The 55,908-nt window shown below is 59.1% G+C and carries 53 protein-coding genes and 2 pseudogenes (2 of these 55 only partly in view); 35 read left to right on the forward strand and 20 right to left on the reverse strand.

What is annotated here, in order from left to right:
* From LOKVESSMR4R_RS15540 to LOKVESSMR4R_RS15565, 6 genes are all read left to right on the forward strand, one after another.
* Positions 1-1,203: the 3' portion of a S49 family peptidase gene (locus LOKVESSMR4R_RS15540; protein WP_087210356.1), read on the forward strand. The gene continues 294 nt to the left of window position 1, outside the view; only the last 1,203 of its 1,497 coding nucleotides appear in the window; its start codon lies off the left edge, out of view; it ends in the stop codon at positions 1,201-1,203.
* Positions 1,204-1,301: 98 nt separating this feature from the next.
* Complete coding sequence (locus LOKVESSMR4R_RS15545) at positions 1,302-1,682, forward strand: head decoration protein (protein ID WP_087210360.1); 381 nt, start codon at positions 1,302-1,304, stop codon at positions 1,680-1,682.
* Positions 1,683-1,748: 66 nt separating this feature from the next.
* Positions 1,749-2,771 carry a major capsid protein gene (locus tag LOKVESSMR4R_RS15550; RefSeq protein WP_087210363.1) on the forward strand — a complete coding sequence of 341 codons (1,023 nt, stop codon included), beginning with the start codon at positions 1,749-1,751 and terminating at the stop codon, positions 2,769-2,771.
* Between the two features lie 12 nt (positions 2,772-2,783).
* Positions 2,784-3,128, forward strand: coding sequence for a head-tail joining protein (locus LOKVESSMR4R_RS15555; RefSeq protein WP_087210366.1), 345 nt, complete (start codon positions 2,784-2,786; stop codon positions 3,126-3,128).
* Positions 3,129-3,401: 273 nt separating this feature from the next.
* The gene (locus tag LOKVESSMR4R_RS15560) at positions 3,402-3,548 is read left to right on the forward strand and encodes a hypothetical protein (RefSeq protein ID WP_157898247.1); all 147 of its coding nucleotides are present in this window, start codon (positions 3,402-3,404) and stop codon (positions 3,546-3,548) included.
* Between the two features lie 39 nt (positions 3,549-3,587).
* Complete coding sequence (locus LOKVESSMR4R_RS15565) at positions 3,588-4,220, forward strand: DUF6441 family protein (RefSeq protein ID WP_087210372.1); 633 nt, start codon at positions 3,588-3,590, stop codon at positions 4,218-4,220.
* Here the strand turns inward: LOKVESSMR4R_RS15565 and acpP are convergent.
* Entirely contained in the window at positions 4,210-4,455 is a 246-nt protein-coding gene (gene acpP, locus LOKVESSMR4R_RS15570) for an acyl carrier protein (RefSeq protein WP_087210374.1), read from the reverse strand. The two genes, LOKVESSMR4R_RS15565 and acpP, sit on opposite strands and share 11 nt — an antisense overlap.
* Before the next feature lie 310 nt (positions 4,456-4,765).
* On the opposite strand from acpP, the gene LOKVESSMR4R_RS15575 reads away from it, so the two are divergent.
* Together LOKVESSMR4R_RS15575 and LOKVESSMR4R_RS15580 are read left to right on the forward strand one after the other, a co-directional pair.
* Positions 4,766-5,278 carry a hypothetical protein gene (locus LOKVESSMR4R_RS15575; RefSeq protein ID WP_157898248.1) on the forward strand — a complete coding sequence of 171 codons (513 nt, stop codon included), beginning with the start codon at positions 4,766-4,768 and terminating at the stop codon, positions 5,276-5,278.
* Between the two features lie 80 nt (positions 5,279-5,358).
* Positions 5,359-5,784: an acyl-CoA transferase gene (locus LOKVESSMR4R_RS15580; RefSeq protein ID WP_087210380.1), complete on the forward strand. Its 426-nt coding sequence runs from the start codon at positions 5,359-5,361 to the stop codon at positions 5,782-5,784.
* On the opposite strand, the gene LOKVESSMR4R_RS15585 is transcribed toward LOKVESSMR4R_RS15580, so the two are convergent.
* Positions 5,757-6,179: a bactofilin family protein gene (locus tag LOKVESSMR4R_RS15585; RefSeq protein ID WP_087210383.1), complete on the reverse strand. Its 423-nt coding sequence runs from the start codon at positions 6,177-6,179 to the stop codon at positions 5,757-5,759. The genes LOKVESSMR4R_RS15580 and LOKVESSMR4R_RS15585 overlap by 28 nt on opposite strands.
* A 189-nt stretch (positions 6,180-6,368) precedes the next feature.
* On the opposite strand from LOKVESSMR4R_RS15585, the gene LOKVESSMR4R_RS15590 reads away from it, so the two are divergent.
* From LOKVESSMR4R_RS15590 to LOKVESSMR4R_RS15625, 9 genes are all read left to right on the forward strand, one after another.
* Complete coding sequence (locus tag LOKVESSMR4R_RS15590) at positions 6,369-7,310, forward strand: phage tail tube protein (RefSeq protein WP_087210386.1); 942 nt, start codon at positions 6,369-6,371, stop codon at positions 7,308-7,310.
* Between the two features lie 2 nt (positions 7,311-7,312).
* Positions 7,313-7,675 (forward strand): hypothetical protein, encoded by a 363-nt coding sequence (locus LOKVESSMR4R_RS15595; RefSeq protein WP_087210389.1) that lies wholly within the window; start codon positions 7,313-7,315, stop codon positions 7,673-7,675.
* A gap of 197 nt (positions 7,676-7,872) precedes the next feature.
* On the forward strand, positions 7,873-8,001 hold the full coding sequence (locus LOKVESSMR4R_RS20725; protein WP_257790131.1) for a DUF7697 family protein: 129 nt from the start codon (positions 7,873-7,875) through the stop codon (positions 7,999-8,001).
* Positions 7,994-10,435, forward strand: a complete 2,442-nt coding sequence (locus LOKVESSMR4R_RS15600; protein WP_087210392.1) for a phage tail tape measure C-terminal domain-containing protein — start codon at positions 7,994-7,996, stop codon at positions 10,433-10,435. Before LOKVESSMR4R_RS20725 ends, LOKVESSMR4R_RS15600 begins: the two co-directional genes overlap by 8 nt.
* On the forward strand, positions 10,432-11,031 hold the full coding sequence (locus LOKVESSMR4R_RS15605; protein WP_087210395.1) for a hypothetical protein: 600 nt from the start codon (positions 10,432-10,434) through the stop codon (positions 11,029-11,031). Before LOKVESSMR4R_RS15600 ends, LOKVESSMR4R_RS15605 begins: the two co-directional genes overlap by 4 nt.
* On the forward strand, positions 11,031-11,591 hold the full coding sequence (locus tag LOKVESSMR4R_RS15610; RefSeq protein WP_087210398.1) for a hypothetical protein: 561 nt from the start codon (positions 11,031-11,033) through the stop codon (positions 11,589-11,591). Before LOKVESSMR4R_RS15605 ends, LOKVESSMR4R_RS15610 begins: the two co-directional genes overlap by 1 nt.
* Positions 11,592-11,593: 2 nt before the next feature.
* The gene (locus LOKVESSMR4R_RS15615; RefSeq protein WP_157898249.1) at positions 11,594-12,004 is read left to right on the forward strand and encodes a DUF6950 family protein; all 411 of its coding nucleotides are present in this window, start codon (positions 11,594-11,596) and stop codon (positions 12,002-12,004) included.
* Positions 12,005-12,007: 3 nt separating this feature from the next.
* The gene (locus LOKVESSMR4R_RS15620) at positions 12,008-14,602 is read left to right on the forward strand and encodes a host specificity protein J (protein ID WP_087210402.1); all 2,595 of its coding nucleotides are present in this window, start codon (positions 12,008-12,010) and stop codon (positions 14,600-14,602) included.
* Between the two features lie 102 nt (positions 14,603-14,704).
* Positions 14,705-14,935, forward strand: coding sequence for a hypothetical protein (locus LOKVESSMR4R_RS15625; RefSeq protein WP_087210405.1), 231 nt, complete (start codon positions 14,705-14,707; stop codon positions 14,933-14,935).
* Here the strand turns inward: LOKVESSMR4R_RS15625 and LOKVESSMR4R_RS15630 are convergent.
* Positions 14,932-15,222 carry a type II toxin-antitoxin system RelE family toxin gene (locus LOKVESSMR4R_RS15630; RefSeq protein WP_087210409.1) on the reverse strand — a complete coding sequence of 97 codons (291 nt, stop codon included), beginning with the start codon at positions 15,220-15,222 and terminating at the stop codon, positions 14,932-14,934. The two genes, LOKVESSMR4R_RS15625 and LOKVESSMR4R_RS15630, sit on opposite strands and share 4 nt — an antisense overlap.
* Entirely contained in the window at positions 15,212-15,457 is a 246-nt protein-coding gene (locus LOKVESSMR4R_RS15635; protein ID WP_087210412.1) for a type II toxin-antitoxin system Phd/YefM family antitoxin, read from the reverse strand. The genes LOKVESSMR4R_RS15630 and LOKVESSMR4R_RS15635 overlap by 11 nt, the downstream gene beginning before the upstream one ends.
* Positions 15,458-15,554: 97 nt before the next feature.
* On the opposite strand from LOKVESSMR4R_RS15635, the gene LOKVESSMR4R_RS15640 reads away from it, so the two are divergent.
* Together LOKVESSMR4R_RS15640 and LOKVESSMR4R_RS15645 are read left to right on the forward strand one after the other, a co-directional pair.
* Positions 15,555-15,866, forward strand: a complete 312-nt coding sequence (locus LOKVESSMR4R_RS15640) for a phage holin family protein (RefSeq protein WP_087210415.1) — start codon at positions 15,555-15,557, stop codon at positions 15,864-15,866.
* 94 nt (positions 15,867-15,960) lie between these two features.
* The gene (locus tag LOKVESSMR4R_RS15645; protein ID WP_237331817.1) at positions 15,961-16,887 is read left to right on the forward strand and encodes a TIGR02594 family protein; all 927 of its coding nucleotides are present in this window, start codon (positions 15,961-15,963) and stop codon (positions 16,885-16,887) included.
* A 25-nt stretch (positions 16,888-16,912) separates the two neighbouring features.
* On the opposite strand, the gene LOKVESSMR4R_RS15650 is transcribed toward LOKVESSMR4R_RS15645, so the two are convergent.
* The 7 genes from LOKVESSMR4R_RS15650 to LOKVESSMR4R_RS15680 form a co-directional block, all read right to left on the reverse strand.
* The gene (locus tag LOKVESSMR4R_RS15650) at positions 16,913-21,577 is read right to left on the reverse strand and encodes a DUF3320 domain-containing protein (protein ID WP_087210420.1); all 4,665 of its coding nucleotides are present in this window, start codon (positions 21,575-21,577) and stop codon (positions 16,913-16,915) included.
* A gap of 24 nt (positions 21,578-21,601) precedes the next feature.
* The gene (locus LOKVESSMR4R_RS15655; protein WP_087210423.1) at positions 21,602-24,832 is read right to left on the reverse strand and encodes a type I restriction endonuclease subunit R; all 3,231 of its coding nucleotides are present in this window, start codon (positions 24,830-24,832) and stop codon (positions 21,602-21,604) included.
* Positions 24,829-25,755 (reverse strand): GIY-YIG nuclease family protein, encoded by a 927-nt coding sequence (locus tag LOKVESSMR4R_RS15660; protein ID WP_087210425.1) that lies wholly within the window; start codon positions 25,753-25,755, stop codon positions 24,829-24,831. Before LOKVESSMR4R_RS15660 ends, LOKVESSMR4R_RS15655 begins: the two co-directional genes overlap by 4 nt.
* 55 nt (positions 25,756-25,810) lie before the next feature.
* Positions 25,811-26,713, reverse strand: a complete 903-nt coding sequence (locus tag LOKVESSMR4R_RS15665) for an Abi family protein (RefSeq protein WP_087210428.1) — start codon at positions 26,711-26,713, stop codon at positions 25,811-25,813.
* A 166-nt stretch (positions 26,714-26,879) separates the two neighbouring features.
* Complete coding sequence (locus LOKVESSMR4R_RS15670; protein ID WP_087210431.1) at positions 26,880-28,169, reverse strand: restriction endonuclease subunit S; 1,290 nt, start codon at positions 28,167-28,169, stop codon at positions 26,880-26,882.
* Positions 28,166-30,175, reverse strand: coding sequence for a type I restriction-modification system subunit M (locus LOKVESSMR4R_RS15675; protein ID WP_087210434.1), 2,010 nt, complete (start codon positions 30,173-30,175; stop codon positions 28,166-28,168). Before LOKVESSMR4R_RS15675 ends, LOKVESSMR4R_RS15670 begins: the two co-directional genes overlap by 4 nt.
* A gap of 124 nt (positions 30,176-30,299) precedes the next feature.
* On the reverse strand, positions 30,300-31,163 hold the full coding sequence (locus LOKVESSMR4R_RS15680; protein ID WP_087210437.1) for a WYL domain-containing protein: 864 nt from the start codon (positions 31,161-31,163) through the stop codon (positions 30,300-30,302).
* 201 nt (positions 31,164-31,364) lie between these two features.
* Between LOKVESSMR4R_RS15680 and LOKVESSMR4R_RS15685 the strand changes: the two genes are divergently transcribed.
* The 6 genes from LOKVESSMR4R_RS15685 (at position 31,365) to LOKVESSMR4R_RS15705 (ending at position 36,142) form a co-directional block, all read left to right on the forward strand.
* Positions 31,365-31,808: a glycine zipper family protein gene (locus tag LOKVESSMR4R_RS15685; RefSeq protein WP_087210441.1), complete on the forward strand. Its 444-nt coding sequence runs from the start codon at positions 31,365-31,367 to the stop codon at positions 31,806-31,808.
* A 27-nt stretch (positions 31,809-31,835) separates the two neighbouring features.
* The gene (locus LOKVESSMR4R_RS15690; protein ID WP_087210444.1) at positions 31,836-33,134 is read left to right on the forward strand and encodes a peptidoglycan-binding domain-containing protein; all 1,299 of its coding nucleotides are present in this window, start codon (positions 31,836-31,838) and stop codon (positions 33,132-33,134) included.
* Between the two features lie 77 nt (positions 33,135-33,211).
* Positions 33,212-33,346, forward strand: a complete 135-nt coding sequence (locus tag LOKVESSMR4R_RS20730; protein WP_256415914.1) for a hypothetical protein — start codon at positions 33,212-33,214, stop codon at positions 33,344-33,346.
* Between the two features lie 335 nt (positions 33,347-33,681).
* The gene (locus tag LOKVESSMR4R_RS15695; RefSeq protein WP_157898250.1) at positions 33,682-34,557 is read left to right on the forward strand and encodes a hypothetical protein; all 876 of its coding nucleotides are present in this window, start codon (positions 33,682-33,684) and stop codon (positions 34,555-34,557) included.
* 68 nt (positions 34,558-34,625) lie between these two features.
* Positions 34,626-35,294, forward strand: a complete 669-nt coding sequence (locus tag LOKVESSMR4R_RS15700) for an AAA family ATPase (protein WP_087210450.1) — start codon at positions 34,626-34,628, stop codon at positions 35,292-35,294.
* Positions 35,294-36,142, forward strand: a complete 849-nt coding sequence (locus LOKVESSMR4R_RS15705) for an HNH endonuclease (RefSeq protein WP_087210453.1) — start codon at positions 35,294-35,296, stop codon at positions 36,140-36,142. The genes LOKVESSMR4R_RS15700 and LOKVESSMR4R_RS15705 overlap by 1 nt, the downstream gene beginning before the upstream one ends.
* A 334-nt stretch (positions 36,143-36,476) precedes the next feature.
* On the opposite strand, the gene LOKVESSMR4R_RS15710 is transcribed toward LOKVESSMR4R_RS15705, so the two are convergent.
* On the reverse strand, positions 36,477-37,856 hold the full coding sequence (locus LOKVESSMR4R_RS15710; RefSeq protein ID WP_087210457.1) for an exodeoxyribonuclease I: 1,380 nt from the start codon (positions 37,854-37,856) through the stop codon (positions 36,477-36,479).
* A 140-nt stretch (positions 37,857-37,996) separates the two neighbouring features.
* Between LOKVESSMR4R_RS15710 and LOKVESSMR4R_RS15715 the strand changes: the two genes are divergently transcribed.
* A complete protein-coding gene (locus LOKVESSMR4R_RS15715) occupies positions 37,997-39,250 on the forward strand; it encodes a Fic family protein (protein WP_237331818.1) in 1,254 nt (417 codons plus the stop codon).
* A gap of 109 nt (positions 39,251-39,359) precedes the next feature.
* On the opposite strand, the pseudogene LOKVESSMR4R_RS20275 reads toward LOKVESSMR4R_RS15715, so the two are convergent.
* From LOKVESSMR4R_RS20275 to LOKVESSMR4R_RS15745, 7 genes and pseudogenes are all read right to left on the reverse strand, one after another.
* A pseudogene (locus LOKVESSMR4R_RS20275) lies at positions 39,360-39,602 on the reverse strand (hypothetical protein); the annotation flags it as partial.
* 29 nt (positions 39,603-39,631) lie between these two features.
* Entirely contained in the window at positions 39,632-41,122 is a 1,491-nt protein-coding gene (tnpC, locus tag LOKVESSMR4R_RS15720) for an IS66 family transposase (protein WP_420645907.1), read from the reverse strand.
* 123 nt (positions 41,123-41,245) lie between these two features.
* Positions 41,246-41,599, reverse strand: coding sequence for an IS66 family insertion sequence element accessory protein TnpB (gene tnpB, locus LOKVESSMR4R_RS15725; RefSeq protein WP_087206430.1), 354 nt, complete (start codon positions 41,597-41,599; stop codon positions 41,246-41,248).
* Positions 41,596-42,027: an IS66-like element accessory protein TnpA gene (tnpA, locus tag LOKVESSMR4R_RS15730; RefSeq protein ID WP_087206431.1), complete on the reverse strand. Its 432-nt coding sequence runs from the start codon at positions 42,025-42,027 to the stop codon at positions 41,596-41,598. Before tnpA ends, tnpB begins: the two co-directional genes overlap by 4 nt.
* An 84-nt stretch (positions 42,028-42,111) precedes the next feature.
* Positions 42,112-42,600, reverse strand: a pseudogene (locus LOKVESSMR4R_RS15740) (hypothetical protein); the annotation flags it as partial.
* A gap of 851 nt (positions 42,601-43,451) precedes the next feature.
* The gene (locus LOKVESSMR4R_RS20280) at positions 43,452-43,760 is read right to left on the reverse strand and encodes a hypothetical protein (RefSeq protein WP_157898251.1); all 309 of its coding nucleotides are present in this window, start codon (positions 43,758-43,760) and stop codon (positions 43,452-43,454) included.
* Complete coding sequence (locus LOKVESSMR4R_RS15745; RefSeq protein ID WP_087210460.1) at positions 43,751-44,890, reverse strand: ROK family transcriptional regulator; 1,140 nt, start codon at positions 44,888-44,890, stop codon at positions 43,751-43,753. The genes LOKVESSMR4R_RS20280 and LOKVESSMR4R_RS15745 overlap by 10 nt, the downstream gene beginning before the upstream one ends.
* A gap of 170 nt (positions 44,891-45,060) precedes the next feature.
* On the opposite strand from LOKVESSMR4R_RS15745, the gene LOKVESSMR4R_RS15750 reads away from it, so the two are divergent.
* From LOKVESSMR4R_RS15750 to nagA, 9 genes are read left to right on the forward strand one after another with little or no spacing between them, the layout of a single operon-like run.
* The gene (locus LOKVESSMR4R_RS15750; RefSeq protein WP_087210463.1) at positions 45,061-46,041 is read left to right on the forward strand and encodes an extracellular solute-binding protein; all 981 of its coding nucleotides are present in this window, start codon (positions 45,061-45,063) and stop codon (positions 46,039-46,041) included.
* Positions 46,042-46,101: 60 nt separating this feature from the next.
* The gene (locus LOKVESSMR4R_RS15755) at positions 46,102-47,184 is read left to right on the forward strand and encodes an ABC transporter ATP-binding protein (RefSeq protein ID WP_087210466.1); all 1,083 of its coding nucleotides are present in this window, start codon (positions 46,102-46,104) and stop codon (positions 47,182-47,184) included.
* 23 nt (positions 47,185-47,207) lie between these two features.
* On the forward strand, positions 47,208-48,842 hold the full coding sequence (locus LOKVESSMR4R_RS15760) for an ABC transporter permease (RefSeq protein WP_237331819.1): 1,635 nt from the start codon (positions 47,208-47,210) through the stop codon (positions 48,840-48,842).
* Positions 48,843-48,851: 9 nt separating this feature from the next.
* Positions 48,852-49,820: a protein phosphatase 2C domain-containing protein gene (locus tag LOKVESSMR4R_RS15765; RefSeq protein WP_087210472.1), complete on the forward strand. Its 969-nt coding sequence runs from the start codon at positions 48,852-48,854 to the stop codon at positions 49,818-49,820.
* A gap of 56 nt (positions 49,821-49,876) precedes the next feature.
* Positions 49,877-50,878, forward strand: coding sequence for an SIS domain-containing protein (locus LOKVESSMR4R_RS15770; RefSeq protein ID WP_087210475.1), 1,002 nt, complete (start codon positions 49,877-49,879; stop codon positions 50,876-50,878).
* The gene (locus LOKVESSMR4R_RS15775; RefSeq protein ID WP_087210478.1) at positions 50,875-51,930 is read left to right on the forward strand and encodes an SIS domain-containing protein; all 1,056 of its coding nucleotides are present in this window, start codon (positions 50,875-50,877) and stop codon (positions 51,928-51,930) included. Before LOKVESSMR4R_RS15770 ends, LOKVESSMR4R_RS15775 begins: the two co-directional genes overlap by 4 nt.
* A complete protein-coding gene (locus LOKVESSMR4R_RS15780) occupies positions 51,927-52,832 on the forward strand; it encodes an ROK family protein (RefSeq protein WP_087210482.1) in 906 nt (301 codons plus the stop codon). Before LOKVESSMR4R_RS15775 ends, LOKVESSMR4R_RS15780 begins: the two co-directional genes overlap by 4 nt.
* Positions 52,825-54,054 carry a class II D-tagatose-bisphosphate aldolase non-catalytic subunit gene (locus LOKVESSMR4R_RS15785; protein ID WP_087210485.1) on the forward strand — a complete coding sequence of 410 codons (1,230 nt, stop codon included), beginning with the start codon at positions 52,825-52,827 and terminating at the stop codon, positions 54,052-54,054. Before LOKVESSMR4R_RS15780 ends, LOKVESSMR4R_RS15785 begins: the two co-directional genes overlap by 8 nt.
* Positions 54,051-55,199 carry an N-acetylglucosamine-6-phosphate deacetylase gene (nagA, locus tag LOKVESSMR4R_RS15790; RefSeq protein WP_087210488.1) on the forward strand — a complete coding sequence of 383 codons (1,149 nt, stop codon included), beginning with the start codon at positions 54,051-54,053 and terminating at the stop codon, positions 55,197-55,199. Before LOKVESSMR4R_RS15785 ends, nagA begins: the two co-directional genes overlap by 4 nt.
* A gap of 357 nt (positions 55,200-55,556) precedes the next feature.
* Here nagA and LOKVESSMR4R_RS15795 read toward each other — a convergent pair whose 3' ends face one another.
* Positions 55,557-55,908 carry the final stretch of a helix-turn-helix transcriptional regulator gene (locus LOKVESSMR4R_RS15795; protein WP_087210491.1) on the reverse strand. It continues 641 nt past the right edge of the window, so 352 of the gene's 993 nt are visible here — the last part of the coding sequence; its start codon lies beyond the right edge, outside the window — the gene reads right to left on this strand; its stop codon occupies positions 55,557-55,559.

A 55,908-nucleotide genomic window follows, 5' to 3' on the forward strand; every position in this document is an offset into this window, starting at 1 on the left:
ATCGGGCAGTCGTCAGGCCAGACCAGCTACGAAGGGATCGCGGCACAGATCGACGCTGCAGCCAGCGATCCGGCCGTGCGCGGTATTGCGCTGGACATCGATAGTTTCGGCGGTGAGGTCGCTGGCGTCTTTGATCTCGCAGATCGCATTCGGGCCATTCGGGGCAGCAAGCCGGTCTGGGCCTTTGTCGCAGAACACGCTTTCTCGGCGGGATATGCGCTCGCCTCACAGGCCAATCGCATCCTGCTGCCGCGGACCGGTGCGGTCGGCAGCATCGGCGTGGTCGTTATGCATGCCGATCTGAGCGGACAGCTAGATCAGGACGGCGTGCGCGTCACCCTGATCCACTCGGGCCGCCACAAAGTCGATGGCAATCCGTATGCGCCGCTGCCAGAGGCGGTGCAGGGCGATATTCAGCGCGAGATCGATGTGCTGCGGTTTCTCTTCGCCGAAACCGTCGCCGCCGGCCGTGCAGGGCGGCTGAGCCAGGAGGCAGCGCTGGCGACCGAGGCCGCAACCTGTCGCGGGGCGGATGCTGTGGCTGTAGGTCTCGCCGATGAAGTCATCGATCTCACCCGTGGCTTCAGCGCCTTTCGGCAAGCTGTGAGAAGCCGGCCCGTTTCCATGATGACGCGTTCAACCACCGCATCAGCCCGCCAATCAGTTACCCAACCCATCACCCGAAAGGACACCACCATGGCCCACACGCCTGACCCTGAAAACACGCCGCCAGAGGATGTCGATTATGCAAAGCTGGATGATCAAGGAGATACTGATCTTGCTACGCCAGCCGCTGATGTCGACGTGGTGGTACCCACCACACCTGCAGCGCGTAAGACACCGACCTCTTCAGCAGCATCGTCAGTTGAACCCACCCCCGCGCCATCTGCATCATCCGCACCTGTTGCCGCAGCGACTGGCGATCTGGCAGCACTTACAGCGCAGTTGCGCGAGGCCGCGGCAGAGATTGCCGAGATCGCGGCGCAAGCAGGGCGCCTTGGCATTGCAATCGATGCAGCAAAAGCTCTTCGTGACGGTACAGCACCTGAGGCTTTGCGCGCACAGGTACTCCAACGCGCAGCCACTGCAGCTGATGCCCGTGATATCGTGGCAGCCCCGCCATCACCCATTCTCCCCAAATCCGCTGAAAGCCCGATTGTGGCGGCCGCGAAGAAGGCCGCATCGGCTGGCAGCAGGCACTGAAACACCGAGCTCAGAGCCTGACGCCCGGCCACCTGATCCCCCACCGATCCTCCCCGGTGGGGGATTTCTTTTATCTCCTGACCACAAGGATCCCCAACATGAATGTTCTCAGAAAGCCTCCCAGCACAGGCGATATGCTGAAATACGAGCTCAACCCAAACTTCACCCGCGAAACGATCACCCTGCTGGCAGGCGCCGCCTATCCCGTTGGCGCCGTGCTCGGCCGGATTACCGCCAGCGGCAAATACAAGCTTGCGTCCTCAGGTGGCACAGATGGTGCGCAAACCGCAGCGGCTGTTCTGCTCTACGCAGCTGATGCCACGTCCGCTGATGCGACAGGATCGGTTGTCATGCGCGGCCCCGCCATCGTCTCAAAAGCGGCACTGGTCTTTGACGCCACCGTCGATGACGCAGCGAAGATTGCCACCAAGCACGGCCAGCTCGCTGCGCTGGGCATCATCCCGCGCGATACCGCCTGATTAGGCAGATCTCCCTTCTCATCATTGCGCTTGCGCACATCACCCCCTCATTCTCCGGAGTTTCCCATGACCATCACCCGCAACCCGTTTGACGCGGGCGGCTATTCGCTCGCCGAGATGACGCAGGCCATCAACATCCTGCCCAATCTCTATACCCGTCTGGGCCAGCTTGGCCTGTTCCGCTTTCAAGGTGTCACACAGCGCTCTGTTGTCATCGAGCAGCGTGAGGGCGTACTCAGCCTTCTACCATCGGTTCCGCTGGGTGCGCCGGCAACGTTGGGCACGCGCGAGTTGCGGTCCATGCGCAGCTTTAGCCTGCCATGGATCCCGCATGACGACATCATCCTTCCTGGAGATATCCAGGGTGTACCTGCGCTTGGCATGTCAGACATGGCTGACCCATTAACCGAGGTAATGACCGAAAAGCTCACAGTGATGCGGCGTAAACACGCACAGACACGCGAGTACATGGAGATGAATGCGCTGCGCGGTATCGTCAAGGACGGCGCGGGTAGCACACTTTATGATTATTTTGCTGAGTTTGGCCTTGAGCAAATCTCCGTCGATTTTGCCTTTGGCACAGCCGGCAGCAACATCCAGGCAAAGATCCGCACCGTGCTGCGCGCAATCGAAGATAACCTCATGGGCGAGACCATGAGCACCGCCCATGCACTGGTCAGTTCGGAGTTCTTTGACAAGCTGATCAGCCACCCCAAAACCGAAGACGCCTACAAGTTCTTTTCAGCCTCTGGCGGGCAACCGTTGAGAGACGACATGCGGCGAGCCTTTCCTTTTGGCGGCCTTCTGTTCGAGGAATATAACGGCCGTGCTCCGCTGTCGAACGGCACGACAGAGCGCTTCATTGGTGTGGGCGAAGGGATCGCTTTTCCGCTGGGCACTTTCGATACGTTTACGACCTACGGCGGCCCCGCCAATCTGCTGGAGGCCGCGAATACAGTCGGCTTGCCGCTCTATGCCCGCCAGCAAGTTGATGCCAAGGGGCGTTGGATTGATTTGATGACAGAGGCATCCATCCTACCGGTCAACAAGCGGCCGCGGTTGGCGATCCGTTTGCACTCTAGCAACTGAAGCTGAACGGGCATGACGGCATTCGTTGCAGCGCTTGATTTGCTTTTTGCCGATCCGAACCTTTCCACCCCGGCGCTCTACCAGCAGGCGGGGATCGGGGTGGAACAGCCGCTCCGCGTGATGCGGCGCAGCCCTGACCGCATGGTCGAGTTTGGCGCCGCGCGCCTGGTCAGTGACAGCGTGGTTCTGGATGTCCGTGTGAGCGATTGTCCGGAACTGGCCGCAGGGGATCGGTTCGAGATCGCAGGCGAGATCTTTGTGGTGCAAGGCACGCCGAAGCGCGACCGCGAGCGGCTGGTCTGGACGGTGGAGTTGCTGCCATGGTGGCCTGACCCGCATGCTGATGTCACGGGCTAAAGAAGGGGCGCGCGCATGATCAGCACCTGATCCGTCAAACATCTTTGGCCTCTATCGTCGCGTTTGTGTCGCTTCATTTGAGGCTTCATTGGGGCAGTAGATCATTTGCGGGGCTCTTTTGCGTGCTCGCAATACTTTTGAACTGCGCGAGGCGAACGGGATAGATTGACCCAAGCCGCTTGCACCTCGTTTCATTGCACCTTGTCTTGGAAGGGAAACCTGATGCGCCAAAAGCTACGAGAAATCCGCTGTGTTTGCGCAAAGGGCCAAGAGGTGCTTGTCATCGAATGGGGCTTTGGCGCCTCTGCGGCGGATCAGAAATCCAGCCGGGAGTTTCGGTTGGAAGACGGATCACCTGTGAATTACATCGGCAGTGCCTTTGAACACTTTTACACAGGGCAAGTCTTTACGCCGGTCTGAACATCATCACCAAGCCCACCGATGTAATTGGACACGACCATGAAACTGAATGTCGCAGCTGTGCCCAATTTGGTGGGCATGATGGCTGCTGAAATCACCGCTGGTGAAAAGGCCGTCACAAAGGCCGTGGGTGACGCGGGCACCAGCCTCAAAACTGCTTGGCGCGCGCAGATCACGGGAGCCGGTCTTGGCCAACGACTTGCACGCACCATCCGCTCGGAGCTCTATCCCAAGGGTCAACCCAGCCTGAATGCCGCAGCACTGGTTTGGTCGCAAGCGCCAGTGGTTGTCGGCGCGCATGATACAGGGCCGCTCATTCGCTCTCAGAATGGCTTTTGGCTCGCAATCCCAACAGCGGCCGCGGGTAAATCCGCGCGCGGTGGGCGCATCACGCCCAGCGAATGGGAACGCCGGCGCGGGTTGCGGCTGCGGTTTGTTTATCGCCGCAACGGGCCAAGCTTGCTGGTGGCCGAAGGGCGGCTGAATACCCGCGGGGTCGGCGTGGCCTCGCGGACCAAGACCGGGCGCGGGCTGACCACTGTGCCGATCTTCCTGCTGGTGCGGCAGGTCAAGCTGCGCAAACGGCTCGATCTTGCCCGCGATGCCAAGGTGGCGCAGGAGCGCATCCCAAGTGCGATTGTGGCAAATTGGGTGGCGCGATTCACATCGTAACTTGTGATTTTGCGTCGATTAATATCTCTAGATCGCCAAGCGTTTTGGTGCTCTCGATGTCGTCATCAAAAATCTCGATATCGAACTCTTTTTCGATGGCCATGGAGATTTCGACGATATCCAGACTGTCAGCGCCGAGGTCGGCGACAAAAGATGCCTCAGACACAAGGTCGGCTTCATCCATGTTAAACTTTGCGGCAATGACTTTTCTGACGCGCTTTGCTGTGTCGCTCATTACTTTGTATCCTTTTTGATCACACAAAGGCGCGGCTACACCGTCCTGTTACCTGTTACACGCAAAGCTTTGCCGGAGGATGACGAAATACGCCTGACTTCTTCGCCACGAATACCATGCTGTTTCCAAAAAATAACGATAAAATATCACATGGCCTGATCGCCAACGTCCGTTGTGTTCAGCGCCCTGCGCCTGAAGTTGACCACTTCGATTGATTCACAGGTAAAATAAGGTAATCGTTTGACAAGCGGTAATTTGCCACGACGATTGATGCAGAACAGCAAGCAAGCCAGCCAGCGCGGTATTTGTTTTGCCGAAATTCACTCTGGAGTTATCAACAGAGGCGATCAGGCTGCTGTTCGACTTACATGGGCAACCTTGTGTGATTGGTGATGTGACACCGTCAAGCCGACACTTGGACCCTCAAATGGCAGCGTTGCACAGTCTGGCAGCCAGACTATCAAAGCCACCGATTGTGACGACAATTGTGGTTCCGCGTGAGCATGTTCTTTACAAGACAGTGAACGTCGATCGCGTACAGGACGTCACTACACAAGAGATCGTCGATTACATCTGTGGCGTGACGCAACTGACCAAAGATGCGATTTGCGTCGATTGGGTTTTTGCTGGATCTGCGGTACATATTGCTGCGGTCGAGAAGCTAACACTCTTGGAAGCCGGTGAGTTTGCCAAGCGGCATGGTTTTGTGACGGATGTTTTTACAAGCTACGCTCTGACAGGCCAGTTTCCACGACAGCCGGTGTTCCACGATTCAAATACGCTTAAGCTTCCGAGTTTCATGCAGCGTCAAAAGCCACGCTAACATCAAGACGGCCAGCTGCCTCTAACTTCGACTGTTTTGCCACGACAGCGATGATCGAGCAAAAAGCATTGGAAAAATGAATGCCCTCCCGCCGCGAAACCATCCTGACCGCCCTGGCGGACTTGTTGCGCACGGTCCCACATGTGCCGGTGCTGCGCGGCGAGGTGCTGCCCGAGCGCATCCCGCCTAGCGGTTTGATGATCCTGCGCGACGGCAACCCCGGCGAGCCAGGCGTGACACTGTCGCCGCTGATGTATCATTACCAGCACCGCGCGGAACTGGAGGTGATCGTGCAAACGGGTGAGGAGCGTGATGCGCGGTTCGACCGTCTAATCGGGCGCATTGGCGCAGCCGTCTCTGCTGACCGCAGTTTGCGCGGGTTGTGCGACTGGGTCGAGGCAGAGGCGCCCGAGCCTGTCGATCTGGCTGTCGAGGGAAGTGCCGCCATCAAAGCGGCGATCATCCCGATCATTCTGCATTACGCGGCGGGTGATCCGCTCTCTTGATCTGGTTTTTGGGCGGATCGAGAGGTGACATGGCCCTCAATCATTGCTCCAGGTTCAATGACCAGCTTTTGTGTGACAATATCGGCCGTCACTTGTGCGGAGGTCTTGAGTGTCACTGAGATGGCCGAGATTGTGCCTTCGAGATGACCCTCAATTGTCACATTGCGGGCGCGGACATTGCCCTTGATTTTGCCAGTCCTGGCAAGAACCAATGTTTCAACGGTGAGATCGCCTTCAAAAGAGCCAGCTACGTCAAGAATGCCTTCACTGGTTAATGTACCATTTACGGTGATGTCCTCATGCAGCACGGATCGTCGGCCATTACCGGCTGCTGCCTCGGCGCCGGCTAGCGAAGCAGGTGTTTTATCAGCAGAGTTTTGTAGATTGGCAAACATAGATCTGACAGCCTTCTAAAAGTCTTGGCCTAAGTGTTTGCATTTCTACGCAGCGGTCAAGCGGGCAAAACGATTATGGCTTATTCGCAAAATCTTTGAGGCCCAGTTGCGCGACCACGCCGCGTTCTGATTGCCGGTGCAATCGCGTGCCAGACGACACGGACAATGCAGTGAGAAAAGGAGTTCACAATGGCAAGAGCCCAAGGGGCGCGGGCGCAGATGGCGCTTGCGTTCGAGACGACTTATGGCACGCCGCCAGCGAGCGGCTATACCAAAATGCCCTTTGCAAGCACAACGCTGGGGGCTGAACAGCCGCTGCAGACCTCGGAACTCTTGGGCTACGGCCGCGACCCGCAGGCACCGATCAAGGATGCTGTGACGGCGGATGGCAATGTGGTGGTGCCGATCGACACGGAAGCGTTCGGGTTCTGGCTGAAGGCAGCTTTTGGAGCGCCGACAACCACGGGCGCCGAGGCCCCCTACAGCCACGAGTTCCGTTCCGGAAGTTGGGCTCTGCCGTCGTTCTCGGTCGAGACGGCCATGCCTGAGGTGCCCCGCTTTGCGATGTATTCCGGCTGCATGGTGGACAGCCTCAACTGGCAGATGGCGCGATCAGGCTTGCTGACAGCCACGGCCAGCATCGTGGCCCAGGGCGAGGCGATCGCCACGACCAGTGCGGCAGGGACGCCTTCCAATATCGCGCTGAAGCGCTTCGGGCATTTCAACGGGGCGATCACGCGAAACGGTTTGAACATCGGGAACGTGGTCTCGGCCGACCTGACCTATGCCAACAATCTCGACCGCATCGAGACCATCCGAGCGGATGGCAAGATCGATGGGGCGGACCCTTCCATCGCCGCCCTGACGGGTAATGTTGTCGTGCGTTTCGCCGATCAGACGCTGGTGACCCAGGCAATCAATGGCGCGGCTTGCGAACTTGCATTCTCCTACACGCTGCCCACCGGTGAGAGCCTGACCCTCACCGCGCATGCCGTTTATCTGCCACGGCCGCGAATAGAAATCTCCGGCCCGCAGGGCGTGCAAGCGACCTTCGACTGGCAGGCTGCCAGCGACCCAGGTCTTGGCCGGATGTGCACCGTCACCCTTACAAATGACCGCGAGGTTTACTGACCATGCTACGCTTGAATCTATCCACTGAGCCGCGCTGGCTCGAGTTGGGTCACGGCGTCCGCCTGTTGGTCGAGCCGCTGACCACCGCCATCATGCTGGCAGCACGGAGCGATCCGGCGATCATCGCCGCAGCAGCGGATGCTGAAGGTAGTGCCTCCAACGATGATCTCGCGCGTATCGTGGCCAAAGCAGTGGCGCGCATCGTCGTGAAGGATTGGGAGGGTGTGGGCGATGAGGACGGCGTGCCAATGGCTATCTCGCATGACGGCATCGATGCCCTTCTGGAGCTCTGGCCGATCTTCGAGGCCTTCCAGACCACATATATCGCAGGCGCGCTGATACTGGATGCGGAAAAAAACGCCTGACCGCTCTCGCCGACTGGGAGTTCGGCGGGGGCAGTGAGTATTGCACAGCGTGTCCCTCCGTTTGCGCGGAATGCCCGCGCAGCCTGCATGCGCCGCGAACACTTGAGGGCTGGCAGACCTGGGATCTGGTTCAGCGGCTGGGCGGACAGGTGCGGGTTGCTGGTGGGGCGAGCGGCGGCGCTGTGCTCGGCTGGGATATGGCTGCTGCCCTGCAACTCGGGGCGGCCCTTGGGCTCTCGCCCCTGATCATCGCAGAACTCCTGCCGCCGATTGAGGCGGTGATGGTGCGCAAAACCAACCAAGAGATTGAACACAACCATGGCTGAAAAACGTGTCTCTGTCCGGCTCTCCGCGACCGGCGGGCGCCAGGTGCGCGCCGAGTTGGAAGGTGTTGGCGAGGCAGGCACTCGTGGCATGGGGCGATTGTCGCGCGAGCTGGACCAGGCCAATGCCCGCATGGCGGCCTTTGCACGCCGGGCCAAGATTGCGGCGACTGCTGCGGCCACAGCGCTGGCGGGTGCTGTCGTTGCGATGACCCGCTCGACGGTGGCTGCGGCCAATGAGATTGGCCAGCTCTCCCAGGTGGCCAATGCCAACCCGGAGGTGTTCCAACGTTGGGCGGCGGCCTCGGCCACTGTGGGGATCGAGCAAGAAAAGCTCGCCGATATCCTGAAGGATATGAATGACCGCGTGGGGGATTTCCTGCAAACGGGCGGCGGGCCGATGGCGGATTTTTTCGAGAACATCGCGCCGCGCGTGGGCGTGACGGCAGACCAGTTTGCGCGGCTCTCCGGGCCCGAGGCGCTCCAGCTTTATGTCTCAAGCCTTGAGAAGGCAGGCGTGAGCCAACAGGAGATGACCTTCTATCTCGAGGCCATGGCGTCCGATACCACGCGGCTCATTCCGCTTTTGCAAAACGGCGGCGCGGAGATGACAAGGCTTGGAATGCAAGCCCAAGCTCTAGGCGCGGTGCTTGATGCGGATGCCATCGCGGCCATGCGCCGCGCAGAACTGGCCCTCGTGAGCATCGGCCAGGTGTTTACGGGCGTGCGCAACAGGATTGCTGTTGCACTTGCCCCGTCTTTGGAAGCAATCGCGAACAGCTTTGTCGCGCTGGCCTCTGCCACGAGCCCGATCAGCCAGGCCTTTGATGCGGTCCTTTCCAACCTTGACCGGCTCGCGGTCTATGCGGGGACCTTCGCGACATTCCTCGCCGGACGCTGGGTGGCGGCAATGGCCGTTGCTGCACTCTCAGTCCGCGGGCTGGCCACGACGCTGGTGGTTCTGCGCGGCGCGTTGATCCGCACTGGCATTGGGGCACTGATCGTTGGTGCGGGAGAGCTTGTGTATTGGTTCACGCGCCTCGCTTCCGGCGCAGGCGGTTTTGGTGAGGCGATGCGCCTCCTGAAGGATGTCGCTGTTGAGGTCTGGGACCGGATCAAGATGGGGGCGGCGGCTGCCGGGGCACGCGCCACGGCGATGTTCTATGATCTGCAATCCGATGCTGCCACCGGCATGGCGGGGGCGATTGAGAGTGTTGTCGCCTTTGGCAACGCCACAGCCAACACCTTCGAGGGGGCACTTCTCGCCGTCCGAGAAATCTGGTCACGCCTGCCGGATGTGATCGGCGATCTGGTCTTCTCTGCCGCCAACCGCATGCTCGACGGGATCGAGGCGATGCTCAACGGTGCGATTGCGCGGATTGATGCCTTCACGGGCCGCATTCGCGACGCGCTTGCGGCGGTCGGCATTGAAACCGCCTTTGGCGCGATTGGCGAGATCAGCCTCGGGGATATCGCCAATCCCTTTTCGGGCGCCTCAGCCGATGCCGGAACGGCTGCCGCTGACGCCTTCCGCCGCGCCTTCGCTGACAATCCGCTTTCGGCACCTGATCTGGGCCTTGATGGGATTGCAGCAGAAGCGCTAGCCACTGCCAATACCTACCGGCAGGCCGCCACTGATCTTGCGACTGGTGCGACAGTCCCACTAACCTCCTGGGCCGCGCTGCGCGATGCTGTTGCGGGTGTAGGCGAGGACGGTGCCGCCGCCCTTGACGAGGCCACTGCATCCGCTGACAGGCTGAACCAAGCTGTCACAGCCGCAGGCGGTGCATCTGCTGGCGCAGGTGCACAGATTGTCACCGGCTGGCGCGCGGTCTCTGAGGCTTTGAAGTCCTATGCCAGCGATGCGCTCAACTGGGGCAAGGGCCTTGGGGAAACCTTATCGCGCGCCTTCTCTGGCGCCGAAAGTGCGTTCCGCAGCTTTGTCGAGACGGGCAAGCTCGACTTCAAAAGCCTGGTGCGTTCGATCTTGTCGGATCTGGCGGTGCTAGCCTTCCGCCGCGCCGTCCTAGGACCGATCGCCAATGCGCTCGCAGGGGCTTTCGGCGGCGGTGGGTCTGTTGCAGCCGCGGTCTCTCATAACGGTGGCATGGTTGGGCTCTCGGGCCATACACGCGCCGTCCCCGCAGCCATCTTTGCCGCGGCCCCCCGCATGCATGCCGGTGGTTGGGCAGGGCTCCGCCCTGACGAGGTCCCCACCATTTTGCAGCGAGGCGAGCGTGTTTTGTCGCGCGCAGAGGTCGCCCGCGGCGCAGGGACGAGCATTCCTGTGGCCGTAAATCTCAATGTCGATGCGCGCGGCGCGCAGATGGGGGTGGCTGAACAGATTGCGGCGGCGATGCGCAGCGCCCAGCCCGAGTTCGAGCGGATTGCGCTGGCCGCTGTGGGCAACGCCATGCGCCGGGGGCGGCTGGCATGAGCGTCATTGTAGAGCTGCCCCGTACCTGGGTCGCAAGCCTCGAGCGGCGCTTGGTGACTGCCACCAGCCAGACACCGTCCCCGTTTACAGGCAGCATGGAGGTGCAGGACTGGGGCGGGGAGTGGTGGGAATATGATATCGAATTTGCCACACAATCCGGACCTCTCGCACGCTCGGTTGGCGCGGCCCTGACAGCGCTTGGATCGGGCAAAGGCCTGCTGCTTTTTACCGATCCCGCAATTGAGCCCAAGGCTCTGGCACATCCCATCACGCTTGCGACACCGGTCTCAGGCGGGAACGTTGTCCAAACACTGGGCTGGCCTTCTGGCCTGCCGGCCGTTGCCTCAGGTGACTTTCTCTCCATCGGCACAGCGCGCGACACGCGCCTGCACCAGATCGCCTTTGATGTGACAGCGGACATCAATGGATTGGCGACCCTGACGATCTTTCCAGCCATTCGCAGCGCGCTGCCCGCCAACACAGCTTTGGAGGTGAACAGACCGCAGGTGCTGCTCCGTCCTACGACGTCGGTGCCAACCCGCATCGCGCGTGCAGCGCGTCACCAGTTTACCCTCTCAGCACGCGAGGCCATTTAATGAGCCGCGAGCTCACAGCAGCATTGGCCGCTGCGCTTGACGCGGCAGATCTCCGGCCTGCCATTTTGTTTGAAGGCACCTTCCCCTCCGGCATGGTGCGGATTTGGACAGGGGCTGGCCCTGTGGAATGGGACGGCAAGACCTGGACCGGCGTCGGTGTGCTTCTGGGGCTTGGTGCGCTGGAAGAGACCTCCGATGTTGTGGCGACCGGGACAACGGTCTCGCTCTCGGGCGTGCCGCTTGATCTGGTGGGGCTTGCGATTGATGAGGCGCGCCAGGGTCAGCCGGGGCGCATCTGGCTGGCACTTCTGACCGAGGAGCGTCAGATCATCGCTGATCCCGTGCAGGCCTTCTCGGGCCGCCTTGATGTGCCGGAGATCCAGGAGGATGCGCAAAGCTGCCGGATCACGATCAGCTATGAAAGTCGCCTCATTGATCTGAATGTACCCCGCAACTGGCGTTACACCCATGAAAGCCAGCAGGTGCTCTTTGCGGGCGATCTCGGCTTTGCGCATGTCACCGCGATTCAGGACCGTGAGATCACCTGGGGGCGGGGATGAGAATGAGGACGCGCATCCCGCATTGGGAACAGCTTTTTGCCGCAGCCATAACCGAGGCCCACACGCGGACCTTTGCATGGGGCCAGCATGATTGCGCGACTTGGGCTTTTGATCTGCGCCGCAATCTGACGAGCGGCCCGGACCATGCCGCACGCTGGCGGGGGCGGTACCGCACGCCCGGCGGCTGCCAGCGGGTGCTACGTCGTCTGGGCTGGCGCAGGCTCGAAGACGGTGGGCGCGCCCTGCTTGGCGAACCGCTGCCCGATCCGCGGCTTGCACAGCGCGGTGATATTGTTTTGGGCGGGGATCCCGAGGCCTTTGGTGTGTGTATTGGCGCGCGGGCTGCCTTTGTCTCGCCTGACGGACTGGTGACCCTGCCGCTGAGCTCTTGCCGTCTTGCTTGGAGAACCTGATCCATGCCGCCCATTATTCTTGGCGCCGTCGCACTTGGCGGTGCGGCGATCGCGGCAGGCGGCGTAGCGGCCGCTTTTGCAGCGACGGGTCTGATCGGCTTTGCCGCCAACTTCGGCGCGTCGATGCTGCTCTCAGCGGCGGCGCAATCAATGATGCCGAAACCCTCGGTGGGCCAGATCGAGCTGCAAGCCCGGACGGTCACGGTGCGCGAGCCGGTGATGCCGCGCCAGATGGTTTATGGTCGGACGCGCAAAGGAGGTGTGATCACCTTCCTGCATGCCACAGGGGACAAGGACAAAGACCTGCACCTCGTCGTGGTGCTGGCCGCCCATCGCGTGCAATCCATCGGCGCGATCTATTTTGAGGGCGAGATGGCGCTCGATGCCGCCGGAACGGCCCAAGGCAGGTGGGCAGGTAAGCTCGCAGTCGAGAAACGCCTCGGGCATGACGATCAAAGCGCATTTGCGGGGCTGATCACGGCAGCACCTGATCTCTGGACGGCCGCACATAGATTGGCGGGCTGTGCTGCGATCTATCTGCGCCTGACCTATGATCCGGATGCCTTCCCAAGCGGGATCCCGAACATCACCGTCGATCTGGAGGGCAAGGACGATATCTTCGATCCACGCACGGGCGCGCGGGGCTACAGCGAAAATGCAGCCCTCTGCGTGGCAGATTATATGGCGCATCCCATCTTTGGTATCGGGGCGGGTATTGGCGCGCCGGATGGCATCGAAACCGACAGCCTGATTGAGGCCGCCAATATCTGTGATGAACAGATTGCCTTGGCAGGCGGTGGTACCGAGCCGCGTTACAGCTGCAATGGCGTCGTCTCGCTCTCGGAAACCCCCAAGACCATCATCGAGGCGATGTTGACCGCGATGGCCGGGCGCTGCATCTGGCAGGCAGGCCAGTGGCGGATACGCGCAGGCGCCTACCGCATACCATCAAGCCTGCTCACAGCCGATGATGTGCGCGAGGGGGGCATGACGCTGACCACGCGGCAAACCCGCGCTGCAAACTTCAACGCGGTGCGCGGCCAGTTTGTGAGCCCAGAGAACAACTGGCAGCCTGATGACTTTCCAGCCTATGCCTCTGATGCTTACCTCACCGAGGATGGCGGCGAGCAGGTCTGGCGCGATATCGCGCTGCCCTTCACCATCTCGGCGGCGATGGCGCAACGTCTGGCCAAGATCGCGCTGGAGCGCGCACGGCGGCAGATGAGTGTGCGGTTTGCCGGCAAGCTCAAGGCCTGGCGTGTGACAGCCGGCGAGACGACGCTCTTGCGCTATTCCCGCTGGGGCTTTGGCGGGCCGGATCCAAATGACGGCAAACCTTTTGAAGTGGAGGCCGTGCGGCTGGACCTGACCCAGGTCGGGTCCGGCCCGCGGATCGCACCAGAGCTTCTGCTGCGCGAGACCTCGCCCTTGGTCTATGACTGGGACGCCTCTGAGGAACAGATCTATGCGGCCGCCCCGCGCACCACGCTGCCCTCGGCCTTTGACATTGCACCGCCTGGCGCACCGCAAGGCGAGGAAGAGCTCTACGTCACGCGGGACGGATCGGCCGTAAAGGTGCTGTTGCGGGTGCGCTGGACTGCAGCCCAAAGCGGCTTTGTTGAAAGCTACCAGTTCGAGGCCCGCCGCGATGGCGGCGATTGGCAAGATTATGGGCGCACCACCGGCACGCTGATCGAGCTGCGCGACATTGCGCCAGGGCAATGGGACTTCCGCGTCAAAGCACTCTCTGTGCTGGGTGTCTCCTCGCCCTGGCGCGAGGGAACGCGGGAGGTGGTCGGGCTGACGGCCCCGCCAGCGGCACTCGAGGGTCTGACCATCCAGTCGGCCGGTGGTCTAGCCGTTTTGAAATGGCAGCGGGCAGTCGATGTAGATGTCCGCGTGGGTGGCAGCGTCATCATTCGCCATAGCAAGGATGCAAATGCCTCTTGGGCGAACTCGACGCTGATGGACCGTGTCTCGGGCGGGGAGGCCATTGCGGTCGTGCCGCTCAAACCCGGGACTTACTTGCTGCGCGCCGAGGACAGCGAGGGACGGATTGGTCCCGTCAGCACAGTGACGACCAAGGGCGTGCAGATTCTGAGCTTTGCCCAGCTCAATACGCTGTCGGCGGATCCGGGCTTTCCTGGTCAAAAAACCGGTCTTGTGACCACTGCAGGCACGCTGAAACTGGAGACTGGGACCGACGCGGCAGGCAGCCCTGTCGTTCTGGCAACCGAAGGGCTCTACCAGTTCGATGGGATCCTCGATTTTGGGGCGCTGAGACGCGTGCGCTTGCGCTCGGACATCTTGGTCGGTGCCTCCGCCCTGTCGGATTACATCGATGACCGCATGACACCAATAGATAGCTGGGCTGACTTCGACGGCTCGGAAGGCGCCGATATCGACGTCGTGCTCGAGGTCCGGGAAACCGATGACGATCCAGCAGCGGCACCCCCCCTTTGGGGCCCATGGGGCAGGATCGACAATAGCGAGATCGAGGCGCGCGCGGTCGAGGCGCGGGCCTGGCTCAGAACGAACGACCCCGCATTCACACCGATCGTGTCGGAATTGCGGCTGATAGCAGATGAGGTGGCCTAAGGGAGATCCCGTTTATGCGGGGCGCCCCATCGCTGCCTGTCGACTTCGTCTCCAACGCGAAGGCACGCGTAACTTTTGCCCAGAGAAACGGGATACCCATCAATGCCCCAAGTTCCCAGCTTTGTGATCATCAATGACAATGGCGCGGCGGTGCGCGCGCAGATCAACCAGATCATCGCAGCGCTAAGATCGACCAGCAGCGGTACTGTTGAGCCTGCGGCGACTGCGCCGGGGATGCTTTGGGTCGATACAAGCACTACACCGCCGACGCTCAAGATCCGCAATGTGGCTGATGCCGCGTTTGAGGCGTTGCTCGACGGCGGGGAATATTAAGGGTCAGCACGTTTCTGTGCTGCCTTATAAACGGCGTTCCGCTCGCGTTTGCCCACAGCCACCACCGTTACCGTGACAGCGGTGTCTTCAACGCGGTAAACGAGGCGATAGCCCGCGCTGCGCAGCTTGATTTTGTAGTGGCTCGGCATGCCGTGCAGGCCGTCAGCAACAACATGGGGCTGAGCCAGTCGCTCTTTTAGCTTCTTTTTGAACTGCGACTGCAGCGTTGCGCCAAGTTTGTCCCACTCTTTGAGGGCTGACGGCAGGAATTGCAGCTCATAGCTCATCCAAGCTGACCCGAACCGGTGTCTCGTCGGCACGGTGCTTGATCGTCTCGGCCAGCTCCAAATCGTCAAGATGCTCCATCATTGCCTCATAGCGCGCGGCCGGCACCATATAGGCCATGACACGGTTGTGGTTCAGCACGGCAACGGACTCGCCATGCGCCATAGCCATGACCTGCGACGGGTTTTTTTTGAGGTCCGAGACGCTCACAGCGACATTGGCTTCGACCCGTTGCATGGTGTTCTCCTAAATAGGTCTAAAAACAGGTCTGAATATAGACCAAAATACGATCAACGCAAGTTGTCCTCCCACCGCAACCATAAGGAAGGTGTTCATGTCCGAGCCGGGCTTTTTAGAAACGTTGAACAGCCTGTTTGGCGGAGCAGTCACGACGCTGATCGGGGCCTTTACCGGGCGGCTGATGTATCACTCGGGCGAGGTCAAGCTTGGTCGGCGGCGGTTTTTTGGCAAAGAGCTTTTGTGGGAAATCCCTGTCGCTATCGGCATGGCGATTATTGGCGAGGCCATCGCAAGCCACTTTGATCTTGGCCAGCCGGTACGCACGGGGCTTGTGGCGACGCTGGCGTATCTTGGGCCGCGGGGGGCGGAGGCCCTGATGACGGCGTGGCTTTGCCGCAAAAAATAAGCCGCGCCGCGCCGATCTGACCACAAGTCCAACACAGTCAAAAACACCAGAGTGCCGCCCTTGGAGGCGGCGCTTTGCTTTTGCATGGGAGAGCATGATGACACCTTTTGAGATTGCCCGCGGCTATATCGGCACGACCGAGGTCCCAGGCCCTGAGAACAACCCTGTGATCGTGGCAATGTATGCCAGTGTCGGCCACGACTGGGTGGAGCACGACAGCGTGGCCTGGTGCGCGGCCTTTGTGGGGCACTGCCTTGAGCAGGCCGGCATGCGCTCGACCCGCAAGCTGACAGCACGGTCCTATCTCAACTGGGGCATCTCGGTAGAGATCGTGGATGCGCAGCCCGGCGATATCGGGGTGATCCCGCGGGGAAGCGCGAGCTGGCAGGGGCATGTGTTCTTTATCGAACGCATCGAAGGGCCATGGGTCTGGGGCTTGGGCGGCAATCAGTCTGATGCGGTCAATGTGAAGCGCTACCCGGTCTCGAAACTCTTGGGTATCCGGCGCGCTGGCAATGTGGCGCCTGCCGTCACCCTGAGCGTCCGCGATGTGCAGACCCGTTTGCGTGCACTTGGCTATCACGAGGTGGGAACGGTTGACGGTATGATAGGGCCCCGTACGCGCGCGGCCATCCTTGCCTTCCGCGATGACCATGCGCTGCCGCTCGTGCCAATCATCGATGTGGCGCTGACAGAGGCGCTGGAGCACGCCGCACCGCGCGAGGTCGCACCTGCGCGCGCCGCGGGCAGCCCTGAGCAAAGCCGGATTGTTGCCGCGGCCAATGCCCAGATCGGGCTGGGCATTGTGGGTGCTGCCGGCACGCTTGGCGCGCAGATCGCGCCCGCCTTGGCTGAGGCAGAAGAAGTGGACGAATTGGCGGTCAGATTGACCGGGCCGACCTTCTTCTCACCGCGAACCGCAACACCGCCAGTGCGCGAGGCACGCGTATACTTTCCACGGTGCTCAATTCGGACCTGTTTGCCATCTTCGTCTTTTTTGCCCAGGCCAAACATGCTTTAGTGCCCAACCCTTCGATACAAGGTGCTCACGTTGGCCTCTTAGGCAATGCCCGATCAATCTGAGCATGGAGCTCTCTGCCAGTCTTGGCAAAGCCAAGGATGCGCGCAGTTGCTACAATCAGATCATCGCGGGGCATTTCACCACTTTCTGCAATTACGCGCGCAGCGGCGGCTCGAGTCTCCAGCGGGGGGATTAGATCGGCCTTAGTCGGAGCACCTTCGCCTGACCGATCCCGCACTGGGCACTCATCGCGCTGGGCATCTGTCACCGCGAAATCACCATCCATTAAAATGCCACCAGACCGAACAGCACGACCGAGTGCCTTGTCTGAAGCCGTCTGAATGCGTCCGCCGGTCCTCGCCTTACCAAAAGCAGCAGCGACCCGGCGAGCAACAAGATCACGGTGAATTGGACCTTCCGAAGTGACAATCTTCGTCACCAGATCAACAAGCACATTCATAGCCGCCTCATGGGGCTCCACCCTCATTTTCATCATGAAGTTCGACGGCACATAAGCTGGCGCGCTGAGCTCGGGCGGTGGCGGCAAGACGGCCTCAGCGGATGGCTCTGAAACCGCTTCTGCAACAGGCGCGTTCAGGCCACCCGTATTTGCACCCGAAAACGCTGGCCCATCTGCAAGAGCAGCAGCCTGGAGAGCAACCCTTAAACGCTCGATTTCAGCAGTACGGCGATGGAACCAATCGGTGCTCCAGATCCGGTGGAAACGCCAGCCGAGGCCTTCCAAGACATCCTGACGCAGGCGATCACGTTCACGGGCCCAAAGAGCGGAGTGATATGTGGCACCATCACATTCAACTGCGAGGATGTAGCGGCCCGGCTGTTCAGGATGCCGCACACCAAGATCGATCCGGAAGCCAGCGGCCCCAACCTGATGATCGCAAGGGTAGCCAAGACGCTCGATCACATCAGCCACATCAGACTCGAGCGGGCTGTCAGGCAATTCGCCTGTTGCCTGCGGCTGGGCCATCTGTCCGCTCCGCGCAAATTCGAGAAAGCGCTTAAGCACCCTCGGCCCATCGCGACTAGTTCGACTGGTGTCGATGTCATTGGGATCGAACGAGCAGAAGACAACGCAGCGTGTCCTGGCACGCGAGAAGAGAACGTTAAGGCGACGCTCGCCGCCCTCGCCATTCATAGGCCCGAAGGACATGGACGTGAGGCGACCATTTGGCTCGGCCGGACCGTACCCGACCGAAATCAGGATCACATCGCGCTCGTCGCCCTGCACGTTTTCGATGTTCTTGACGAAGACATCCTCCGACCGCCCCTCGCGCAAGAAGTCATTGAGGATTTCGTCTTGGCGCCGGGCGACTTCGAGTACCTCTGTCAGCATGTCAGATTGTGCCTTTGAGAAGGCGACCACCCCAAGGGAAAGGTCGGGGCGGGTGCGCGCGTGCTCTGCAACCGCCTTTGCGACGGCCTCGGCCTCAATCCGGTTGGTGCCAGGCCGACCCGTCCCGCGAGATCGGCTCGTATAGACACCGGGCACGCGCTGAAATGCGAGCCCGTACTCAGGATCATTTTGCACTGGCGACGGCGGTAGGATCAAACGGTGGTCATAGAACTCTGCATTGTTGACCATAATGAGCGATGGATCGCGCGAACGATAATGCCATTCGAGCATTGCCGGGTTGAGGCCGCGGGCTTCACAGAGCGTCAAGACGCTCTCCATCTCCGTCGCAGTCGCAGTGCGGACTTCCTCCTCGGCTTCCTCATCCAACTCCACATCATCAGATCCGGCGATCCGATCAAAAAAGCTGGTGGGCGGAAGCTGCTTTTGATCGCCGACTACTACGATTTGGCGGCAACGCGCAATCGCGCCCAGCGCCTCTTCGGGCCGGACTTGGCTGGCCTCGTCGATAACCAGCAAGTCGAATTGCGCGGCCCCCGGCGGCAGATATTGCGCGATGGAGATGGGGCTCATCAGCAGGACCGGTTTGATCCTCTGCACCATTTGCCCGGCAGCTTTCATCATTTGGCGGATCGGCCGATGCCGGCGCTTCTTTGCCATCTCCCCGCGCAGGAAGCCCATCTGCCCAGCAGCACCTGTTGGCAGTTGTGCCAGGTGCTTCGAGCGAACAAGTAGCCTGGTCTCATCAAGCCGTGCAGCCTCAAGACCACGAAATGCCTCCACGAGCGCATGACGATCCAGATAGGCGAGTTCGTTCATGCCTGGGAGCGCCGCACGGGCTGCTTCCCAGCGTGCCTCTGCGGTTGCAAATAGAAACTCGTCCACCGCCTTGTCAGGTGAAATCTCACCTACGTCCAACATCGTGATCAGAGACCCGAGGCCGTTGCTCTCCAGTTCACCTGATAGATGCGTGAGGCGGGCCCATTCGCCGAAACGATCAAGGGCGACGCGCATGGCGTCGATGCGCTGCCCCAGCGTTTCAAGGGATATGCCATCACCTTCTGGCCAGTTGATTGCAAGCCTTGCCACCAGCGGATCCAACACCGAGGCCAAGCCATCCAAAGCGGCGGTCAATTCGGGTTCACCAGCGGCTGCAGCGCTAATCCGATCAACACTCTCAGCGTCAGCGGACGGAACGATTGCTGCGATCCGTCCCAGCCATTCGGCCTGAGCGAGGAGCGATGTGAAAGGCGTGCGTTCGCCGCGCCACGCTGAGCCCAGGACCTCCTTGAGCCAGCCTTCCTCATCCGCCAGCTCTTTTCGTCGACGTTGAACAGCAACGAGTTCGTCGACATGCTTAAGGCGATCTGCAGGCGCGCTGGGCAGGGGGCCGCTCAAGACAGTCGCGAGCTCTTTGCTGGCCGAGCGATAGGTTCCGAAGAGCCGTGCCCAAAATGAACCCACGCCGGGTGCCAATCGGGCGCGCAACGTATCGGCTGAAATCCCGAACGCCGGCTCGGTAAAACGCGTGTCGGCCGCTTCGCGCGCCTCTACCCACGCGCGGCCAGCGCTGAGGGCTTCCTGAAGGCGAGGATCGCTCGCTTGCGATAGCAGAACCGCGGTCGCGTCTTGGGCATCTGCCGGCCTATTAGCCGCTGCACGCAGAAGGTCTCGCAAGGTGAGGCAATCCGGCAGTGACGACGGCTCAGCCCTACTCGTCGACACCGCCAAGTCCGAAGCCGTCAGTTGCAGCTGCTTGATGGCTTCCGATACTTGGCGCAACTCGGGCTCTAGTCGCTGCAGATCGGTCGGCTGCAAGCTCGTTGATCCAACACCCGCGAATGGATGGCTTCGCCGCGGGCCGGATGATTCAAGCAGATCTGCATAGGCTGCCACACGATCCGCAAGATTTCGCCGGGTTGCGTCGTCAAGAGCGGCCAATCCGTCACGGGCCAGCCTAGGGGGCGGCAGTTCCTTGCCCACGAAACGGGTAATTTCCGCCATCGCCCGATATGGCGTGAAGGCATACCCGGGAACGGGTTCATGCAGCAGCGCGCTGACACTGTTCAGCCTGTCTCGTGCCTCGCGCAGCGCATCTGGCGGTTCCGGCATCTCTGGCGCTGCTCGCCCAGCGTTCAATGTGCGCGCGAGTTCCTCAAGGAATACCTTCTTGTTCGCGGCGCGTGAATGAATCTCAAGGCATAGGTCACCCAGGCCCACTTTCTGCAACCGGTCATGCACGACCGACAGCGCAGCCATTTTCTCGGCCACGAAAAGCACGGTCTTTCCGTCATGGGCAGCGCCCGCGATGATGTTCGCAATTGTCTGCGATTTGCCTGTTCCCGGCGGCCCCTGAACGACAAGATTGCGCCCCGCACGCACCTCCTCGATGACGCGGGTTTGAGACGCATCCGCTGGGACCACATGCAACAGATCCGAAGGGGCAAGCCGAGGATCAAGCGGTTCCTGGGGACCGAAAAGTGGCTCTGATCGTTCGAACCCACCTCCGAGAAGTCCACCAAGAACCGGGTGATCCTCGAACGCACCCTCTGGCCATTGCACTGGCTCCAGGTCTCGCATCATCAAGAGCTTCGAGAACGAAAAAAAGCCGAGCTGCATGCCATCGCGATCGATCGACCAGCGGGTTCGATTTTCGATGCGCTCACCCAGATCGTCGAAATAGGCTTCTGGAGCGAATGTTTCGTCCTCGGCAATCTCTGGCAACTCAAACCCGAAATCAGCCCTCAAGCGTTCTTGAAGAGGAAGGTTCGTTACGATTTCGGTATCACGCGCGCGCAGATCGAACGTCGCTCGCCGTTCATCTCGGACCAACTCGACCGGAAGCAGGATGAGTGGGGACTCGCGCAGGGTCTGCGAACTCTCACTTTCGTACCAGCGCAGAAAACCCATCGCAAGGTAAAGGATGTTGAAGCCCTGCTCTTCCTCTGACGTGCGGGCGTCCGTGAACAACCGCAGCAGTCGGCGCTGAAGTGCTTCCTGCCCAAGCCGAGTTTCGAGGAATTGATCCTGGTATCGCGCTGAACTATCGGCGTCACCAACGGACAGCAAGAGGCCCTCGCTGTCACCTTCATCGTCAGCGTCTTCTTCATCTCGCGCCAGGAAACGCATCCGCTTTCCTTGAGCCCTGACAAGATCGAAGATGTCGGCCGTGCGCTCACCATCGATGTCCAGTGCGTTTGACCGCTTGGATGAACGGTTCACATGGATAAGTCGGTTCCGCGTGCCTGTTTCCACAAGTCGGCGACGAGCGTCACCGAGTAGGCCGGAAAGATTGGTGGGGCGGGATTGGTCTTGCATACGGCTATCTTTCAAGATTTGTTTTTACTCGCCCAGACCGAGCGCTTCTCCACGCTTCAGGATCTCGTAGATGACCCCCTCGAGGATTGGCAGGGCCTGCCGGTCCTTACTCAGGAGCAGCGTCGCGAGGGCGTTGTGCGAGGACATAGCCCGGACCACCGCCGCCTGAACAGCACCAGGCAGGTTACCCTTCATCGCTTGGTCCTTTGTGTTCTTCTCGATCTGTGCCATGACCACCCGGTTTTCGCGGGTGATCGCCGCCACCTGGTTCACGAAGGCGACCTGATCCTCGATCGGGCTCGCCTCACCGAAGAGACTGTTCAGCCGCTCGATCAGCTCCTGGATGTAGACCGGCAACGCGCCGGGACGTCTGCCTCCACCGCCCCCCTTGTCGGGCTGGAGAATGGGCTCCTCGGGTTCGGCTTCACCCTCGACCGGTTCGCGTTCCGCGATCTGGTATCCGGTGAGCGCGATCCCGTGCAGGTCGATCTGGTTGGGCGGGATCCCGTCCAGCCGGTTCGCCAGCAGCTTGGCGAAGGCAGCGAAGGTCTCGAGGTCCGGGTCTCCGAGGTCGACCAACTGCGCGATATAGGAGTAGAGCCGACCGAACCGGGCCAGACCTGCCTTGAAATCCGTAAGGGAGACGATCGCCGTCTCGACCTGTTCGCGCTCATGATCCGCGCGCTTCATCCCGTCCTCGTTACCGGCGCTTTTGGCGCGCTGCCAAGCGTCCTCGGCCTCGCTGGCCCGGTCCCGCAGCTCGGCGAGGCGCAAGTTATAGGCGTCCGTCGGCTCCTGGGTAGCCGCGAACATCGCCTTATGTGCCGCTTCGTCATCCTTTCCACTGGTGGCGGCAGCAGCGGTCCGGAACCGGGCCCGCTGGAAGTCGAGTACATGCTGGTCGACATAGAGTCCCTGATCGTCAAGGAAGCCCTTCAGGTCATAGATGACGTTGAGGTCCTGAACCTCCTCGATTCGGGCGCCCCGATCATACTGCGCGAAGGCGGCCTGGACCACGTCCGGGTCGTTGATGAAGTCGATGACGAAGGTCTGGTCCTTCCCGGGGAAGGTCCGGTTAAGGCGGGAGAAGGTCTGAACGATCTCCACAGCGTTCGCGATCTTCTTGTCCACGTACATCGCGACCAACTTCGGCTGGTCGAACCCGGTCTGAAACTTGTTCGCAACCAGCATGACACGGTACTCCGGCCGGTCGAAGACGTGGCGCAGGTCCTTGCCGGCTGCGTCCGGGTTCATGTTCGCCTCGGTGAACTCCGCGTCCTCCTCGACGATAAACGCGTCCCCCTTCAGAAGGTCATCGTTCGTGTGCATCACCTCGCGCCCGGTCAGTTTCCCCGAAAAGGCGACAAGGGCCCGGATGTTACCATAGGCGGGGTTCGCGGCGATGAAGGCGTCGAAGGCCCGCTTGTACCTGACAGCCGATGCCCGGGAGCTGGTGACGACCATCGCTTTCGCCTTCCCGTCCAGCAGGTGGGCCACGTTCTTCGAGAAGTGCTCGATGATGAACCGGACCTTCTGGGTGACGTTCGTCGGATGCAGCGTCATCCACTTCGCCAGCGCCCGCTTGGCCGCCTTCCCGTCGACCCTCTTCTCCTCAACGATCTCCTGGCCCAGGTTGAAAGCGGTCTTGTAGGGGACGTATCCCCGGAGCACGTCGAGGATGAACCCCTCCTCGATTGCCTGCCGCATCTCGTATTTGTGGAATGAGACCGGCAGGTTGTCGTTCCCGGCCGGGCGTGAAGGGTCCATTGGGCGTCCGAAGAGCATCATGGTCGAATGCTTCGGGGTCGCCGTGAAGGCGAAATGGGACACGTTCGCCGGGCGTTTTCGGGCCCGCTGGATCTCAAGGACGATGTCCTCGACCGTCATATCCGCCGCGTCCTTCCGCGCGGACAGGGACAGCGTCGCCTGAAGTTTGGACGCCGTGTTCCCGGTCTGGGAGTTGTGCGCCTCGTCGATGATCACCGCGAAGTTCCGGTCCCGCAGCGACCGCTCGGTAAGGATCGCCTCCATCGCGAAGGGGAAGGTCTGAATGGTCACCACGATGATCGGCGTGCCTTTCAGCATCGCCACGCTCAGCTGGTCGCTCTTCGACTTCGACGAAGTTTCCCGATCGATGGCGGCGATCAACCCCTTCTGGTGGTCGATCTGCTGGACCGCGTCCTGCAACTGACCGTCCAGGACGTTCCGGTCTGTCACGATGATCACCGTGTCGAAAATCGGCGTCCCGTCATCCCGGCGCAGCTTCACCAGGTCATGCGCCGTCCAGGCGATAGTCGAGGTTTTGCCGGATCCGGCGCTGTGCTCGCACAGGTAGGGGTGCCCGGCCCCCTTCGCCTTGGCATCGGCGATCATCTTGTTGACCGCGTCAAACTGGTGAAACCGCGGGAAGATCAGGGTCTCCTTGACCGACCAGTTCCCCTTCAGGTCCACCACGTTCTTCTTCTCGACATAGACGAAGCTGTGGAAGATCCGCAGGAACGCGTCCGGCTGGCAGATCTCCTCCCAGAAATAGGCGACCGGGTATTCCCCATCGGCCCGGGCCGCGTTACCGGCCCGGCCGTCGTTCCCCTTGTTGAAGGGGAGGAAGAAGGTATCGTCGCCCGCGAGCTTCGTGGTCATCCAGATCTCGCTGTCCGACATCGCGAAATGGACCACGGCGCCCCGCTTGAAGGTCAGGAGCGGGTGCTTGCGTTTCGTGATCGGGTCGACCGGGGGCCGGTCGCGGCGGTACTGAGCCTTCGCGTGTTCGACCGACTGGGTGAAGTCTGTCTTGAGCTCGACCGTGGCGAGCGGCAGGCCGTTCAGGAACAGGCCGAGGTCGATGGCAAGTTCGCGCCCGGGGTGGTATTTCAGCTGCGGAACGACCCGCAGTCGGTTCGACGCGTAGCGGTGCAGGACCTTCTCGTTCCGCTCGTCCTCCGGCGCCGCCTCGGACAGGTCCAGGTGACCACCGCCCGCGATCGAGAAGCCCCGGCGCAGGGTCTGGATCATCCCCTGCTTCTCCAGGGCTGTATCTAGCCGGTCCATGATCACCTCGAGGGTCTTGTCACCGTTCGTCGCCTGGATCCGGTCCCATTTCTGGGGCTGAGTGGCCCGGAGCCAAGCCTCCAGGTCCTCCGGGTACATGGCACGCTCCGCGTCATAGGCGTCGGTCGTGCTAACCAGCCAACCAGCGGCGGCGAGCTTCTGGACGATATAGGCCTCGAGATGTTTCTCGTGATGCAGGTCGCTCATTCCGTCACCTCCGACCCGCAAGCCTGTGCCTGCTGCCACTCGTGATAATTCAGCTTTGATCCCCGGACTTTCCATTCCAGTCGCCCGTTGCTGTTCCGGTCCAGCACCACTGCCGCCGCGGCCGAAGGGCTGCCGAACGGCCACGGCTTAGCGAAGCGCATCCTGTCCTCCGCGTGGGGGATCAGCACACCCTCGACGATCATTTTTTCCTTTAGCCCGCCATAGCTCTGCTGGACATACCCGGTTCCGATCAGGGCCTCGGAGCCTTCTAAAACAACGAATTCCCCGTCTTCCTCGACCGCAGTCGCTTGGACGCCACTCTTGTGGCGGATCTCGAAATGGACCTCTTCGGCGGTCTTATCATTAGCGAGTTTCGCGACCTGAGTCACCGCGCGAGGCTGAGGTTTCAGCATGTCGAGCCCGATGACCGGCAGGATAATTCCCAGGTTCGCGAGGAACTGTTCCATGTTCGCGACATCCGCCTCAGGCAGGCGGCGGCGGTCGGTGTCGGGCTGGGTGCCGTTGTCAAGCGTCACCCGGCCCGCCTGCGTGGTAACCCGGATCAGCCGCGCCTCGAGGTATTCGGCGTGCCCCTTCGAGAGGTCGTCGTCGCTGGTGGTGACGGTGATCGCGGTTTCCCAGAAGTCGCGCTTCTTCGCGCTCTGTTCGATCCGCTCGGATACTGAGTTGCCTGAACCGATATAGACCCGGGTCACGCCGGGCTTGTCCGGGTCCGGGCCGGACAGGATGTAGACCCCGGTCCGGTCCACCTCTGACCGAGCGGTTAGCTCGCCGAAGGCCGAGGCGCCGCTGACGAACAACAGCCCCGTCCAACCGTGGATCGTCGCCTTGCGCAGGCCCGTTGGTTTCCCGTCGACCAGGAAAAGCTGGATGGTCCGGCCAAAGGTTTCGCTTGTGGTCATGCGGCCACCTCTTTCAGGAGTTTTGCCAGCTTTGATTGGGCAGTAACCGGTATTTTCATACCTTCCATACCGATCCGACGCGCCAATCCGCTGGAAAGCCCATGCTGGCAGGATCAGCCAACGGGCAGCCGTCGATCAGCGCAACAAGGCGCTGTTTCCATTCATTGCCCGGTGCGATCAGGGCCAAAAGATAATCGAGCGTCACCAGAGTGTTGTGCAGATAGCGCGGATCGGCATCTCGCATGGCGACGGGCAGCTTTGCAGGAAATCTTGGTGTGGTCATCGTCACAGTGAAACGCTTGTTCCAAAGTCTGCCATGATGGGCGCAGATATTACGCACCGTGCTAATATGGTGCGCAAAGGACGTGACAACTGCTTCATCCAATGCAAACGGATCAGCAATTGCTTTTCTGTCCGCGCGAGTTCTCAAGTTGCCGTAGAATTTCGACAACAGTCCGAAGGACATAACCTCAGCCGCCATCCAGACCGGCGGCAGCTTGGGCGAGGTGTACTTGTCACGATAGTGGATTGCGAACGTGTCTTCGGAGCGATTGAATTCTTTCTCCAACGCAGTGACGTCTTTTGCATGATGTCGGATTGCTGAGTAGTGGCCCTGTTCGAGATAGCCATGGGGGCCATAGGTCATCGCCATGTAATACGCCCATTGCGCGCGCAAGGCCACTTCGACCCGCTCGATGGCGTCGAGGACCAGCAACCGCAGTTCGCGGTCGAAGATATAGAGCGTCAGCACATCCTCGAAGGTTGTCCCGTCGCGGAAGGCGTGATCGCCATTGTTCGCTGCGGGCACCTCGAATGGCAGCCAGTAGGCCCGCAGCCGATAGTAGGAGATGAAGTTCAGGTAGTGCTGTGCTTGGGCTTCATCACCGACGGTCATGCCGCGACGTTTGAGGAGTTCGATCTGGTTATGGACAGAAACGGCGGGTTTTTCGAACTTCATGCGACACCCCTGTGCCGCGAAAGCGATACCCCGAAAACAAGTAACCCGCCGGGGTGCGCAGTGCGAAACCGAGGTTTCGTCCGAGGCGTGGCGGGTCTTATTGAGAAATTAGATAGGGCAGGAACCCTACCAAAGCAATAAGAAACCGACCGGTCCGCGTCAAAAGTCATGCCGCCGCCCTCACGTCGATCTTGCCGGTGACGGCAGCAGTGATTAGCGACGCGCGCTTCTCGCGCAAAAGGTCGATGCTGCGCTCTGTCAGGGAGATCAGGCCGTCGATGCGGGCGGTTTCGGCTTCTATATGGCCGGCGATAGCCGCCTGTTCGCGAAGATCCGGCTTCGGCAGCTTCACCTTGCGGACGTGACCGAAGTTCAGGTCCTGTCCGTCGCGGATGAAGTTCGAGGTAAGGCGTAGGGCCTGAATGTACAGGCTGGATTTCATCAGCGCGCCATAGAACCGCCCTTCGACGTCTGGACCGGGCTTCAGGACGGAGTAGGATGACCGGACGCTGCCAACCGCGCGGGCGCGTTCAAGCCCGCCGTCCATGCTGCGCATGCTGATCACGAAATCACCGACCTCAACATGCTTGCGCATGTTCAGGTTGACCACGGCCATGGTGACCTGACGCTGTTCAAGCGCCTCGTATTCTGCCAACGGGATTACACCATACTTCTGAGTCGCGGACAGCATCTGGTCGCCCTCGCGCGCGCGCTCCTTACTCTCGGTGAATAGAGAGGTCGGCGGGACCACATCCCAATGGGCGGGGACCCGGCCCAGCCAGTCCACGCCCGAGTCCTTCATCGGCGCATCCGGGTCGATACCCTTGGTCACCGCATGGGTGATCACGGCCGCCCGCTTTTCCTTCAGCAGAGCGATGAACCGGGTTTTCTTCTCGATCAGGCCGTCAATCAGGCCAGTTTCGCGGTCGAGGAAGGACACGATTTTTCTTTGACTCCCAAAGGATGGGAGCGGAATGACCGTGTTGCGCAGGATTTCAATGTTTAGGCTGTCTACGGTCGCGCCCAGCTGACCCCATTCGAGGAGTAGATCGCGCTGTTGACCAGTGACCCAGTACAGGAAAAATTCTGCGTCGAGCGTATCTCTCAAAACAACCGCCTTGATGTCCTGATTCAGGGCAACCTCGACGTCATTGATCGCGACAGGGATCGAATGTTTCAGGATTCCCGAACGCACGACCATCAAGACCGAACGGGGCTCGACTAGATTTGTCGCTGAGCCGGCGACTGCCGCCGCGGTGATGTAATCTTGCGTTTCCCGAAGACGGGACACCTTCATGTCCTTGGACGAGACCCAAGGGATTGTTCCATTTGTCCAGAACTCCCGGTTCTCGGTTGAGGGCGTCCCCCCACCAAAAAAGCCCTTAATATGGTGCTTGATCCTCTGTCGGTTCCATTCGCCGTTTGTTCGTAACAAGCGCTGTTCCGCGAAGTTCATTCCGTTACCTCCGCCAACACCGCCGCGATTTCCGCCTCGACCGCCTTCAGCTCGGCGTCAATGTCCTCCAGATCCCGGGGCGGCTGGTATTCATAGAAGTAGCGGTTGAAGTTGATCTCATACCCCACGATGCCCACCTGGCCGTCGTATTCGTCGCGGAACTCCTCATCCACATAGGCGTCGTGCGCATGGGGCAGCACCTCTTGCGCCATGTAATCCCGGATGTCAGTGCCGAGCGGGATGTTCTCAAAATCCATCAGGTCATCATCGGGGATGACCTCGCCCTTCTTGTCCAGAACCGGGTCAAGCTCCGGATCCCGCACACCGAACGCCTTCTGGAACGCCTTGATCAGGGCTGCGTTCACTTTCCCGAGCCCCGCGTCCCGCTTCGCCGCGTTCTTTGCCCATGGGTCGACCCAGCCCCAGGCCTGTGCATCGCCCATCATCTCTTTGAGCCGGGCGGTCCAGCCGATCTGCTGGTCCGGGGTCAGCTTGCCCCAGGCGGTCTCATCCGCCAGCGCCGCCAGCCCCTCGGCCGAGATCACGATCTTCTTGCGCAGCGGCCGCAGGACCTTCACCCGGCGATAGCCGAAGTCCCGGCTGTCGAACAGGCGGCTCTCCTTCATCGGGGCGAAGTCGGAATACATCTGAACGATCTGGCGGATCTGGTCATCCCCGACCCGGCGGCGCTTGTTCCCCTCGCTCTTACGCAGGGGCTCGAACAGCGCGGTCGCGTCGATCAGCTGGACCTTCCCCTTCCGGTGGACCGGCTTCTTGTTGGACAGAAGCCAGATGTAGGTGCCAATCCCGGTGCGGAAGAAGATCTCGGTCGGAAGGGCGATGATGGCCTCGACCACGTCCTCCTCCAGCAGGTAGCGCCGGATCTCGGATTCCCCCTGACCTGCATTCCCGTTGAACAGGGGCGAGCCGGACAGGACGATCGCGGCCCGCCCGCCGCCGCGCTCCGGCGCTTCCAGCTTGCTGAGGAGGTGCAGTAGGAACAGCATCGAGCCGTCGCTGACGCGCGGCAGCTTGGGGCCGAACCGACCCTCGAACCCCTTTTCCTGATGTTCCCGGACCACGGCGGTCTGGTCTTGCTCCCACTTTTTGCCAAACGGGGGATTCGAGACGCAGTAGTGGAACTTGTCAGAGGTCAGCTTGTCGTCGGACAGGGTGCTGCCGAGCTTGATGTTCTTGGACAGGTCCCGGCCCGGATCGGACTCAACGGTCTTGAGCAGCATGGAGGCGAGACAGACCGCGTGGGTCTCCGGTTCCAGCTCCTGCCCATAGGGCACGATGACCGGTGCGATGGAGTAACGGTCCCGCAGGGCGTTCACATGTTCCATCCCGTCGGACAAAAAGCCGCCGGTCCCGCAGGTCGGGTCATAGAGGGTCCGGATCAGGCCGGGGTTGTCGATGAACATCTGGTCATCCGGGTCGAGCAGCAGCTCGATTGCCAGATGGACCACGTCGCGCGGGGTCATGAAATCCTCGGCCGCCTCGTTCACCTCCGCCCCGAAGCGGCGGATCAGGTGTTCGTAGACGTTGGACATCACCCGTTCCGGAACCGCGTCCGGGTGCAGGTCGATGGCGGCGAAGTTCTGACAGATCTTGTAGAGGACCCCGGCCTTGTCCATCCGGGCCAACGTGTTCGCGAAGTCGAACTGCTCGAAGATGACCCGGGCGTTGTCGGAGAATGAGGCGATGTAATCCTCGAGGTTCTGACGGGTCCGGGTCGCGCCGAGGCTGCGCAGGTCATAGTTCGAGGTGTTGTAGAACGGGTACCCGGTCTGGGTCCGGAGGATCACGCCCAGGTCAATCGGGCTGTCCTTCATGTTCTTGACGGTTTCGCGCACCTGGTCCCGCGTCGGTTCCAGCACGCATTCCAGGCGGCGCAGCAGGGTAAAGGGCAGGATGATTTTGCCGAAGTCGACGTGCTTGAAGTTCCCCCAGAGGTCGTCCGCGTTCTTCCAGATAAAATCGGCGAGGGAAGTGTTTGTGCTCATCTGCGTTTCTCATTTTTCTTGTTTTTGGTGTGTGTCTGGCGAACAGGGCGATCACAATAATAAAAGCTGGTGCAACGATAATCTGATTGACAAACAATTAACGAACAAAAGAAGCCCACCGGTTTCATGCGGATACCTTTACCACATTGTCATGATTAAGTAGGATAATCTGTTGATCCTGAGGCCGGCGCGCCGCTGGGTCAGTATCCAGGCCCAGCCGCTTGAGGGCATAAAACAGCAGCGCGCGGCGGACCGCGATGTGAGCCCTGCCCTGTTCCATACCGTAGTCCATCTCAATGGCGCGGCGCTGATTGTCTGAGAGGTCGGGGTGCGGGCCAATCTCGAGCACGATCTCTGCGTGCCATGCCGCATCAGCGCTGGGCTCAGCGGTCACAGGCCCCTGTTCGCCAATCTCAACGATCCGCGATAACAGGAAGTCCTTGAACACTTGGTCGTTCTGACAAAACGCGCGAGCATGCCAGCGGAACCCGTCAAAGGCCAATGCATGCGGTTCAATCCAGCGCGCGCTAGGCTCGGGTCGCGACATGGACTGATAGGTCACCTGCAAGGCTGCTGGCTCGCGGATCGCTGCCAGCACGTCCCGCAGAGTCTCAGGCGTCACACCACGCGCAGGCGTGGGCGTTGCTCCAAAACTCGGGAAAAAGCTAATCCAGCTTTGCTCGGCACTGACCAAGCCCTGATCGACCGCCCGCAGCTGAGCGAAATACTCCTCCGCATCAGGCTTGAGATATTTGGGCTTGAAGTGCTTGCCGCGCAGATATGTGCGCAGGCTCTTATCATAGACGAGATTGCGCTTAGCCTGTTCAATATAGGCGTTCAGGTCCAGCGATGCCTGCTGTGTTGAAACCCCAAACGCGTCCATCAAGTCCCCTCGGTTTATCCGCCCATTCCAAAACAGGCGAAACTCGATGAACTCATATCGACGTTCGACACCCCAGTTCAGCTGTTTGCCCTTCTTGCGAGTCACCCTGCGTCCTCACTTATATGTCGCACGAATACATGCGTCTAGTTTTTTGATTGACTCACCAACCGGACCGTCGGACCCTTAGGGGGTCAGAATGCCGATTCGTGACAAGCCCGTCACGTTATTAGACGTATCACAAACCTGGGGGCTCACCCCAGCATAACCCTCCCGTTCTGCTCACGGGAAGGGAAAAGGAGCTGCTGCATGAATTTTTTGACGAAAACTCGGTCTATTGGCCTAATCGCTGTGGCACTACTTGCTGGCTGCGCCGAGCTCGAACCGCTGACCGAGTACCGCCCCGTTGTGGATCAGCAACGCACGGATATGCCGCGCTTTGAGCGTGACTTGGAAGCTTGTCGAGCGGTCGCCGTACAGGTTGAAGCGGACTATCGCCAGCGCCAGCAGGAACAGATGGGCGCAAACCTGATGACTGGGCTCCTTGTCGGCGCAATCACTGGCGCTGTCGTGGGCGGCGGCACAAACTATCAACGTGAGCTTACTGCTTATGGCGCAGCATCAGGCATGGCCGCGGGCGCAGCAGCTAATGATTACTCCTACGATCTTGTGACCTATGGACCCCGCCGCGTCGTCGATCGCTGCATGGCCGAGCGGGGCCACACGATCCTCAACGATATTGGCCGCGGCTAAGTCGTACCTGCCCAGAGGACCCTCCATATGACCAAATTGTACACACTTACCGCCTCCCTGATGATCAGCACCTGCCTCGCCGGCAATGCACTTGCTCAGGAGAGCTCTGCCCTAGATGCAGAAATCGCGGCCATCGAAAGTCAGATCAGCGAAGTCGATGGCACGATCGCCCGCTACGATGGTGGGTTAATCCGTATACTTGCAGAAAGCCGCCGCGAAGCGCTTCTACTGTTGCGTACTGTCGTCGAGGCTCGCCAAGAGGCTGAGGCTGCAGGCGCGACCATCGAAGTCACCGTTCCAGCAGTTGAGCCAGATCCAGAGCGTGCCGAGCAACTGCTTGGCGAAATGGCCGCCCAACAGTTGCGCGTTGAAGCAGCCGAGCGCGAGGCGGCATCTGCGGGTGGTCTGATCCAGGCGGTTGCCCTAAGTCGGGTGGAAACTGAAAAGCTTTCCCTTGCTCAATTGCAGATGGCCTATTTGCAGGCGCGATATGGGATCGCATTTCCGGTGACGCCGAATGCAACTATGTCGGCACCATCGCGTCCAGATACCGAGGAACCAGCCACAACTGCCGGAAGCGATGCGGTCATTGATACTGCACTACCCTGGGCGGACCCGGACCACCCCAGCGTCGATTATAGCCTCGCCCCGTTCGAACAGGCACATAATGAGGGCGATCAGATTGCCGGCTGGTGGGTGATCAATGAAGAACGCGCCGCAATCGATGACAGCCCGTCGGTATTAGCAATAAACTACTCTGCCTATGACGCAGGTAGCTTTGGCGGTGTAACGGCGCTTCTAGCCCAGTGCCGTGAGAGTGTGACCTCTATCGTGTTTATTCAGGATGACTTTGTGATGACCGCCACACGGCGAGATTCATTTGACATCACCTACCGCATCGACGACGCGCCAGCTCAATCCACCCGCTGGAGCGAGCTGACAAACAACAAAGGCGCTGGGTTATTTGGTACCGGGTCTGAAGGCTTCATGCGTGATCTCTACGATGCGGATAACTTTTTCATTCGTTTAACGGACGGCAACGGCCAGCGTCATGATGCTGAGTTTGATCTGGCAGGAGTTCAGGAAGCGATCGAGGCCGTAGCCGGCGCTTGTGGATGGTCCACGCTCGACCTCTCACGGGATGACTACCGTGCCATACAGACCATGCTGAACGCTGGTGGCTTCGATGCGGGCACGCCAGACGGGGTTTGGGGGAACGGGTCTCGCAACGCGATGCGCGCGTTCCAAGAACAAAACGGCCTAGCGCCCACTGGAGCGCCTGACCGCGCAACCCTCGAGGCATTGGGCGTGCCGACGAGCGAATAGCCCATCACATCAACGTGGGCCGACCTGCTGGGTTGGTGCCGTGCGCGCGCTGCTACAACTAGAAAGGAAACCAAATCATGGAATTCATCATCGCAGGCGCCATCGTCTTCGGCATCATCGGGTTCTTCGTCGATGGTGGCAAAGGCGCGCTCTGGGGGGCGATCCTCGGACCCTTTGGCCTGATCATTGCTGCTATTTTGAAGGGTAAGTGAGTGGAAGTCGTGTGCTTTTCAACCGACCTGCCCGCTCGCTCAAGATAGCTCAGGCGAAGGTTCGCCTGTTGATCTTGCGAAGGCAGCTAACATCGCCCCTGTGAACGTGATCGGCCCGCTATAGCCGTTCGTCGGTTGCCGGGAGGCCGCGGCGCAGCTTGCCGGAACCTGCCATTCGTTCAAGGGCACCGCATCTTCTGTTGATGAAACTATGAAAGAAGGAAAGTTTGCCCCCTGTTAGCTCATGAAATCGGTAATTTTCCGGATTCTCCTCGACAATCCACCAAAGTAATGTTTTCGAAAGTTATCTTCGAAACCAACAATGGTTGGCAACAATGATGAATTTCAACGTAGTGCCCCCATCTCGAGGCGAGCCATCCAGCTTTTCTGGTGTCGTGCTCCAGCAGGACAATTGGAACGACTATAGTTTCCAGACGCTATATCATCTCTATGTCTCGGTCCCCGCTTATACAGGAAGGATCGGGCAAGTTAAGATCCTGCGCCGAGGCCAGAAAGCTGCGGACACCTTACAGCTTCAGGCAGGAACGCTTGCTCCGCTGACCTCCGACTGGGTTTCGCTTGGCCAGGAGCTCGATTACTATCAGCGGTTGGCTGAACTCCCCGTCGACGTTCGGCAAGAGATACTAACCCATTTACGCGACGCACTGGCCTTCCCGGACCATGCAGAGACGTTCTTCAACGAAGACGGGTGGAGCACTTCAGTTTTGCGCGACGTCGACTGGGCTAGTTTTCGTCGAGACGGCGCCGTGCTTCTTGAGGGAGATTATGATCGGGTCGCGCAGCTTGATCTGGCCCTCGAATTCCAAATAGCTGGATGGTCGAATCCGCTTAAGCTGGATTTCAGAGCCCCACGGGCCGGCCCGCCATTGGGCGAGCGGAGCGATTTGCCGGACCGGATTGCGGTAATCGTCGGTCGGAATGGTTCCGGCAAAAGCACCTTGCTCTCGCGCTTGGCCCGCATACTCCACGCGTCACAACGCGATCGAGCCGGGGAGGCTCTGTCGGCACTTGGGAGCATAACGCCCGCCGGGATTGGGTTCACTCGTATCATCAATATCGCCTACAGCGCCTTTGACGCCTTCCAGTTGCCCGGTATCGATTATCGCGAGCGTCGGCAGATCATTGAAGACTTGGAACGCGGAGCTGGACGCTATCATTATTGTGGCCTGCGCGACATCGCACGCGAGTAAGACGGGCCGAGGGCGTCGGAGATATCGACGGTCAACCGATTGAGCCATTAGGGCTTGACCGTCAAGAGTTGGCAATCCTGAAAACAAGTGAAGATCTGACAACAGAATTTGTTGCAAGCGTCGCCCGCATTCAAAAACAGGACCGCGCCACACTATTCAACAAGGTTTGTGCCATCCTCGCGTCGGACGCCTCGTTTGCGGACTTGGGTGACAATCCTGGTACTTCGATCATGGCATCCCCAGGACAGTGGTTCAGCAACTGGAGCACCGGGCACAAGATCGTAATGCACGCCACGGCTTCGATTGTCGCGAACACTGAGCCGAAGTCGATCGTCCTAATGGACGAACCCGAGAGCCATCTCCATCCCCCGCTGCTCGCGGCCTTCATGCACGCTGTCAGACACATCCTGCGCCACCACGACGCCTTCGCTGTTGTCGCCACTCATTCCCCAGTCGTTGTCCAAGAAAGTTTGAGACGCCATATCTCGGTCGTCCGGAAGTCAGACGCCGAAACTCATATCTCGCGCCCCAAGATCGAGACCTATGGCGAGAGCATTGGAGAGATCACCAACGAGATCTTCGGGCTGAACGCCGATGCAACCGACTTTCACACAGTGCTAAAGCGCCTTGTTAGCCTCGGTATGACGCTCGAGGCGATCGAGAGCCTGTTCGATCAAGGACTGAGCCTGCAGGCCCGGGCCTACGTCATGACGGAAATCGCGCGGAGGCAGAGCTGATGTGGGTATTGGAGACCCAATTGTGTGATGCCGTCCACGACGACTTGAGACGCGCTTTGACTCTCGTCAATGGCACGCCTGTTTATGCATTGAGTGCGGAGGAGTGGACGGCAATCGAAGCTGTTTACAGACTTTATGACGACCTTGGCGGTCAGCCTGATACTGCGCTGCGGCCCGCCGCCCTCGATGCCGCAAGACCAAGCCTTTACGAAGCCTATAATCAAGTTCAGATCGGCGGGCGCTTGGCCGACTTGCGGGCGCATCTTCTCGCCTCAACGAACTCTTGCCCCTACTGCGGCTTCGGCGAACCGAAGGATCTCGACCACTACCTGCCCCGCAGTGTCTACGGCGAGCTCGCAATCTATCCCAACAATCTCGTACCGAGCTGTGGGCCGTGCAACAATGCCAAACGCGCTGTTGTGCCGGGAATTGGGCCAGGACCCGGCTTAATTCATCCCTACTTCCAAGAACTCCCAGAAGCTGATTTCTTGACCGCCGAAATCACTTTCGAGGATGGATCGCTCGACGTATCCTTCGCTATCGATTATGAACCAATCAATCCCGACCTGGCGGCAAAGCTTCAGTTTCAGCTTGAACGACTTAAGCTCAATCAGCGTTACCCTGCACAGATTAACAAGTTCATTAACGAACAGTGCATATCGATCCTGATGCTGCGCGAACTGGGTGCCGAATTAGTCGCCACGTGGCTGCGTCGCAACGCCGTTTCGCTCGCAGATAGCTTTCACCGGAACGATTGGCGTGTCGCGTTAATGCGAGCCTTGGCCGAGGTGCCCGAATTTTGTGCCAATCCCGCAGCCTATCTTGGCGACTATGTCCGAGCTGCTTGACCGTCGCCCCCCCAAGTTAGTTCGGTTTGCTCAGGATCTATCTGATTTCATATCGCATGCTCGAACTGATTTTTTTGTGCCGAGCTTTCAGGTTCGGACTGCATCGTCGAATGAAGGTCCGCTCCTGCCACCGGTCGGGGACGCGCTCGCTGTTGCGGCGAACTTGCGCGTCCCGCCCAACCTACCAGATACTGCCAGTGCAAAGCCACCGTAACCCATCCCAATTGCCCCCCCTTCTCCCCACAGTTCGGCATTCGTGCGGTGGAATTTTCTTTTTCCGCCGATCAACCGAGGCGAGATATCGCGCCCCGAATACTGTAAGTGTTTTGGGTTCCTACGCACCACCTGCGCACCGCGCACACAGAAATGACGCAATCGCGTCGAGCTCATTCGGCTCTGCAGCACCGGCAGCACGCAAGTCGCCTACTGCGGCCTTCGCTTTTTCGAAGGTCATCCATTCCGGTTCAGGGACGTCAGGCGCCGACCACTTATCACGCAGATAGGCTTTGAAAAGCGCCGTCTCTTCCTCGGTCAACAGCTCCGGACTGTAAAACGCCACTAACCGCCGACCGAGTTGACGCAGGCGAGGATCTGAAAGGCTCGCCACGACTTCCTGGCGCCGCGGCCAGGTCGCGCGCTGGAATTCCTGCAAGAGTTGTTTGTCAGCGCTGGAGTAGAATTCCCCATAGATTTGTCGCTCAACCGGCTTGGGCGGGGCGTCGGGATCTTCGACGAAGCGAGCGGCCATTGCCGCGCCTACGCGCTGACGAAACTCAGGCGCGTTGGCGATGACCGTCGCCCGGCGCAGATGCTCCGCGCTGGGCGCTGCGTGTTCGAGGAGCGCGGGTGCCTTATTTGTGGACACGCCCCTAATGATCTTCGGGGTGCCGTCTACTGCCGCAAAGATCGCTGCATCCGAGGCTTCGAGAAAATCGGCTGGGTCTGCGGCATCCAGATCGAAAAACGCGGCCTGCGCGCTGTTGCCGTGAGAGTATCCACAGAAACAGCCCACGTAGGAGCGCGGCTCACCGCCGCCAAAGCGCGTGACCAGCTCATAGGGCCGGAAGCTTTCTAGCTTTGCCTGCACACGCGCCTTATGAGCGTTGTCGATCAATTCAGACCAAAGCGCTGGGCTACGCGTTGCGATTAGCCGTGCAATGTGGATGGTCGCCTCGACATCCCCCAGGGCATCATGCGCGTTGTGGGCATTGAAGCCATTTGCAGGCGCTAGCCGGTCAAGCTTGAAACTCCGCCGGCCAGTGCCATCGGTTGGCCAGACGAGTAGATCCGGGTGTCGGGCATAAGCGGCATAGACAGCAGGCAAAATGTCAAAGCGCGTGTTGCCATTGAACTGCGTGGCGTAAATGTTCGGCGACAGGTTCTGGTAGAAGGTCTGCCGCAGCACCTCCTCGTCGAACTTTATCGTGTTGTAGCCCACCCAGATCGCCGGCGCCCATCGCTCGGTGAACTGGGTCACCTGCTGCGAAAACTCAAAGAGCGACGGCAGGTTTGGGTCAGTCAACTGATCAGGGGTGACGCGGGTCACAACCAACGCTTGCGGTGAAGGCAAAATATGAGGCGCCAACCGACAGCGGATGTCGACCCGATCCTTTTCCACGAAATTCTCATCCGTCCAGATCGCGGCGAACTGCAGCGGCTGGTCGAACTCGGGAGAGATCCCCGTGGTTTCAAGATCGTAAAAGACAAAATCCATGAGATTTTCCTACACTGTAATATTATGCAAATCCATCTTCCGGCACAGCGGGGCAAACGCGACGGTTGCCTTAGCCCCATGGTGATCTGAAGGCGGGTTGGAGGCCAATTGCCCTATTTGCTTGTCGCAAAGACGCTTTGATGGCAGCCAACAAGCGCCAAAACACGTTGATGGCAACATGTGCCCAAAATCCGTTGCCAATAGGATTTGATGTGACTAGGGTGCCATCAAACAACGTTGATGACAATTTGAGGCAAAAAATGGCCATCAAAGCATACGATCTGGCAGATGCAGTGAGCTATCATGAGGGCGCGTTTCCGCCCAAGTCACTGGATTACGAACGCCTGCTTGGCCCTCTGGAAGAGGCTGCAGCTTCCCTGGCACGATATGACGCCAAAATATCGGGCATGGTGAATGGCGAGCTGTTCCTCGCTCCATTGCGCCGCCAGGACGCGGTGACCTCGTCGCGGATGGAGGGCACCATCTCGACGATTGAGGACCTCTATCGCCTGGAGGCAGAGGAAGATTCCGGAAGCACGGACCTCTATCGCGATGCCCGTCACGACGACATTGAGACTTACCTCTATTCGCGCGCCCTCCGAAGCGCGCAAGATGCCCTTGCCGAAGGTATGCCCCTTGGGGAACACCTGATCCGGTCTGCGCACCAGCAACTGCTCTCCGCCGGGCGTGGCGCTAGAAAGCGTCCAGGCAGCTATAAGATCGAGCAGAACTACATCGGGGATGAGCGCCGCGGGAAGATTTATTATGTCCCCATCGCCCCCGAGCAGCTTGAGCCTGCGATGGCGGCTTTGGTGCAGTTCATCAATACGAGCGAAACGCGCCCACTCATCCGCACGGCTCTCGCACATGTTGAATTTGAAGCGCTTCACCCGTTCGAGGATGGCAATGGCCGGATCGGGCGCATGCTAATCACGCTGATGCTCTGGCGACTAGGTGTGCTCAGCCAGCCCAACTTCTTCGTCTCCGGCTACTTTGAGACCCACAAGGACGAATATGTCGAGCGGATGCGGGCCGTGTCTGCAGAGGGCGACTGGACTGGTTGGGTGATATTCTTCCTGCAGGCCATGCATGAGCAGGCCACGGTGAATATCCAGACGGCCGATGCGATTTTTAAGCTGCATAGCGGAATGCGCGAGCGCTTCCGTGAGGTGCTGAACTCACAATTTCATGATCAAGCACTGGACTTCGTGTTCGCAAGCCCGGTGTTTCGCAATGATCGGTTCGTGGAGAGATCGGGCATCCCAGCGACCACCGCGCGCTTGCTATCGCGACGCCTTGTCGATGCCGGCCTTCTAAGAACGCTTCAGCCCGCAGCGGGGCGGAGAGCTGCCCTTTATGCCTTCGACCCCTTGCTGGATCTCCTAAGGGTGTGAAGCCGCACTGCAAACAATCACGGTTCGGTCCGTTCTGTTCTCAATAGCGCCTTCACGTCGCGAATGGCGGGTGGTCCGTCAGTAGGTGCACCGAATGGAGTATTGCCGATTATTGTACGGGCGTCTGCTGCAGCATCTCATCGGTATCGAGCTTGAGTGCGCTGCGCCAAAGCGGTGTCTTGAAAACATGACAGTCACGCTTGCCTGTGCCCTCGTCCCGAGTCTCCATCAACAATCCTGCCCATTCAAGGGGCCGAAGCACGCATGATGAGAACGCGCCCATGGCCCGCCATCCGGCGGTGTGCCAATCCTCTGGCTCGCCGTAGAAGGCTTGGTACAAAGCCGCCTCAGTGTAAGCGTTCTCAGGAGAGCACTGTCGGTTCAGCTTGACGGCTTGAAGTTCCACGGGAGCAGATCATCGAGGCGGCTTTGCGGGTGGCCATTAGCGATCGCTGTGAGGGTTGCTTTGAGATAGGCGAAGGGCTCGACGTCGTTGATCTTGCAGGTCTCGATCAGTGAGGCGATGCGACCCCAAGCGATGCCACCTTCGTCATGACCGGCGAAGAGCGCGTTCTTGCGATTGAGAGCAATGGGGCGGATCAGGTTTTCGACGCGGTTGTTGTCAATCTCGACGCGGCCATCGGCCAAGAAGGTCTGCAGCCCATCCCAGTGATTATGGATGTAAGTCAGCTTTTCACCCAACCGGGATTTAGCGGAGATCTTGCGGCGTTGGGCCTGCAGCCAATCGCCGAAGGCCGCGACCAGTGGAGCACTGCGGGTCTGGCGGGCCGACAATCGCTGGCTGGGAGAGATGCCACGGATATCGGCTTCGACAGCATAGATCTCGGCGATGCGGCGCAGGCCCTCGGCGGCGATCTGTGATCCATCGCGGTCGAAGACTTCCTTCAGCTTGCGGCGCGCGTGCGCCCAGCAATGGGCCACCTGAATGGGATCGCCGCCCTTGCGGGTCGGCTTGGTCAGCCGGTTGTAGCCCTGGTATCCGTCGATCTGCAGGATGCCGTCAAAACCTATCAGGAATGTTTCGGCATTCTCGCCCGCCCGACCGGGTGCATAGAAGTAGACCACACCGGGCGGGTCCTCACCGCCCCATGGCCGGTCATCGCGGGCAAGAGCCCAGAGATAGCCGGTTTTGGTCCTTCCGCGACCCGGATCCAGCACCGGGGCGGTGGTTTCGTCCATGAACAGCTTGTCTGATCGTTTCAGGTGTTCACCCAGCCGGTCGACGACGGGCTTGAGGTGGAATGCCGCCTTACCCACCCAATCGGCCAGCACAGCGCGGTGCAGATCGAGGCCTGCCCGCGCCAGGATCTGGCTCTGGCGATACAACGGCAGATGGTCGGCATATTTGCTGACCAGCACATGGGCGAGCGTCGCTTCTGTCGGCAACCCGCCCATGATTAGGTGGCAGGGCGCCGGTGCCTGGGTCACGCCGTTTGTGCAGGTCCGGCAGGCATATTTCGGGCGCACGGTGACAATCACACGCAACTGCGCTGGCACGATATCCAGCCGCTCGCTGCGGTCTTCACCGATCTTGTGCATGACGCCACAGCCACAAGGGCAGATCAGGCTGGCGGGTTCGATAATCTCTTCGATGCGCGGCAATGTGGCCGGTAGATTGCCGATGGTCCGCTTTGGCCCGGGCCTGGTTGCCGTCTTGCTATCTGCCTTGGCGGCAAGATGTTCCTTCTGCACCTCGACCTCGGCCAACGCGATGGACAGATCCTCAAACGCCAGCTGCCGTTCATCCTCGGTCAGCTTTTCCGACCGCTTCCCATGCAGGGCATGGTTCAACTCGGCAATCAGATGCTGTTGGCGTTGGGTAATATCCTGAAGTGCGGCGATCGTTTCCATCAAGGTCGCAACCACCGCGCGCTGCGCGGCAGGGATGGTGGAAAGGTCAATGACAGGCGTATCAATCATAGCCCGAGACTACGATTAAACCCCAGTAAAATCACGCAAAAACATATGGTTGATTCATTCTGCCGCAGCAGGTGGGCGCATCTCCAGCGCCTTGACCTTACGCCAGTCCAGACCGGCAAACAGGGCCTCAAACTGGGCGTGGTTCAGCGCCATCACCCCGTCTTTGATCGCAGGCCAGGTGAAGGTCATGTCTTCCAACCGCTTGTAGGCCATCACCAATCCGGTGCCATCCCAATACAAAAGCTTCAGCCGATCCGCCCGGCGCGACCGGAACACAAACACCGTGCCGGTGAACGGATCCTTACGCAGCACCGACGACACGATTGCCGCCAGACCATCATGACCTTTCCTGAAGTCCACAGGTTGCGTCGAGACCAGAACCCGCACGCGGTTTGACGGGAACATCATGGCCGCGCCCCGATTGCCCGCACGATCTCGGCAATCCGGTCAGAACTGGTGGTGCCATCGACCCGGATTGTCACACGACCTATCGCAATCTCGATGGGTTTACAGGACAACCCGTCAGGCTTTGTGAGCTGCCCGGCGACAGCCGGCACATCCGCACCGCCGCCACCATCCGACACGACGATCGGTGCAAAACAGAAGCTGTCATCTTCAACCGCAGGCAAAACCAACCGGCCGTCACGTGCCCGACTACGCCATTCCGATAAATGGTTCGCCCGCAGCCCATACCGCGCCGCAACTTCATTCACGCTCACACCTGGCTGCAAGCTCTCAGCAACGATCCGCGCCTTTATCTCTTCCGGCCAGCGTCGCTGTCCGTTGGTCCTTATGTCCACCCCGTAATCCCGGAGAAACTCCAACGTAGTCGCCATCGCGAAACTCCTGCACTGATCTCCATCGCACATGGAATCGCAGGTCAGACAATCTGTTGGAAGGTGAGGGCCAGCGACCGCTTACGCCTCAGTGGTTCCATGGTCAGCCTCGACGTTGATGACATTCATCCAGACATCCCATTTCCCAAACGGCCGATCGTCAAAACGGGCATAGGACGCGTGATCGATGCGGAGAACGAAGTACGGGATCAGCTCGGCAAACAAGCGCCCTGGCGATCGGGCCAGCTCAGCACCCTTCTTCGTCAACCGAAACGCCCCCTTATAATGCCGTCCGAGGCGTAACGAGATTAGCAGGAAGTGCAGAACCTCAAGTGGTGGGAATTCGTACTCATTAACGACCTTGTTGTAGCGGAACATTTCTTCGGCGCTTTTTCCTGGCCAATCGAAGTGCTCCACGGCCCAGTGGACGAAGACGCGCTTAAACGCCTTGGTTTGGGTGAGGCCGATCGATCCGTGTTCTTGGGCATATTGCAGCGTCAAAAATGCGCCCCGCAGCAGCGGCGAACGCATTAAATCTGGATGATCATCAGGGAGCGGACGGAATTCAATCATCCGCAAGTGATGCCACGAGCACAACGGCGATGCCAAGAGGCCCGTGTGTGCAGGCCCAAACGATACCGCTGAACATCCGTGCTAGGCGCCCAATGGAAAAGGCGGATCTAGCCGACGATCCTTGATAGACTAGTCGTGCTGCGCGGAGATTATCTGATCTAATATCCGCAGAATTTGCGGACATTAAACTGCGGGCGGCAATGGACGCACAAGCTGGCGACTAGTTCTGTGACGCAAGTGGTTACGATTACCGCCTTCAGCTGGCCGAGCCAATCCGTTTCAATGCAGCCGAACATCATCGATCACCGCCGTGTGCAGCTGATTATCACTGATTACGGCTTTTCGGGGGGTGCGACTCGCCAAACGTTGACATGGCGTTGACATGAAACAAACGCATAAAGCCCGACTGATTATGTCAGGTTCTAAGCTTTTGTTTTATCTGTTTTATTTGGTTGCGGGAGTAGGATTTGAACCTACGACCTTCAGGTTATGAGCCTACAACCGCAGGATTCTCGAAACCTAATAAAAACAGGCACTTATCCTGTAAGTGTTTGTTTTCCAAAATCTCCGTACCGCACATTCAGCCGCACTCACGCGCATTCGCAAGCAAAGCCAACGCGAAACAAGCATTCGCGCGTTGATGTGGCGTTGATGTAAGCTAATGGTTTCTAGAGCTAATCACCATCGCTTTCGGCCCAAACCTGCCATTGGCCACCACCTCAAAATGCTGCGGTGCGGCCCGTCATTGCGGCCATTCGCGCATCACGCAGCATTTTTGAGGGTCAAACGTCGGTCAGCGGACAAAGCGGACCTGTGCAAGCGGAGATTTTGCTAACGCAGAATATCTTCCATCATAATGCGCGTACTCCCCAAGCTGGACCTGAAGTCGTCAGTCTGGTTAGGTCATAATTATTTTCCGCAAATTGCTTGAACCAGGAACAGTTAGGCTTCACCGAGCCTTGCTGATGGGTGCCGACATTGTTATTTTCTCGCGTCATCGGGCCCAGGGCGTTCATGGCCTTTTCGAGCTGGAATGACAGGCCGCCGACAAATTGCACATCCCCCCGGCCAGGTTCAGCAACCCGGTTTATTGTTTGATGATCTTGCGGGTGGAACCCAACATAGCGTTTTCCATGTTTAATGGTTTGGTTTACAGCCACTTTACAGCGTGACCGGCATAGGTTGCAGGATTCATCAAATGATGGAGCGGCAAAGCGGCTGCACCAAGCTGTGGAAGATTGTCGCGCGCGGCTCGCAAAAGACGTGGCGGCGTTGTGACAAAGTCTTCGCCCAATCGAGGTGCCCCGCGAATAAAATCTAGAAACCCTTCAATGAGCTGGGGGTGCAGGGTGCCACCAATAACGATAGCTTCTGGTGCATATGTTCGGGCAATCACAAGGCAAAGCCACTGCAACTGCTTCGCCGCACGGTCACGCCATTCGGTGACCACGGCCATCTCCAAGTGGTGATCTGCGATATCGCTTAGCTTGTCGATTGCCACCCCCGCGGCGGTAAGGGTATCGAGCAAGTCCTGTCCCGAAGGGCGCGGCTGTGATTTGGGAAACAACCCGCCCCATTCTGCCGCACCGTTGTTTCGCCCGAAGTAGGGATGCTGATCCACCACCGCGGCGCCGCCAATGCCATAGGACAGCCAAATATGGCAGAAGTTGCGCATGCCAGTGCAGGCCCCATGATAAAGCTCGGCTAGACAGGCCGCCTTGGCGTCATTCATGTGATGCACCGGCATCCCGAAATAGGGACGCAGATCACGTGTCACGTTTACCGCTGGCCAGTCCTGGAATTGGCGAATGCGCATCACCCGCGTCGGGTCTTCGCTATATTGCCCCGGATAGCTTACGCCACACCCCGCGACGCGCCACCCAGCAAGACCAAGCGCCTGCACCTGCCGCCTGACACTCTCGCCTGCGATCGTCATCATAGCGACAAAGGATCGGTCAGGCACTGCGACTGATTCGCTCGACAATACCGTTCCTGTCAGGTCGGACAGACAGGTCATGATCCGGTCCGGATCCACATAAACGCCTGCGGTGATTACGGCTCCGGGTTCGATGCAGAGCAGTTTTGCCGGATAGCCTTTTTGGCCCTCACGCGACGGATCAGATGTCTCGCAGAGCATCCCATCCCTGATAAGACTGCCCGTAAGGCGCGTCACCGTAGATGGTGTAATATCAAGCAATCGCGCGATTTCTGCCCGCGATTGTGGGCCGCGCTCCCGCAAAATCGCGAGGATGCGGCGAGCGTTGTAACTCAGTCTGAAGTGTTCGGTCATGGCTGGCCCTGCTACGTCTGTACTATCTCCTATCATGTCATCGCTGATGAAGGGACCTGTAAATTTCACTTGACTTAGGTTATATTATGGAATGCAATATATTAAGAACGACAAAAGTCGCAAATCCTGCTCGGATATGAACCGACGGCAGATTTCAACCTGGAGGAACCATGAAAAACTTGTTTAAAAGCACTGCCCTCGCGACCACGCTGGCCGTGACAGCCACACTAGCCTACGCCGAAACGGTCACGGTTTATACCGCCGTGCCACAGAACTTCATTGACGCACTGGTCCCGATGTACGAGGCCGAGACTGGCAACACGGTCGACATCATCAAAGCCGGTTCTGGCGAATTGCTAAACCGTCTGACCGCTGAAGCGGGTGCGCCATCTGCCGATGTGCTGTGGAGCGTTGACGGCACCGTCATCGACTTTAACCCCGACCTGTTTGAGGCTTATGACGCCGCAGGCTCGGACATGCTTGCAGACGGTATGAACCAAAGCGAGATGTGGACACCCTTTACCGCAGTGGTCATGGCGTTCATCGTCAACGAAGAAAAACTGGGCGGATTGCCTGTTCCCGACAGCTGGGCGGCCCTTGCTGATCCGCAATACGACGAGATGATTTCCTCGGCGCGAGCTGATGGGTCAGGTTCGGCCTACATCCAGTTAGCGACCGTCCTTCAGGCCTTTGACAGCGAAGACACAGGCTGGGAAGTTTACGAAGGCATGCTGGGCAACTTTGTCCTGTCCGAAAGTTCGGGTGCCGTGCCGCGTTTTGTCAACGACGGTGAATTGGCTATCGGTGTCACACTTGAAGACGCAGCCCTGCGTTATGTCGAAGGCGGCGGGCCCGTGCAGATTGTTTATCCCGCCGAAGGCACGGCGATTGCACCTGATGCGATGGCACTTGTGGCGGGCGCTCCCAACGGTGATGGCGGCAAGTCATTCCTTGACTTCATGCTGTCAGAGGCAGCGCAAACCGTTGTCGCTGAACAGGGCCGCCGCCCTGTACGTTCCGACGTTGCATCAAACCCCGCCCTCGTGGCCTTGGCTGACGTGAATTCGGTAGGATATGATGCTGCGTGGGCCGCTGACAATCGCGATCGACTTGTCGAAGCTTGGGGCGAAATGGTTCTGGACGTTCAGTAACCAAGCCCCATCGCGGGCTGCGCCTCCGCAGCCCGCAACCCATTTTCAGGAGACATCGGGATGGCCTCGGTCGAGATTACAGGGCTGCGCAAGCTCTATGGCGATGTGATGGCGTTGTCGGACATTACGGTGTCGATTCCATCGGGGGCATTCTACACCCTGCTAGGGCCATCCGGTTGTGGCAAGACCACGCTCTTGCGCACGATCGCTGGCTTTCATGCACAGAATTCCGGGCAAATCGCCATTGATGGCACGCCAATCGAGGATATGCCCGCACACAAACGCGATGTGGCGATGGTGTTTCAGGACTACGCGGTGTTTCCACACCTAAGCGTGCGTGACAACGTCGCCTTTGGTTTGAAACAGCGCAAGGTGAACCGGACCGAGATTGCCGCCCGCGTGGCCGAAGTGCTTGATGTGGTGCAACTGGGCCATCTGGCCGACCGTATGCCGCACGAGTTGTCGGGCGGGCAGCAACAGCGCGTCGGTCTTGCCCGCGCGATTGTCGTTCGACCCAAGGTGCTGCTGATGGACGAGCCGCTATCCAACCTTGATGCCAAACTGCGCGTCGATCTGCGGGCCGAGTTGCGGCGTATCCAGCGCGATCTGGGGATCACAACTGTCTATGTCACCCACGACCAAGAAGAAGCCTTGGCCATGTCCGATATCGTATGTGTGATGCATGGTGGCATCATCCAGCAGGCGGCCGCACCTATTGATATCTATCTGCGCCCCGCTAACCGTTTCGTTGCCACCTTTGTCGGCGCAAACAACTTTCTCGCTGTAACGCGGGAAGGTAACACTGCAACGCTCGTGTCTGGCGGCGCAGACATCACGCAGTTGATCCGCCAAGATGGGCCGGTCGTTTGCGCGATGCGGCCCGAAGACGTCCGCATTCTGACCACATCAAGCTCTACGCCCAAAGGTGATATTATTATTCCCGCGCGCATTCGCGAAATCAGCTTCATTGGCCGCGAAATGGAAATTTTCGCCGAGACCGATGCGGGCGAACATATCAAAGCCGTCTCGCGCCCTGATCCCGGGATCGTCGCCCTGCCCGAACACAGTCCGATCACGCTTGCGATCCGCCCTGCGGACCTGTCCTTCTTTATCGACAACGGCGATGGGGCGCGCGTGCCATGAGTGCGCTAAACCGGCTGCGACACATGGATTTCTGGACGGCCATAACCGTACTGATCCTCGCCGTGCTTGGCTTGCTGTTGATCCTGCCTATTTTGCGGGTTCTGACGCTTGGTTTTGTCGATGCCGATACCGGTGGGTTCACGTTTGGCAACTTTGTCGAGGTGTTCACCCGCAATTACTATCTGAACGGATTTAAGAATTCGCTCTATGTGGCGCTTTTAGGAACGCTCGGGGCCTGTTTGATCGGTATTCCGTTGGCGTTCTTTACGGCCAGATTTGTTGTGTTCGGGAAAACCTGGATTTCCACGCTAGCCATTCTGGTCCTTGTCGCGCCGCCCTTTATCGGGGCCTATGCGTGGATCATGATGCTGGGGTCAAACGGCTTCATCACCAACTTCTTTGCCCTGTTCGGGATTAATACGCCAACGATCTACGGCGCACACGGGATCGTTCTGGTTTTCACGCTCAAGTTCTTCCCATTCATCTACCTGATGACTCAAACCTCGCTAAACGGGATGAACAAGTCGTTTGAAGATGCCGCCGAGAACCTTGGCTGCACACCTTGGCAACGGTTCACCAAAATCACGCTGCCGCTGGTGTTTCCTGCGGTCAGCACGGGCGCAATCATTTGCTTTGTATTAGCGATCGCTGATTTTGGCACGCCAGCTATTCTGGGGCGCGGTTTTCGTACGCTTTCGACTATCGCGTTTTCAGCTTATCGCTCCGAACTTGGCGGGTTGCCAACCATGGCGGTCACCGTCTCGATTGTGATGATGGCAATGTCGATGCTGGCACTTTTCGCTCAGCGGCGGATCTTAGCAAAGCGGCGCTATGCCAGCGCGCTGACCAGTCCACCACGAAAGCAACGGATAACGGGGTGGCGAAACGCAGCAATGCACATCTATTGTCACGGCATCGTTTTGATCGCGATGCTGCCCACGCTGGTCGTTGTCCATACCTCGTTTTTGAAAACCAACGGACCGGTGTTTATCGGTGGCTATGGGCTGGAAAGCTATGAACGCATTCTGCGCACCGCCCCCGAAGCGATCACAAACAGCTTTGTTTTCGCCCTCAGCGCGGTGGTGCTGATCACCATCTTTTCGGCCCTGATCAGCTATGTGATCGTGCGGCGGGACACGGCCGCTTCAGGGGCCATCGATTTTCTGATGATGGTTCCCTACCTTGTGCCGGGCGTTGTCATGGCTATCGGTTTTGTTACCACGTTCCGTGGTGGCCCGATGGATGTGATCGGCACGGCGGGTCTGTTGATCCTACTCTATTTCATCCGGCGACTGCCTTATGGCGTGCGCTCGACCACCTCGAGCCTGCGTCAGATCAAGCCGTCGATGGAGGAAGCGGCTGTTAACCTCGGTGCAGCACCTGCGCGGGCGTTTCTGGTTATAACCGTGCCATTGATCCTGCCGGGCCTGATCGTCGGGGCGCTGATGAGCTTTATCACTGCGATCAACGAATTATCGAGCACGCTGATCCTTTATGATGGTGGGACCATCACGATGCCAGTGCAAATTTACCTTGCCGTTTTGGACGGCGAATTTGGCCTCGCTGGTGCTCTCTCCACGGTTCTGTTGCTGTGCACCGGGGCTTGTGTTTATGCGGTCTTCCGGTTCGCGGAAAACCGCGACTCCGCGTTTCTTTAGGGGATTTCAGTGCAGATCGAAGCCGCCTCTATCACCAAGTATCGCAATGGCATCAGGAACGGGGATGATGTGATCCTCACCGTTCCCGGACGTGTCTATGCCGTGTTCGACGGCGCCACGGACGCGCGCGGCACCGTTGTGGACGGTGTGCCCGCAGGCAGGCTTGCCGCCCTCACCGTCGCGCAAGCCACTGCCGAAGTGATGCAAGACTCTGCCAATCGTCGTCTGGCCGCCGAGACTATTTTTGAACGCCTATCGCTCGCCTTGCACAAACGGACTCAAGACGGCGCGTTTGCAATACCACCCTCGACAACGCTCGCCCTCGCACTGGATTGTGGTCGTGAATGGCGGTTCCTCATACTGGGCGACAGCGGCATCCGGCTGAACGGGACGGATGTGCTGCAGCCGACGAAGCTGATTGATAAGGTCTCCACAAGTGCGCGCGTGGCGCTGTTCCAGCATTTGCGCGACCAGTTTGGATCAGATGCGCTCGACGAGGCAGAAATGGCAACCCGTAGGGCGATCTTTCTGGGGCTTGACCAATCCATCGCCGAAAACCGTATCCCCGCCACGCTTGCCGCTGAGATCATTCAACGGGCTACGCAGGCTTGCAACCTTGCCGATCACGCAGATATCGTCGAGAGCTTTCTGAGGAGCGGCATCTGCAAGCAATACCTTTTCGCAAACAGCCAAGGCACCATTTTCAGTTTTGACACGATGAACGGAACGGCCCCTTGCTTGGGTCAGTGGATCGACCGTACCTTTCCGAAAAACGAGATTCAAAGCATCGAGCTTTTCACCGACGGATATCCGACTCCTCCGGAAACCGTCAGCCTTTCCGACTGGCAGGACACATTCATCCGCATGGAAGACCATGACTTTCATATGCTGGGAGATTTCTCCGCCGTAAAAGGCGCAACATCGACCGAACACCACGACGACAGAAGTGTGGTTATCCTGAAAGGACTGAATGGCTGATCTATCTAGAATGCAGATGATTTGACTATCATGAATTCCACTTCCGGAGAGCGAACATGACACAAGAAATCAAGAAACCGGGTAGCCTGATGGCTGCAGAAGCGGCACAATGTCTTGAGGTGTTCCAAAAGGCTGCAGTTCAGGCCGTTTCCGGGCCCATCAATCTCCCGAACGCTATCTATACAATTGCACGCGGATCATCGGACGCTGCGGCCAACATCCTGTCCTATGAATTCATGCGCGAATTGGGCGTACCGATGACGTCTTTGCCGCCTTCCGTCTTTTCTATCGGGAAGGGCGTCGGGCTGAGCGGGGCGGCGATCTTGGTGATCAGCCAATCAGGGGCGAGCCATGACCTTGTTCTTTCAGCCAAAGGTGCCGCGAAAGCCGGCGCCAGAGTGCTGGCCTTAACCAATCAGACAGACAGTGCGGTTCAAGCCGTGGCCGACCTGACCGTGCCAATTGGAGCGGGTCCGGAACTGGCCGTGCCCGCGACAAAATCTGTTGTCGGCGCGATCGCGGCGGGCATGGCTCTCTTGGCGCACATGAAGCCATCCTATCAGCCCAAAGCCCAACGCGCGGTCGAAATATTCGGTCGATTGTCCACGCAGCACCCGCAAACTTCTGTCCTGCAATCGGCATTTTTGCGCGCACGTCATGTTTATGTAATCGGGCGTGATACAGGGTATGGGGCCGCTCATGAAGTCGCACTCAAGCTCAAGGAATGCTGCGCCATTCATGCAGAAGCTTACTCAAGTTCAGAGGTCCTGCATGGGCCTTTGCAGCTGGCGACGAACCCCCTGATGGTTTTGATGCTCGACACCGGACAAGCCGACATTCAAGTCAGTCTGGATCAGGCCGAAGCACGGTTCCGTTCTATTGATTGCGACGTTTACCGCATACGCGTGCCTGATTTGGAGGCGGCAGACGTGTCTCCAGCCGCGGCGGCCGCCGCTTTGCTTGCTGTCATGTATCCAATCATCCTCAATACAGCCCTTGTCTTGGGACTTGATCCCGATAGACCGGAAGCATTGTCGAAAGTCACACAAACAACATGACAAAAGATCTTTTAAAATGGGCGACATGGCGCGAAATCCATAGCCAGCCAGATATTTGGCGCCGCTGGGGGGCCACCCTGGATGTATCCGGTCTGCGCGCCTGGATCGCAGCGCTGGATTTTGACGAGGTCTGGTTTTGTGGCGCGGGCACAAGTGCCTATATCGGTGATATGATTGCCGCATCGGTGAAAGGGACCAGGTCTGTGCCCAGTACCGATCTTGTCGCCGATCCGGCATTTATCTTGCAAGGCGCGCGCCCCTTGGTGGTCAGTTTTGGGCGGTCCGGGAACAGCAGTGAAAGCAAAGGAACGATGCTAGCGCTGGATGCCTTGGCACCTGATGCACCGCGGCTCAGTATCACCTGTAACAAGGATGGTGCGCTCGCCACCATGGTCTCCACCGGGCCAGCAAAGGTCATAGTTTTGCCCGATGCGACACATGATGCAGGCTTTGCGATGACTTCCAGCTTTTCAACGATGTTACTGACGGCTCTCGCACTTTTTGATGCCGAAGCTGATTTTGGCACCCGCTTGAACACCCTTGCGGACCAATTGGAAAACCTGTTGCCTATCTTCGCGCAAGGCGGCGACCGCCCGGACCGCGCGGTCTATGTGGGTGCTGGTCCATTGGCTTTTGCTGCGCGTGAAGCTGCGTTGAAGGCTATGGAACTTTCCGCAGGTCAGATGCCTGCGCTTTGGGATAGTACGCTCGGGTTTCGTCATGGCCCCAAGTCGTTCGTAACCGAAACGACCGCAGTCACCGTCTTTCTCAGCCCCCAAGACCCCACTCACGGGTACGACACCGATCTGGCAGAGGAGTTACGCAAGCAATTTCCTCGGTCAGCGGTCCAAACAATCGGTCCGGGCGGAGATATTGATGTCTCCATGCCATTCGGTGCGGCATGGGCTGCACCGCTTTGTGTCGCCGCAGCCCAGGTCCAAGCTGTTCAGTGGGCCCATTCCCTCGGCCTGAATGTCGACGATCCCTTTTCAGGGCAAGCCACGCTCAGCCGTGTTGTTGCAGACGTCAAATTGTACCCCGTGATGTCATGAGTGCGATCGGGATCGATCTTGGAGGCACAAAAATCGAGACGCAGATCTTCGACGGCACTTGGGCCGTGGTCGGGCGGCGGCGCGATGACACGCCGCGAGACTATAATGCACTGGTCAAGGCTGTTGCAGCGCAAATCAGCTGGGCGGTCGCCCAGACAGGGGTGGGAACGCCCGTCGGGGTCGGCGCGGCCGGTCTTGTCAATCCCGCGAACGGTTTGGCGCTTACGGCCAATCTCGCCGCTACCGGGCACCCCTTCCCCGCGGACATTGCCGATGCCGCCGGCTGTGACATCTCCTATGTGAATGACTGTCGTGCTTTGGCTTTGTCAGAGGCTGTGTTTGGACAAGGGAAGGAATGTCGCACGGTGATGGCACTGATCCTTGGCACGGGCGTTGGCGGCGGAATTGCTGTTGATCGGCGCATTCTGCAGGGACCGACGCGAACCGGGGGGGAGTTTGGACACACCTCTGCGCCTGCGCATCTGATCGCACGCCATAACTTGCCGATCTGGCAATGCGGCTGCGGGCGAATGGGCTGTGTTGAAACCTTTATCGCCGGGCCCGGGCTTGGGCGTCTGGCTAAACACATGACCGGCAGGGACGTTTCGCCACCTGAAATTGCACATGCACGCGATGGCGCGATGGCATCTGTCTGGCAGGTCTGGTGCGACCTGACCGCGGATCTGCTGCGCACGCTTACATTGATAGCAGACCCGGACTTGATCGTTCTCGGGGGGGGACTGACGAAAATCGATGGGATCGTCGATGATCTAACGCAGGCTGCAATTGCGGCACAGCTTTCAGGTTTCACCACGCCCACCATCGTCTTGGCCGAAGGGGGCGATACGAGCGGTGCACGCGGGGCCGCATTTGCAGCATGGCAGGCGCAGCGTCATGACTGAGGTGCTGCGCAATATCATCCGGCGCAATCGTAACGGGGAACGGGTAGCGATCGTGTCAGTCTGTTCCGCCCACCCGGACGTGTTGCGGGCATCATTGGCCATGGCCGAACGGCTTGACCGCCATATCGTGATCGAGGCGACATCAAATCAGGTCAATCAGTATGGCGGATACACGGGAATGGTACCTGCTGATTACATCGGTTTCATCAACACAATAGCGGATGAGGCAGGCGTCACCCGAGAGCGGATCGTCTTTGGCGGTGACCATCTTGGGCCTCAGGCTTGGCGAGCATTGGACGGAGCCAGTGCGATGGCCAAAGCCGAAGCCATGATACGCGATTATGTGACGGCAGGGTTTGGCAAAATCCACCTTGATTGCTCCGAAGGATGCGCGGGAGAAGCGCCACAGCTGGGAGATGGATTGACGGCAGAGCGGTCTGCCCAGCTGGCGCAGATATGTTGTGAGACAGGAGATGATCTTTTGTTCGTGGTTGGCACCGAAGTTCCGCCACCTGGTGGTGCCAGAGTTGATGAAGATAATGATACCCCCCCAACTTCGCCAAGCGCAGCCCGCGACACCTTGGCAGCCCACGACGCTGCATTTGGCAACATGTCGGACCTTATTGGTGGATTGGTCGCTCAACCCGGTGTGGAGTTTAGCTCGACAACCGTTCACCCCTTGCCAATGGAACGCGACCCCCACTTGCGAGAGGCGTTGGTTAACCACCCCCATGTTTGCCTTGAAGCGCATTCGACCGACTATCAGAATCCTGCAGTGTATCCACGATTGGCCGACCTTGGGTTTGCCTTTCAAAAAGTCGGCCCTGCGTTGACCTTTGCCTATCGCGAGGCGCTTTATGCACTTGATCGGTTGCGGCCATCCAAGGGTGCTCTACAGGCCACGATGGAGGCCGTGATGCTGGCTAACCCATCCATGTGGCAAGGGCATTATAGCGGTGATGAAGCGGCACTTTCAGCACAGCGTCATTTCGGGCTGTCCGACCGTATCCGCTATTACTGGCCTACAGCCAAGGCGCAGACTGCGGTGCGCGGTCTTTTGACCGAGTTGGACACTTCGATCCCCGACACCAGGTTGTTGACCGTTTTTGACCAAAGCATTCTAGACCGCGCGGAAGGGCTGCAAGGGGCGCAGGCACAAAGGCTTATCCATGCACAGATAGAATGCGCTCTGGCCCCCTATTTCTTTGAGAAAACAGCATGACAGATATTTGGATTGCACCAGATCAGCTGTTTGATGGCCCGACTTTGCTATCAGGGCAAGCTATTCGCATTGTCAACAACCAGGTCTCTGACATTGCGCCCGCGACCAGCGATGCCCTGCAAATCAAAGGGTGCCTGTCGCCCGGTTTTGTTGATCTTCAGGTCAATGGTGGCGGTGGCGTCATGCTGAACACAACACCGACCAGAGAGGGCATTGCCAAGATCGCCGCAGCTCACCGGCGTTTTGGGACCGTCGCAGTGATGCCAACAGTCATTACCGATGCACCGGACGTGCTGGAAAAAGCTGCTGAGGCTGCAATCTTGTCCCGACATGATGACGGCATTGTCGGTTTGCACATCGAGGGTCCACATATTTCAGTGGCACGTCGGGGCACGCACAACAGTACATTCATTCGCGACTTGGACGGACGGACGATAGGCGTTGTCGCAGGACTGCTTCGCCAAGATGTTGCCGTTATGATCACGTTGGCACCAGAGGCTGCTTCACCGGCTCAAATTGCAACCCTTTCCGACATGGGGGCCATAGTCTCGATTGGCCACACAGATGCCAGCGCGGAAGTGGTTGAGGCCGCAATCGCGGCTGGCGCATCATGCGCAACCCATTTGTTCAATGCAATGTCGCCCATGGCAGGGCGCGCACCGGGCGCTGTTGGTGCAGTCATTAATTCGCAAATGCGGTCCAGCATTATCTGTGATGGCCATCATGTTGATGACCGTATGATTGCTTTGGCCCTGCGGGCACGCCCGTCAGCGGATCTGATGTTCCTTGTGTCCGATGCCATGGCGACGGTGGGCGGCCCCGATCATTTCTGCCTTTACGGGAATGATGTACATCTCGAGCAGGGGCGCCTGATCAACGAATCCGGCAGTCTCGCAGGTGCGCACATCACCCAAGCGCAAGGCGTGGCACGGCTGGTCAATTCTGTGGGGGTTAGCGCCCAAGACGCACTGCGCATGGCCATTACGACCCCGGCCCGGATTATCGGCAAGGACCGTCTTACATCATTGATCGCGCAGGATATTCGCAATCTGATCGTGCTGTCTGGGGACTTCACCGATACCAAACCATTTGCGGATGCCCTTGCGCAAGCCGTGGCACATAATGCCGCTGACTGGTCCCCATAGGTTTGAAATCTGTGTCAAAGCACCCGCCGCAATTTCCACTTCTGTCGGTCGTGCGGATCGTCTCGAATTTTGTAGTTGGCTCTCGACGACACACCAAGGCGGCTTGTATTTTGTCATTTGAAGTCGCCTAGGCCAATCATAGACTAGCTTTCACGCAAGACAATAATTGCCCATGTTTTAGACGAAGGAAAGACATCGACACAAGAGTTCGCGCCTTTCATGGGAAAATCGACTAAGTTGACGAGAATATACCAGTAGCGATAGCCCTGCACTCTGCTTGCAAAACAACCCAAGTTTTGCAGCAACACATCATGGGACAAGGCGCATCAAACTTCCGCTTCCCACTCGACAGCGCCATCAAGGCAGGACTTCGACCTCGCCGCGCCTGACCCGCTTCAACATTTCCTTAAGCTCTGGCGGATCCAGAACCTCGACCGCCTTACCCCATTTGACCAGATGCCAGGCCATTTCCAACCAGCCGCTGGCCGTGAATTCGACCAGGAGGCTGCCATCCTCCAGATCGGTCAGCTCCTGGTCCGGATGGAACATAAACTCGCGCGCAGTTGCTGCTGCGCTGGGCGCGAAGCGCCAGCGGACTGGTCCATGCTCTGCGTCAGAAAAGAACGATCCAAAAGCTTGCGCACTGTAGCGTTCGACATCAAAATCCGGGTCACGCTCAAAGGGCTGAACGGTGGCGTGCATCTCGAAG

The sequence above is a fragment of the Yoonia vestfoldensis genome (genome assembly GCF_002158905.1).
Taxonomy (GTDB): Bacteria; Pseudomonadota; Alphaproteobacteria; order Rhodobacterales; family Rhodobacteraceae; genus Yoonia; species Yoonia vestfoldensis_B.

What these genes read in the sequence shown, in the direction of transcription:
- LOKVESSMR4R_RS15670 (WP_087210431.1), bottom strand. Translation starts at nt 28,169, where the DNA reads ATGAACTTCGCGGAACAGCGCTTGTTACGAACAAACGGCGAATGGAAC.
- LOKVESSMR4R_RS15755 (WP_087210466.1), top strand. Translation starts at nt 46,102, where the DNA reads ATGGCCTCGGTCGAGATTACAGGGCTGCGCAAGCTCTATGGCGATGTG.
- LOKVESSMR4R_RS15580 (WP_087210380.1), top strand. Translation starts at nt 5,359, where the DNA reads ATGCCCTCCCGCCGCGAAACCATCCTGACCGCCCTGGCGGACTTGTTG.
- LOKVESSMR4R_RS15545 (WP_087210360.1), top strand. Translation starts at nt 1,302, where the DNA reads ATGAATGTTCTCAGAAAGCCTCCCAGCACAGGCGATATGCTGAAATAC.
- tnpA (WP_087206431.1), bottom strand. Translation starts at nt 42,027, where the DNA reads ATGGCGACTACGTTGGAGTTTCTCCGGGATTACGGGGTGGACATAAGG.
- LOKVESSMR4R_RS15780 (WP_087210482.1), top strand. Translation starts at nt 51,927, where the DNA reads ATGAGTGCGATCGGGATCGATCTTGGAGGCACAAAAATCGAGACGCAG.
- LOKVESSMR4R_RS15585 (WP_087210383.1), bottom strand. Translation starts at nt 6,179, where the DNA reads ATGTTTGCCAATCTACAAAACTCTGCTGATAAAACACCTGCTTCGCTA.
- LOKVESSMR4R_RS15695 (WP_157898250.1), top strand. Translation starts at nt 33,682, where the DNA reads ATGATGAATTTCAACGTAGTGCCCCCATCTCGAGGCGAGCCATCCAGC.
- LOKVESSMR4R_RS15655 (WP_087210423.1), bottom strand. Translation starts at nt 24,832, where the DNA reads ATGAGCGACCTGCATCACGAGAAACATCTCGAGGCCTATATCGTCCAG.
- LOKVESSMR4R_RS15595 (WP_087210389.1), top strand. Translation starts at nt 7,313, where the DNA reads ATGCTACGCTTGAATCTATCCACTGAGCCGCGCTGGCTCGAGTTGGGT.
- LOKVESSMR4R_RS15645 (WP_237331817.1), top strand. Translation starts at nt 15,961, where the DNA reads ATGATGACACCTTTTGAGATTGCCCGCGGCTATATCGGCACGACCGAG.
- LOKVESSMR4R_RS15630 (WP_087210409.1), bottom strand. Translation starts at nt 15,222, where the DNA reads ATGAGCTATGAGCTGCAATTCCTGCCGTCAGCCCTCAAAGAGTGGGAC.
- LOKVESSMR4R_RS15555 (WP_087210366.1), top strand. Translation starts at nt 2,784, where the DNA reads ATGACGGCATTCGTTGCAGCGCTTGATTTGCTTTTTGCCGATCCGAAC.
- LOKVESSMR4R_RS15605 (WP_087210395.1), top strand. Translation starts at nt 10,432, where the DNA reads ATGAGCGTCATTGTAGAGCTGCCCCGTACCTGGGTCGCAAGCCTCGAG.
- LOKVESSMR4R_RS15710 (WP_087210457.1), bottom strand. Translation starts at nt 37,856, where the DNA reads ATGGATTTTGTCTTTTACGATCTTGAAACCACGGGGATCTCTCCCGAG.
- LOKVESSMR4R_RS15660 (WP_087210425.1), bottom strand. Translation starts at nt 25,755, where the DNA reads ATGACCACAAGCGAAACCTTTGGCCGGACCATCCAGCTTTTCCTGGTC.
- LOKVESSMR4R_RS15675 (WP_087210434.1), bottom strand. Translation starts at nt 30,175, where the DNA reads ATGAGCACAAACACTTCCCTCGCCGATTTTATCTGGAAGAACGCGGAC.
- LOKVESSMR4R_RS15590 (WP_087210386.1), top strand. Translation starts at nt 6,369, where the DNA reads ATGGCAAGAGCCCAAGGGGCGCGGGCGCAGATGGCGCTTGCGTTCGAG.
- LOKVESSMR4R_RS15750 (WP_087210463.1), top strand. Translation starts at nt 45,061, where the DNA reads ATGAAAAACTTGTTTAAAAGCACTGCCCTCGCGACCACGCTGGCCGTG.
- LOKVESSMR4R_RS15550 (WP_087210363.1), top strand. Translation starts at nt 1,749, where the DNA reads ATGACCATCACCCGCAACCCGTTTGACGCGGGCGGCTATTCGCTCGCC.
- LOKVESSMR4R_RS15705 (WP_087210453.1), top strand. Translation starts at nt 35,294, where the DNA reads ATGTGGGTATTGGAGACCCAATTGTGTGATGCCGTCCACGACGACTTG.
- LOKVESSMR4R_RS15760 (WP_237331819.1), top strand. Translation starts at nt 47,208, where the DNA reads ATGGATTTCTGGACGGCCATAACCGTACTGATCCTCGCCGTGCTTGGC.
- LOKVESSMR4R_RS15635 (WP_087210412.1), bottom strand. Translation starts at nt 15,457, where the DNA reads ATGCAACGGGTCGAAGCCAATGTCGCTGTGAGCGTCTCGGACCTCAAA.
- LOKVESSMR4R_RS15565 (WP_087210372.1), top strand. Translation starts at nt 3,588, where the DNA reads ATGAAACTGAATGTCGCAGCTGTGCCCAATTTGGTGGGCATGATGGCT.
- tnpC (WP_420645907.1), bottom strand. Translation starts at nt 41,122, where the DNA reads ATGGAAACGATCGCCGCACTTCAGGATATTACCCAACGCCAACAGCAT.
- LOKVESSMR4R_RS15640 (WP_087210415.1), top strand. Translation starts at nt 15,555, where the DNA reads ATGTCCGAGCCGGGCTTTTTAGAAACGTTGAACAGCCTGTTTGGCGGA.
- LOKVESSMR4R_RS15615 (WP_157898249.1), top strand. Translation starts at nt 11,594, where the DNA reads ATGAGGACGCGCATCCCGCATTGGGAACAGCTTTTTGCCGCAGCCATA.
- LOKVESSMR4R_RS15600 (WP_087210392.1), top strand. Translation starts at nt 7,994, where the DNA reads ATGGCTGAAAAACGTGTCTCTGTCCGGCTCTCCGCGACCGGCGGGCGC.
- LOKVESSMR4R_RS15620 (WP_087210402.1), top strand. Translation starts at nt 12,008, where the DNA reads ATGCCGCCCATTATTCTTGGCGCCGTCGCACTTGGCGGTGCGGCGATC.
- nagA (WP_087210488.1), top strand. Translation starts at nt 54,051, where the DNA reads ATGACAGATATTTGGATTGCACCAGATCAGCTGTTTGATGGCCCGACT.
- tnpB (WP_087206430.1), bottom strand. Translation starts at nt 41,599, where the DNA reads ATGATGTTCCCGTCAAACCGCGTGCGGGTTCTGGTCTCGACGCAACCT.
- LOKVESSMR4R_RS15715 (WP_237331818.1), top strand. Translation starts at nt 37,997, where the DNA reads ATGGCAGCCAACAAGCGCCAAAACACGTTGATGGCAACATGTGCCCAA.
- LOKVESSMR4R_RS15785 (WP_087210485.1), top strand. Translation starts at nt 52,825, where the DNA reads ATGACTGAGGTGCTGCGCAATATCATCCGGCGCAATCGTAACGGGGAA.
- LOKVESSMR4R_RS15650 (WP_087210420.1), bottom strand. Translation starts at nt 21,577, where the DNA reads ATGCAAGACCAATCCCGCCCCACCAATCTTTCCGGCCTACTCGGTGAC.
- LOKVESSMR4R_RS15625 (WP_087210405.1), top strand. Translation starts at nt 14,705, where the DNA reads ATGCCCCAAGTTCCCAGCTTTGTGATCATCAATGACAATGGCGCGGCG.
- LOKVESSMR4R_RS15690 (WP_087210444.1), top strand. Translation starts at nt 31,836, where the DNA reads ATGACCAAATTGTACACACTTACCGCCTCCCTGATGATCAGCACCTGC.
- LOKVESSMR4R_RS15745 (WP_087210460.1), bottom strand. Translation starts at nt 44,890, where the DNA reads ATGACCGAACACTTCAGACTGAGTTACAACGCTCGCCGCATCCTCGCG.
- LOKVESSMR4R_RS15685 (WP_087210441.1), top strand. Translation starts at nt 31,365, where the DNA reads ATGAATTTTTTGACGAAAACTCGGTCTATTGGCCTAATCGCTGTGGCA.
- LOKVESSMR4R_RS20730 (WP_256415914.1), top strand. Translation starts at nt 33,212, where the DNA reads ATGGAATTCATCATCGCAGGCGCCATCGTCTTCGGCATCATCGGGTTC.
- LOKVESSMR4R_RS15775 (WP_087210478.1), top strand. Translation starts at nt 50,875, where the DNA reads ATGACAAAAGATCTTTTAAAATGGGCGACATGGCGCGAAATCCATAGC.
- LOKVESSMR4R_RS20725 (WP_257790131.1), top strand. Translation starts at nt 7,873, where the DNA reads ATGGCTGCTGCCCTGCAACTCGGGGCGGCCCTTGGGCTCTCGCCCCTG.
- LOKVESSMR4R_RS15610 (WP_087210398.1), top strand. Translation starts at nt 11,031, where the DNA reads ATGAGCCGCGAGCTCACAGCAGCATTGGCCGCTGCGCTTGACGCGGCA.
- LOKVESSMR4R_RS15770 (WP_087210475.1), top strand. Translation starts at nt 49,877, where the DNA reads ATGACACAAGAAATCAAGAAACCGGGTAGCCTGATGGCTGCAGAAGCG.
- LOKVESSMR4R_RS15665 (WP_087210428.1), bottom strand. Translation starts at nt 26,713, where the DNA reads ATGAAGTTCGAAAAACCCGCCGTTTCTGTCCATAACCAGATCGAACTC.
- acpP (WP_087210374.1), bottom strand. Translation starts at nt 4,455, where the DNA reads ATGAGCGACACAGCAAAGCGCGTCAGAAAAGTCATTGCCGCAAAGTTT.